The following is a 48,450-nucleotide window of genomic DNA, read 5'->3' on the forward strand; positions in this document are numbered from 1 at the left end:
GATCGCGTCCTTCTTCATCGGCCAGCCCGAGACCGAGGCCGCCTACCCGCCCGGCACTTCCAACGAGGTCTTCGCGGAGACGGTCTACAACAATGTGCTGGGCCGGGCCTCGGACGCGGGGGGGCTGAAATTCTGGGTCGATGCGCTGGACGCGGAGGCGGTCAGCCGCGACCAGTTCATCCTCCAGGTCCTGCGCGGCGCCAAGGTGGACCTGCCGCCGGACACCCCGCAGGAGTTCATCGACCAGCAACTGGAAGACCGGGCCTACCTGGAGGACAAGGTCGATATCGGGGCCTGTTTCGCGGTGCACAAGGGAATGACGGACGTGGACAACGCCGCGGCGGCAATGACGCTCTTCGGGGACCAGGACACGGCCGACATCCCCGGTGCCGTGGCCGCCATCGACGATTTCCATGCCGACGCGCTGGACCCTGACACCGGCGAATTCCTCATGCCCCTCGTCGGCGTGCTGGATGATCCCTTCGCAGTGGCGTGACGTTAGCAGGTTGCCGAAAAACCTCGCCTCGACAGGGACTTGAGAACATGATTCACCCTTTTCGGGCCACGAAGGGGGTGATGATGCGCGGGACGGACGAGGCGAGCGGGGCGCTGTTCACCTACGTGGATCTTGAGGATCGGATCCCTGCCGATCATCCGCTTCGGGCGATCCGTCGGATCGTGAACGACGCGTTGGCGAGCCTCGATGCCGAGTTCGACGCGCTCTACACCGACTTTGGCCGCCCGTCGATCGCGCCGGAGCGTCTGATCCGGGCCAGCCTTCTGCAGATGCTGTTCTCGATCCGCTCCGAACGGCAGCTGATGGAGCAGATGGACTACAACCTGCTGTTCCGGTGGTTCGTTGGCCTTGGCATCGACGGCCCGGTGTGGGTCCCGACGGTGTTCACCAAGAACCGCGACCGGCTGCTGAAGACCGACATGTCGCGCAAGGTGATGGCGGCGATCCTGGCGCACCCGGAGGTCAAGCCGCTGCTGTCGGACGAGCACTTCTCGGTGGACGGCACGCTGGTCAAGGCGTGGGCGTCGATGAAGAGCTTTCAGCCAAAGGAGAGCGCACCGCCGCATAACGACGGTCCGGGCGACCCGCCACCGCTGCCACCGCCCGACGAAACCTCCCCAGACACCGACCAGCAACCCCAGCAGACCGAGACCCAGCCGATGTCCGACACAGCCCGCCAGCCCCGCAACGCCGAAGTGAACTTCCGGGGCGAGAAGCGTTCGAACGCGACCCACGCTTCGGTCACGGACCCCGATGCCCGCCTTTACAAAAAGGCGCCGTGTGCCGCGGCGACGCTGTGTTTCATGGGTGAGGAGGGAAAAGCCGACAGTCCGGGGGACTGTCGGCCCTGACGCAAGGCTGATGGAGAACCGCAACGGCCTCGTGGTGCAGGCGGACCTGACCCACGCCGATGGGCACGGCGAGCGCAAGGCGGCGCTGGAGATGATCAACCGGCACTCACCGGGCTCGACCCGCCGTTTGACGCTGGCGGCAGACAAGGGGTATGACAGCGCCGACTTCGTCAAGAAACTGAGAGGCATGGTCGTGACGCCGCACATCGCGCAGAAGGCCCGGCATTCCGCCATCGACGGTCGAACGACGCACCATCCCGGCTACGCCCTGTCCCAGCGACACCGCAAGAAGATCGAGGAACCATTCGGCTGGGCCAAGACCGTGGGCGGCATGGCGCAGACCGTTCACCGCGGCCTCGACAGGGTCCGCGCGCAGTTCACGATGACCATGGCGGCCTGCAATCTCGCCAGATTGCCGAAGCTCCTGGCCTCCTGACCACGGCAGCGACCCTGAGCCCCGGGTCCGCACCCGCGGACGACCGGCCTTCAAGCAACGGCAGACGGGAAAACGTCCTTACAAACAGACTTCTTCAGAAACCTGTTAAGCAAAGCTAAGTGCGGCAATATTGCGGCTCTCCTCAAGCAGTCAACGCGTTTGCCTGAACGGCGGCTTTCGGGACGTCGACCCATCGTTGCGAATTCCCTTCCCTGCGCGAATCTGCCGCTTTTATCTTCGCCGAACGGCGGAGGCATACCAGGTGCAGGCCGGGAAACTTGCTTTGGGCAGAACAATAGCGTTCACCCGGTCAGGTGAAATCCGTCTCGACCTCTCCGACAGCCTCTTCGAGGATGTCGAACATGCGGTCAATCTCGTCGTCGCTGATGATCAGCGGTGGCGAGAAAACGCACATGTTGATCAGGGGCCGCACGATCAGACCGCGCGCCTCGCACGCTTCATCAAGCCGTTCGCCCAGGGTACGTTGAACACTGAGTGGTGTGTCGCGCCCGTCCGTCAACCCTTCCAGACACCCAAGCAGGCCCATTCCACGCGCATCGCCGATGATCGGCGATTTTCCCAACGCGATCAGACGGTCCTGAAAACGTGGCGTCACAACGCGCACATGGTCCAGAAGTCTTTCCCGTTCCATGATCTCGATATTCTTCAGCGCGGCCGCGCAGGATACCGGATGTGCCGAATAGGTATATCCGTTTGGAAAGAGGACATCGTGATCGTCACCGGTCATCCGTTCCATGACGCGGTCCGAGATGATGCACGCCCCGAGCGGCAGGTAACCCGATGTGAGTCCCTTGGCGCAGGTGATCATGTCGGGGACGATGCCGAACACGTCCTCGGACGCAAACCAGTGCCCGAGCCGGCCGAACGCCGTCACGACCTCGTCGGAGATATAGAGTACGTCGTGCTTGCGGCAGATCTCCAGCGTGCGTCGGTGATACCCTTCGGGCGGGATGATGACGCCCCCCGAGCACAGGATCGGTTCGGCGATGAAGGCGCCGATCCTGTCGGGTCCGATCTCGGCGATGGCGCGCTCCAGATCGGCCACCTTCTCATCGCACCATTGAGCCTCCGTCATGCCTTCGGGCCGCGTGTAGGGATTCACGTCCGGCAGGAAGTGCACCAGCCGGTCCTCGAAGTCGAACCAGCTCTTGTCGCGCTCCTTGCCGGTCACGCTGGCTGCCAGGTAGGTCGAGCCGTGATATCCTTTCTCGCGTGCGATGACCTTTTTCTTTTCCGGGCGGCCAAGCCGGTTGTTGAGGAAATGCATCGTCCGGATCGCGGTATCGACGGCGGTTGAGCCGCCGGTTGTGAACATCACGGTACTGAGCGGAGCGGGCGCGAGCGAGGCGACCTTTTCCGCCAGTTCGGCGGCGGGTGACGTGGTGACAGTCCAGGGGGATGCATAGGGCAGTGACATCACCTGTTCCGCAATGGCATCGGCCATTTCCTTGCGTCCATAGCCGATCTGAACGGCCCACATCCCGGCAGGTCCGTCGATCAGTTTGCGGCCATCGGCATCGTGAAGATATATGCCGTCTGCATGGGTGATCATGAACCTCTCGCCCTTTTTCCACGATCCAAGATGCTCCCAAGGGTGGAGGTGATGATCACGGTCGGCCTTTGCCGTATGTGTCAGGGCCGCGTTGTGCCCGGGTTTGACGATATCGTCCATTTCCGATCCTTCCTGTCTCGCCGTGGCGTGGCCGGCCTTTCAGATGGCAATTCGGAATGTTCGGGACGGTCGTTCGAGCCTGCCTGTTCCCGCCCGGTTTCCCGAATTCGTCCATCCCAAGCGCTTGCAGGTCCGCACCTGTGCCGCGTCATGCACGCACCCGTGGCCGGCCATGGATGCCTTCACCGGCCTGGTCATTCATTCCGATCATTCGTGTGCCACCATCCTTGAACCCACCCCCGCAAGGGAAGTGCCGGGCAGGTTATGGAGGCCCCGCTCCACGTTACACATTGAATGCATGATTATTCAATCAAAAGCTTGCGGAGGCCGGCCGCGGCGGGCGGCCGCTTGAAAGTGTCAGCGCCGCTGTCTTAGCGTTGCACCCGCGATCCGGTTCAATTTCGGGTGGCCAGCTGCCCCATGCAGTGAACCGGGCCTCCGGCGGCCTCGGCATCGGAGTGATCGTGGGTGACCTGAAGCACCGGGAGGGCGCGACGGCGGGCCACTTCGAAGACCAGAGCGCGCGTTTGTTGGCGCAGGCCGGTGTCGAGCCTCGAGAATGCCTCGTCCAACAGCAGCGCGCGAGGTTCGGAAAGAAGCGTGCGCTGCAGCGCCACGCGCGCACGTTGACCGCCCGAGAGCGTCGCCGGATCGCGATCCGCGAAGCCCGAAAGGCCGACCTCGTCCAGGGCCGCTTCGACCCGGTCGCGACGGGCCGCACGTCCTTTGAGGGCCGGCTTCAATCCGAAGGCAAGGTTCGCCCCGACCGACAGGTGCGGAAAAAGATACTCGTCCTGAAAGAGGATCCCCACCTGCCGCGCTTCGGTTGGCAATCCGGCCAGATCCTGACCGTCAAGCCGGATACGGCCGGTCAGCCTGAAGGCTGGTGGAAGGGTTCCGGTGATTGCCGCCAGAAGCGTCGATTTGCCCGACCCCGATGGCCCCATGACCGTCAGAACCTCGCCAGGATCGACATTGCAGTCCAGCGCAATCAGCCGGGTGTCATCGAGCGAGATCGTTACACCCTCGAAGCGCAGGCCGGGAGGGAAGGCGGTATTCTCAGGCATGTAGAAGACCTTTGCGATTGCGCCAAAGGAGACGCGGCAACACAAGTGCGAGGGCGAAGGGCGCGAGGGCGGCGGCGGTCTGTGCCAGCGCATAGACGCCTGTTACCCGTCTGTCGCCACCCGAGGCGAGGGCCACAGCCTCGGTCGTCAGGGTCGGCACACGGCCCGCCCCGACCAGAAGCGTTGGCAGGTATTGCCCGACCGAAACGGCAAAGCCCACGGCGGTGGCGATCAGCACCGGTCGCAGCAGCATCGGCAGGCGCACCATCCATAGAACCCGATCCGGACCGGCGCCAAGCGCGCGTGCGGTCGTGTCGTGCTTGGCGTCCCAGACGCGCCATGGATCGGCCAGCGAAAGGAAGACATAGGGCAGTACGAAGACCAGATGCGCTGCGATCACCGCCATGCGCCCACCATCCAGACCCGCGCCTATGGAAAGCGTCTGGAAACCCGTGAGAAAGGCGACCTGCGGCACGATCAGCGGCAGATACAGCAGCCAGAGCGCGCGGGTGGCCGGCCGCAGGCCGTGGCGATGTTCTGCTTCGAGGCAGGCAAGCGTCAAAAGAAGGGCGAGGCCTGTCGCGGCGCCGGCTATGATCAACGTTTCACCCGCCGGTCCGGCAAGCTGCGCCCCGTAGCGGTTCCAGTTCCGCCAGGTGAACCCGTCAGGCAGCAGATCAGGGAACTGCCAGAGCCCGGCAAAGGACCAGATGACCTGTCCTGCCAGTCCCGCGATCACCGCCAGTGCCGCGGTTGCCCCGAGTATCAGCGCCGCGCCGCGGATCACCTGATCGGGGCCGCGCCATCCCCGGCCGCCGGTACTCACCCAGATTTTTCCAAGCCGGCCTGCCACGATCTCGGCCAGGCGCCAGAGACCGATCCCGAAAAGCACCAGCCCGAGCTGCAGCACAGCACCGGCTGCGGCCTGAAACCTGAGGGCGAGGTCGGGGTCGTTCATCCAGCGCACCACTTGCACCGCCAGGGTGGGCGGCGTGTTTGGCCCGAGGATGATCGCGACGTCCACCACCGACATCGAGAACGCGAGCACCGCGAATACCGGCAACCGGATCTGCCGGTAGACAAGCGGGAAAACCGTCTTGAGCCAACCGGTGATCCGGGCATACCCGAGACATTGCGCGACCCGCAGGCTGGACGCGGGGCGTACCTGCGTCAGCGCCGCGAGCGTCATGAGAAGAAGGAATGGCACCTCCTTGGTGACCAGCCCGAAAATCAGGCTGAGCCCGGCGGGATCCTGAAGGATCAACAAATCCGGTGGTCTGGTCCAGCCAGTCACCCAGGGCGAGAGGCCCCTGGAAAGCCAGCCCGATGGCGCGATGAGGAATGCCAGTCCGAAAGCCGCGGCAGCATGGGGCACGGACAGAAGTGGCGACAGGAGACGCTCTATCATGGTGAAACTGCGCGTCCCTGCCCACCCGGCGCAGATGAGTGTCACGATCGCCAGGGAAATCGCGGTTGCGCCAAGACCGACCCCCAGGCTCAACATCACGGCGCGCGACAGCCCCGGCCATTCCAGGAGGGCGCGCAATGGGTCAAGGCTCAGACCGGTGCCTTGAAGCGCCGGCATGTAGCCGAAAGCCGGGGCCAGCGTACCCAGGATGCCCGCCAGCACGGGCCCCAGCATGACCACCAGCGTGACCAGCGGTGCCCAAGGCAGGAACCGCGCCCGCCGGGGCCGGCGCCCGGCCATGCGAACCGTTGTGACAGGCGCGGTGCCCATGCGGGGACTTTACTGTCCGACGCCGTAACGTGCGGTCCAGTCCTGCTCAAGCCGGACCATCCAGGAGGGGTGAGGTTCCGGCAGCGCTTCGCCCAGTTCTGCAGGGGTGAGCGTCGCGACACCCAACTCTATCGCATCGAAGCGGGCGCGGTCCTTCGGATCGAGCTTGTCCATCGCCAGAACCGTGCCGCTTCCCCAGACAGCCGGATCCTGCTTGCGTGCCTGTGCCTCGGGCGACATCAGGAAGTTTGCCAGGACCATGGCACCGGCCTTGGCATTGGCGTTGTATGGAATGGCGACGAAGCTGGCGTTGCCGATGGTGCCCCCGTCCAGCACATAGCTGCGCACAGTGTCCGGGAGTTCGTAATTGGCGATCGCGTTCGACGGCGCGTTGAGCTCGATGCTCAGCGCCAGGTCGATTTCGCCATCGGCCATCAGCTGTATCAGGCGGGTGCTTGACTGCGGGTAGGCCGCGCCGCTGCGCCACAGGTTCGGGGTCAGTTCGTCGAGATACTGCCAAAGCGGTTCGGTCGCCGTGACATAGGCGGTTTCATTGACCGGTTGCTGGAGAACATCCGGATTTGGAGCGAGTTCGATCACGGCCTGCTTTAGAAATGTCGATCCCACGAAATCGGGCGGTTGCGGATAAGCAAAACGCCCCGGATTGGCCTTTGCCCATTCCAGGATTTCCGGAATTGACCGTGGTGGATCAGTCAGGTGCGCCGTGTCGTGATAGAAAATGATCTGTGCCATTCCCCAGGGGGCTTCAAGCCCGTCCGTGGGCACCGTGAAATCGGACGTGACTGCCGGCTTGCCCTCGACATCGACATATTTCCAGTTCGGCACGTCCTCGGCCCAGGGACCGAACAGGAGTCCCTTTTCCTTCATCGCTGCGAAATTCTCGCCATTGATCCAGATGAGATCGACTGAACCGTCCTGGTCCTTTCCGGCGGACTTTTCTGCGATCACACGGCTTACGGCGTCGGCGGTATCCTTGAGCTTGACATGCTCGACAGTCACCCCGTGACGTTCGGCCAACCTGTCCCCGGCCCAGCGGATATAGTCATTGATCGCGTTGGAACCGCCCCATGCATGCCAGTAGACGGTTTGGCCTTCCGCGGCTTGCTTCACCGCCTTCCAATCGGCCGGATCGGGCGCCGCGTCCTGTGCGGACGACGGCGCACCGAGGCCAAGCGCCAGCCCGACCGCGGCCAGCGATTTGAGTATGTATCGGCTCATTGCGGATTCTCCATGTTTTCGGATGATTATATCAGATTGGCAAGATGGTTGAATTCATTGCCGATCCGGGTCGCGATTTCGGGGTCGAGGTAATGGTCGACACGATCCTTCACGTGGGCGACCAGGTTTTCCTCGCTGTTGTCGGCAGCCCAGTCCTCGCCCTTTAGGCTGGCTTCGGCCTCGCGGCCTGACAGAACCCTCCATTTCGCGCACCATGTCATCGACCAGAGCCACATCGCCCGGCGCATCGGCAAAATCCAGAGGCGAGCGGCCTCGCGCTCGGGCGCGGGCAGACAGGTCAGCCAGTGCCCGCAGGCGGCCGCCGTTTGCTCGGGTGTCAGGACCGCGTGTGTGGCCACATCCCACGTGGTAGAGGTGTAAAGGGTGGCATGGGCCAGATCGAGGGGCGGCGCGCTGTAGCGGGCCTTTTCAAGATCCACGAGCACGGCACGGCCGGATTTGTCGATCAGGAAGTTTCCCGGATGGGCATCAAATGAAATCAACCGCCTTGGCGGGCGGGCCGTTGCAACGGCAAGTTCCTGCAGTATCGCGATATTCTCCTCAAGCACGGCGCGAGTCCGGGGACTGATCCGCGCGGCTTCCAGATACTCGGCCTGGGCGCCGATCTCGTTGAGAAGCCCTTTCAGCGGATCCGCGGGCGACAACAGCGGTGCGCGCTCCGATGCCTCCGGAACGGGCAGTGCATGGATCGCGGCCAGGGCCTCCATGATGGCGGGCAGATCCCCGGGAAGGTTGGCCGTGCGTCCTTCGATTTCTTCTACGACAAGACCGCCACGCGGCAACGGCCCTGATGGAGACAGCACCGCGTGAAGACGGGGGGCATGGCCGCTGGCACTAGCCCGCGAGAAGCAGGCGGCCTGGTAGGCGAGGTTCTCATCCGGTTTCAGGTTCATCTGACTCTGCTTGGGCAGCCGCGCGATCCACCCGGTGCCGGGCAGGCGCAGGTGATCATGGGCAAGGCCGGTATCGGGCATCAATTCCGGTGGCCCGGTTGCGATACTCGCGGGTTCCAAGGCTTGGACTAGAGAGTGTTTCAGGCCGTCTCGTCGGGTCATTGCAGTTCGGTTCACAGCCATTTCACCACCTGTCGCATCACCACATCGACGGGAGAGTTCAGGCTCCGGCACCGGATAGGCAAGGGGCCGATGTAATTGGCCGGGGCGGCTGCACCCACACCCAGGGCGGGCCGGTCGTTTCTACGCCGCGGTCTTTCGTGGCGCGAAAACGGGCCGCAAACGCCGGAAAGCGGGGCTGAGGTGGCATGCATGTCGGTCAGGTCCAGTTCGGTTCGGGACGATTTCGCGCACAGTAAGCGGAACCGTGCAGGACGGAAACTCACAACCATGTCAGGCTTTCGTTGCATTCCCGGAGCTCTGATTGACCGTGCCGGCCTGCATGTCTTGAAAGATCCGGATGCCATGGGACATGGCACTGCATGGCGGTTGCTTCAGGATGTCGCAGGTGCACCGGTTCGGGCTGCGGCACTTCAGGCGGGACAGGTTTGCAGGCGGTGCACATCCTGCGGGCGCCGGGGCGCTGTGCCGCTTTTCATTCCTGTTGAAAGGAATAGGTTCGATCACGAAGGGTGCGCGATGCTTCTTGATGTCGACGATCTGAAGAAGTCGTATGACGGGCCGTCGGGACCGATCGAGGTCTTGCGCGGTGTCAGCTTCGCGCTTGATTCCGGGCAGACGCTCGCCCTCACCGGCGAGTCGGGGTCCGGCAAGAGCACGCTGCTGCATCTCGTCGGCGGTCTGGACGAGGCTGACGCGGGCACGATCCGCCTTGGCGGGGCGGAGGTAACCGGACTGAACGACCATGGCCGCGCAGCCCTGCGCCGGGGCAGCGTCGGGATCGTTTTTCAACAGTTCAATCTGATTCCGTCGCTGGACGTTGATGCCAACATCGCGTTTCAGGCACGGCTTGCAGGGGCGGCCGACCCGGACCGTATCGCCCGGCTGACCGATGCGTTGGGGCTGGCCGGGCAGGGTGCGAAATATCCCGAGCAGCTTTCGGGCGGTCAACAGCAGCGCGTGGCGATTGCCCGGACACTGGCCGCACGACCCAGGCTGGTGCTGGCCGACGAACCCACGGGCAACCTTGACGAAGCCACCGCGTCAGAGGTTCTGGACCAGATGCTGGAGCTGGTGGCCGAAACCGGGGCGGCGCTGATGATGGTGACGCATTCACCCGGGTTGGCGGCGCGCATGAATCGTCAACTCAGGTTGAGCGCGGGACTCCTGCAGTGACGCGGGCCTGCCTTCAGGCCCTGTTTTCGCATTGGTGGCGCAATCCGCTGCAGCTTTTCACACTTCTGGCCGGGCTCGGGCTGGCGACGGCGCTATGGTCCGGCGTGCAAGCGGTAAATTCCGAAGCGCGGTCAAGTTATGACGCCGCCGCGGCGACACTGGGCGAAGCGCGGTTCGACCAACTTGTGCCACGGGCCGGCGATACGATCCCGCAACAGACGTTCGTGGCATTGCGGCGGGCCGGTTGGAAGGTGGCGCCGGTGCTGAGCGGAACCATGACCGCCAACGGAATACGGGTCCGTATCGTGGGCATCGATCCGTTGACGGCGCCGGGCGGGATCGGACCGCAGGCCCTGGAAACCGGGACCGATCCGGCGGCCTTCCTGTCACAACCGGTGCTGTTTGCCAACCCGGAGGTAGCCGATCCGCTGGCAGGTGCGGTGCCGGATCGGGTGGTGCCCGACAAGGGCGTCGCACCTGGCACCGCGTTGACGGATATCGGGGTTGCACAACGTCTGCTGGAACGGCCCGGTGAACTGAGCCGCCTGATCATCGTTCCGCGGCAGCCGATGGGCCGGCCACCGCTTGACCGGATCGCCCCCGACCTGTTGCGTCGTCCGGCACAGGGCGGATCCGACGTACGCCGGCTTACCGACAGTTTCCACCTCAATCTCAGTGCTTTCGGCCTGCTGAGCTTCGCGGTGGGGATCTTCATCGTCCATGGCGCGATCGGGCTGGCGTTCGAGCAGCGCCGTGCGATGGTGCGGACCCTCAGGGCATTGGGCATGCCGTTGCGCAGGTTGGTGATCCTGATGGCGGCGGAGTTGCTGATGCTGGCGCTTGTGGCCGGCGCGATCGGCGTGTTGCTGGGGTATGCGGTGGCGGCGGCGTTGCTGCCGGATGTAGCGGCGACCCTCGAAGGGCTTTATGGCGCGCAAGTGTCGGGCGCGTTGCAGTTGCGGCCGGCCTGGTGGCTTTCTGGTCTGGGCATCGCAATGGCCGGCACGGTCCTGGCCGGTGCCGGGGCCCTGTGGCGTATCGCGAGGATGCCGATTCTCCACAGTGCCGGGGCGCGGGCCTGGTCCATGACATCAAGACGCTGGCGGCGGGTTCAGGCCGTGGCCGCGGTCGCCCTTTTTCTGGCCGCGGGCATTTTGGCCCGGCATGGCGACGGGCTGGTTCCGGGGTTCGGACTGCTGGCCTGCCTGCTACTCGGTGCTGCTCTGGCCCTGCCACTGCTTCTTGATCCCCTGCTGGACGTCGGAATGCGGCGGACGCGGGGTGTGGTGTCGGAATGGTTCTGGGCCGACACACGCCAGCAATTGCCCGGATTGAGCCTGAGCCTGATGGCGTTGCTGCTGGCGATGGCGGCGAATGTCGGGGTTTCGACCATGGTGTCGAGCTTCCGCCTGACATTCGAAGGGTTTCTGGATCAGCGCCTCGCCTCGGAGCTTTACGTGACAGCCGAGGACAAGGCGCAGGCGGAAGAATTGCAGGCTTTCGTCGCGTCACGCGTCCGCGCGGTGCTGCCGCTTCTTTCGGTGGAAACGCGGCTTGCGGGAGTCGCGGCAGATCTTTACGGGGCGCGTGTCGGGCCGACCTACTCGGAAAACTGGAAATTCCTCGACTCGCGCAAACCGGTCTGGCCGCACGTGGCCGCCGGCGAGGCGGTGATCGTCAATGAACAGCTTGCGCGCCGTGCGGGCCTGACCATCGGCGAACACCTTGATGTGGGGCAGGGCGTGCGCCTCCCGATCGCGGGGATCGTGGGCGATTACGGCAACCCCGTCGGGCAGGCGGTTATCGGCGAGGCGCTGTTCCGCAAGCTGTTTCCGGAAATTCGCGCCACGCGCTTCGGGTTGCGCAGCAACGATCCCGAGGCGCTGCGCGCGGCGCTGATCCGGGAGTTGGGGTTGCCGCCGGGGGCAATCGTGGATCAGGCCCGGATCAAGGCGTTTTCCATGCGGGTCTTCGAGCGCACATTCACGGTGACCGCGGCGCTCAATGTCCTGACTTTGGCGGTGGCAGGCTTTGCCATGCTGATGAGTCTGCTGACGCTGGCGGGGATGCGGGTGCCGCAACTGGCGCCGGCCTGGGCACTGGGACTGACCCGGCGGACATTGGGGAGACTTGAGCTGCTTCGCGCAATGCTTCTGGCGGCTCTGACGATGGCCATGGCGTTGCCCCTGGGGCTGGCGCTGGCCTGGGTGCTGCTTGCGATCGTCAACGTTGAGGCGTTCGGCTGGCGTCTGCCGATGTATCTTTTCCCGTCCGATTATGCGGTGCTGGGCGTTTGCGCCCTGGCTGCGGCGACGCTGGCGGCGGCGTGGCCGGCCTGGCGGTTGTCCCGCACACCGCCCTCGGACCTGTTGAAGGTGTTCTCCAATGAACGCTAGGGGTTTGATGGCTCTGTTGTTGATACTGCTGTTGCCGATACCGGCCGCGGCGCAGGGTTTTGCGGGAATGGGCAGCGACGCGGAAGGGTTTGCCGTGCCGCGGCCGGATCCGGATTTCACCTTCCCGGGCGATCACGGATCCCATCCCGATTACCGGATCGAATGGTGGTACCTGACCGCAAATCTGGAGGCGCCCGATGGCACACCCTACGGGCTGCAATGGACACTTTTCCGGTCCGCCCTGGCACCGGGCGAGAGGCCCGGTTGGCAGAGTCCGCAAATCTGGTTCGGCCATGCCGCGGTAACCGGGCCCGACCTCCACCATGTGGCCGAACGTTTCGCGCGGGGCGGGATCGGCCAGGCCGGGGTGCGGGCGGCGCCCTTCTCGGCATGGATCGACGATTGGCGCATGGAGGGCGAGACCTTTGACAGGATGCGGCTTTCGGCCTCGGGGCCGGATTTTACATATGACATGACGCTCACGGCCAACGGGCCTCTGGTGCTGCACGGACAGGGAGGACACTCGGTAAAGTCGGCACAGGGGCAAGCGAGCTATTACTATTCCCAGCCGCATTTCGCGATCGAGGGACGTCTGGCCCTGCCGGACGGAGAGGTGCCGGTGAAAGGCACAGCCTGGCTTGACCGGGAATGGTCTTCTCAACCGCTGGCGGCGGACCAGGACGGCTGGGACTGGTTCTCGCTTTCCTTCGCGACCGGGGCGAAGCTGATGGGCTTTCGTCTGCGCGGTGCGGCCGGTGACCAATTTACCTATGCCACCTGGATCGCCCCCGATGGCAGTGCGGTGGCACTGGATCGGGGCGCCTTTCAGGCCACACCCCTGGAGACCACGCCGGTTGCCGGACGGGAGGTTCCGACGCGCTGGCGCGTGGTGGTGCCCGACAAGGACGTCGATGTGATGGTTGCGGCGCTGAATCCGCAGGCATGGATGGCTGTTTCCCTGCCTTACTGGGAGGGGCCGGTTCGGGTAAGCGGCAGCCATCAGGGGCGCGGCTACCTTGAGATGACCGGATATGAATGATGGCAGGCGGGTCGCCTGGTGCCAAGAAATCCCTCGCGCCCGGTTCATGGCCATGAAAGGATACCCGGGGACAGCCCGGAGGGCCCTTGACCTTGGAAACCGATCTGAAGACCCGAATTCTGGCTGCCGTGGATGATCGTTTCGATGCGCAGACGGAATTTCTTTCGGATTTGACAGCGTTCGCGTCCACCCGCGGCAATGAACAGGAGGCGCAGTCGTTCATGGCGGAGGCGCTGCGCCGCCGTGGCTATGATCTCGACGTCTGGGAGATCGACATTGAGGAGATTCGTGATCTGCCCGGTTTTTCCCCGGTGGCGGAGCCATTCGAGAAGGCTGTGAACGTGGTCGGCACCCATTCGAGCCGGACACGCAAGGGCCGCAGCCTTGTCCTCAACGGGCATGTGGACGTGGTGCCGGCGGGGCCGCCGGAAATGTGGGACACGCCCCCGTTCGTCCCGCGGATCGACGGCGGATGGATGTATGGGCGGGGAGCCGGGGACATGAAGGCCGGACTTTCCTCCAACATCTTCGCCGTGGACGCTCTGCACGCCTGCGGGGTCCGACCGGCGGCGGATGTCTTCGTGCAATCCGTGGTCGAGGAGGAATGCACAGGCAACGGGGCGCTGGCCTGTTTGCAGCGTGGATACCGGGCCGAGGCCGCGCTGATACCCGAACCCTTCGGCGAGGCGCTGGTCGAGGCGCAAGTGGGGGTGCTCTGGTTCCGGGTCCGGCTGGCGGGCCGGCCTGTTCATGCGGCCGAGGCCGGCAGCGGTGCGAACGCGATAGAAGCGGCGATGCCGCTGATCGCGGCGCTGCACGGGATGGAGGCGCGGTGGAACGAGGATCGGCACAGACACCCATGCTACGCCCATTTGTCTCACCCGCTCAATCTCAACATCGGCAGGATCGAGGGCGGCGACTGGACCAGTTCGGTTCCGGCCTGGTGCGTGTTCGAGGCGCGCATGGGGCTTTATCCCGGCCAGGATCTGCAGGCGGCCAAAGCCGAGATCGCCGCCACCCTGCACGACGCGGCACGGCAGGATCCGTTCCTTTGTGACATCCCGCCCGAGGTGACCTGGCACGGCTTCGAGGCCGAGGGATACGCCCTGGCGGAAAGTGCGGCGCCGGAAGCGGCGCGCGCCGTATCGGTGCTGGAGACCGCGCATCGGGCGATCACGGGGAGGGCTCTGGACAGGGTGGCCTCGACCGCCACCACCGATGCGCGGTTCTTCGGCCTTTACGCGGATATGCCGGCGCTGGTCTACGGCCCGCGCGCCGAGGGCATACACGGCTTCAACGAACGCGTGGACCTGGACAGCGTGCGCCGTGTGACACAGGCCACGGCGCTTTTCATTGCCGATTGGTGCGGGCTGGAAAACGCCTGAAACCGGCTGCGGGGCGTGGCCACGGTGCCCCGTGGGGCGGCGGGTCCTCAGCCCGGCCTGACAGAAGCGCGGGCAAGGATGGCTTCGGCCTGGCGCAGATGTGGCCGGTCCAGCATGCGGCCGTCCACCGATGCGACGCCGCCTTCGGATCCGGCCATGGCGGCAACCACCCGTTCGGCCCAGGCGATATGTTCCGGTGACGGGGTAAAGGCATCATTTATCGCGCCGACCTGCCTGGGATGAATGGCCATTTTCGCGGTGAACCCGATGGCTTCGGCCGCCCGAGCCTCGGCGGCAAGCGCGTTGGTGTCGCGGAAATCGGTATGGACGGCATCCACCGCCGCCACCCCGGCGGCGCGCGCGGCGAAGAGCATCGCATCACGGGCCATGCGGAACGGTGAAAGGTAAGTCCCCGCGTCGTCACGATTGACCGAAGCGCCCAGATCCGCGGCCAGGTCCTCGGCGCCCCAGGCAAGCCCCGCTAGCGCGGGATGCGTCCAGTCTTCGGTCATCAGGGCGCGCACCGCGCGCACCGTTTCAGTGGCGATGGCGAGCATCGGCGCGCCCCCGGTGAGAGAAGCCAGCGCTTTCAGGTCATCCGGCCCTTCGCATTTCGGCAGCACGAAACCGTCCGCTGCACCGCGCACCGCCGCCACGTCATCCGCCGTGAGCCCGGTGTCGAGGGCATTGACACGAACATGGCAGGTCACCTCCGGGCGGGTGGCCAGGAAATCCGCGACCGCCGACCGGGCGGCGGGCTTTTCGGAGCCGGCAACAGCATCCTCCAGGTCCAGGATCAGCGCGTCAGCGCCGGCATTGCGCGCCTTTTCCATCATGTGCGGTGAATTTCCTGGGACGAACAGCCAAGAGCGTGGGGTCATGATCGGTTTCTCCTGCGGATGGGCTTGAACATGATACTTGCCTACAGGGCCGATATTCCGCCGGTCACGGAAACAGTCTGTCCGGTGAGGCGAGCGGCCCCCGGACCGGCGAGGAAGGTGGCAAGCGCGGCGATGTCCCCCGGTTCCGCGACGCCGAGATGCGCCATCGCCTCGGCTTTTGCGAACAGCTTGCCAGCGAAGGGATCGGCCATCAGCCTGTCATAGAGCGGGGTGCCACGCACGATCGATGGCGTGATGCAGTTGACGCGGATGCCCTGCCGCTTGCCTTCCGTTGCCATGCCGCGGGCGAACATGGCGATCCCGGCCATGGCCGCGCCGATGGCGGATTCCCCCGGGGTTGCGATCTTTCCCGCGTCGGAGGCGATCACAAGGATGCAGCCATGGCCCTGTGCCCCCATCACGTCATAGGCGGCGCGGGCAGGCAGGATCACTGGGCCGAGGCATCCGTTTATGTCCGTCAGCACCTCTTCGGGCGGGATATCGGATAGCAGGCGCGGCATCGGATCCCCGCCCGCCCCGGAGAGCAGGACATCGAGACCGCCCAGCATATGCGTGGCGTCGGATACCATGCGCACCGCCTGCACCGGATCGGCGGCATCACCGGTGACGGCCTGCGCGTCCAGACTCCGGGCCGCGGCATGCGCGCGTTCGGGATTGCGGCCGGCGACCGCGATTTCGGCACCCGCGGCCCGCATCGCCTCGGCGCAGGCGAGGCCGATGCCGGCAGTGCCCCCGACGACGAGGATGCGCTGACCGGCCAGCTCAGTCATCGGATGGCCTTTTCATCATCAGGGCGGCACGTTCGCAACTTCCGCAGAGCTTTCCATCCTGATTGAAACACTCGTGGCGGAAGGTCACGATACCTTCACCGGGACGGGTTTTGCTTTCACGCTTTGAAACGACGGTGGTGCGCATGCGGATCGTGTCTCCCTCGAACAGCGGGTGCGGAAATTTCACCGCCTCCATGCCGAGATTGGCGATGGTCGTCCCGAACGTGGTGTCGTTCACCGTCATTCCCACCATGCAGCCCAGCGTGAAGAGCGAATTCACCAGCGGCCGGCCCCATGTGGATTGCGCCGCCGCGTGGGCGTCAATGTGAACCGGTTGCGGATTCATGGTCAGCAGCGAGAACCAGCGATTGTCGGTCTCGGTGATCGTGCGCGTCCAGTCGTGATCAAAAACCATTCCGGCTTCGAACTCCTCAAACCAAAGGCCTGGCATCAGCTTTGCTCCTCTTCCAGTTCGATCAGCACAGTCTTGTGGGCAACGGTTTCGCCCGCCGCGACGGCAACGCGGGCCACATGTCCCGTGAAGGGGGCGGGCAGGGCATGGACCAGCTTCATCGCCTCCATGACAGCAAGCGTCTGGCCCTCTTCAACGCGGTCACCAGGGACCGCCCATACTTCGGTCACGAGCCCGGTCAAGGGGGCGGTGACCAGGCCTTCGGCGGTGTTGTTCACGCGGGCCTCCATTCGTGCCTCGGCCAGTGGGCGTATGAGCGCCCTGATCGAAAGGCCCCGCAGGCTGGCAGCGACACGGCCATCGGCGCAGATCGTGGTGTTTCCGGTGTCGACGGCCAGCGTGCGGCTGCCATCGGAGACAAGTGGTGTCCGGTCGAAGATCAGGGTGATTTCGACGGTGCCGTAATCATCCGAAATCTCCAACGGTGCACGGCCCGGCGCCGCGTGTCCGCCGACACGGAATCCGTCGCCCCGGCTAAGCGGGCTGTCCCCGTCGTCGATCCATTCCAGCGCCGCCTGTCCCCTGAGTTTCAGCAGCCGTTCGGGATCGGGTTGCCAGCCATCTGGGAAGGCTTCGCCCAGAAAGCCGGTCGTGGCAAGACCGCTGGCGAACGCGGGGGTGGTCAGGCAGTCGCGCAAAAAGCCCAGGTTGGTTCCCGGCCCGACGATCCGCGTGGCGTCCAAACCTCCGATCAGCCGTGCGAGCGCCGCATCGCGATCGGCACCGTGCGCGATGAGCTTGGCCAGCATCGAGTCGTAGTGGCCGGAAATGGTGTCGCCAGCCTCGACCCCGGTGTCGAAACGCAGCGACGGTCCGGTGCTCAGCGCGTCGATCCGGCCGGTATCGGGCAGGAACCCCGCTTCGGGACGCTCGGCATTGAGCCGCAATTCGATCGCGTGACCGCGCGGGCGTATCTGGGCCTGTGTCAACGGAAGGGGCAAGCCGGCCGCCTGCCTGAGCTGCCATTCCACCAGATCAACCCCGCATACGGATTCGGTGACCGGGTGTTCGACCTGAAGCCGTGTGTTCATTTCAAGAAAACAGGGCTGCTTGTCCGCCGCATCCATGACGAATTCGACAGTTCCCGCACCGGAATAGGAAATCGCCGTGGTCAGTCGCACCGCGTGATCGAACAGCGCCTGCCGGACGGTCTCGGGCAGATTCGGCGCCGGGGCCTCCTCGATGATTTTCTGGTGGTTGCGCTGCACCGAGCAATCGCGTTCATAGAGATGCAGCGCATTGCCGCGGCCGTCACCAAAGACCTGAACCTCCAGGTGCCGCGGGTCGGAAATCAGCTTTTCGAGAAAGATCGTCGCATCGCCGAAGGCGTTTTCCGCCTCGGCCCGGGCCGATTGAAGGGCCGCCGCCAGATCACCGGCTTTCTCGACCCGGCGCATCCCGCGCCCGCCACCGCCGGCACTGGCCTTGACAAGTACCGGATACCCGATCCGGCCGGCGGCGTCGGCAAGGTCCGCATCGCTTGCATCGGCACCGTCAAATCCGGGCACGACCGGAACGCCGGCCTGTTCCGCGACCCGCCGCGCGGCGATTTTTGAGCCCATGATCTCGACTGCCTCGGCGCCGGGTCCGACAAGGATCAGGCCCGCGTCCTCGACCGCGCGAACGAAGCCCGCATTTTCGGAAAGGAAGCCGTAGCCGGGGTGAATGGCATCGGCTCCGGCGGTTCGGGCCGCTGCGACGATCCGGTCGATATTCAGATAGCTTTCGCCGGGCGGGGCGGGGCCGATCGGCACGGCCTCGTCGGCAACACGGACATGACGCGCCTCGGCGTCAGCCTCGGAGTATATGGCGATCGCCCTTAGTCCCAGCCGCCTGCAGGTGGCCGCGATCCGGCAGGCGATCTCGCCGCGGTTGGCGATCAGGACACGGGCGATCGGTTTGGGGGCGGTGAGGAATTCGCTCACTTGGGTTACATCCTGTAAACGGGGCGCTGGTCGCGTATTTCGGGCCGAAGGTTGACGACGGACAGGCACATGCCGAGTACCCGCCGCGTGTCCCGCGGATCAATGATCCCCTCGTCGAAAACGCGGGCGGTGCAAAAGTATGGATCGGATTTCTCCTCGAACATGCGGCGCAGTTTCGCTTCGTGCTCGGCGAGTTCGGCGTCACTTGCCTCGCCCTGAGAGATCGAGGCACGCCGCAGGTCCATCAGGACCGAGGATCCGACATCGGGGTTCATTCCGCCAAGCCGGGCATTGGGCCACATGAACATGAAGTGAGGGCGGAAACCGCGCCCGGACATGCCGTAATTGCCCGCGCCATAGGAACTTCCGGTAACAACGGTCAGGCGCGGCACGCGGGTGTTGGACATGGCATAGACCAACTTGGCGGAATGCTTGGAGATTCCACCAAGCTCCGCATCGCGACCGACCATGAAGCCGGTGGTGTTCTGCAAGAACAGGATCGGGGTGCCGCGTTGATCGCAGAGTTCGATGAAATGCGTGGCTTTCAGGCAGGCTTCGGCAAAAAGAACACCATTGTTGGCAATGATGCCGACGGCGAAACCCTCGATCCGCGCGGTACCGCAGACAACGGTTTCGCCCCATTCGGGCTTGAACTCGTGAAAGTCGCTTGCGTCCACGATCCGCGCAATGATCTCTCGCTGGTCGAAAGGGCGGGACAGATCGGTTCCGACGATACCGGGGATCTCGGCCGCGTCGAACAACGGATCGGCGGGATCAGTGCGCCCGGTGGCAATCGGTTGACTGTAAGCGAGGCTTGCGATCATGTCGCGCAGGCGACCGAGCGCCGCGAACTCGTCCGGCACGATGTGGTCCGAGACACCGGACCGGCGGGTATGGATGGCAGCGCCCCCGAGATCGTGCCGGTCGACAATCTCGGATATTGCCGCACGGACAATGTGAGGCCCGCCAAGGTGGATAGAGGCCTGCCCCTCCACCATCACGAATTCATCGCACAGCGCGGGAATATACGCGCCGCCGGCGGTGCATTCTCCGAACACTGCGGCGAGTTGCGGAATGCCCTGCGCCGACATCCGGCACTGACGGTGGAAGGTGCCGCCGAAATGGTTCTCGTCATAGAACACCTCCTCCATCTGATTGAGGTTGGCGCCTCCGCAATCGACGAGGTAGACGCAGGGCAAACGGTTCTCGGCCGCGATGTCCTGCGCGCGGATGTGTTTCTTGACCGTTTCGCGGTGGAACGAGCCGCCCTTGACGGTGGCATCGTTGGCGATGATCACGCAGGTGGTGCCGCGCACGGTGCCAACCCCGGTGACAATGCCCGCGGCGGCAAGGTTGCCATCATAAAGCCCCCATGCGCCAAGCGGCGTGAATTCGAGAAACCCGGTTCCCGGGTCGATCAGGAGGTCAATACGCTCGCGTACGGGTATCTTTTCGCGCGCGCGATGGCGATCCACCATCTTTGCGCCGCCGCCGGCGCGTGACCACTCCAGCCGGGCATGCAATTCCTCGATGAGAACCTCATAGTCCCTTGCCCGGGCAGCCTGCTCCGGTCCGTTCTGGACTGGCGTGCCAATCAACGCCATCGCGTGCTCCTTTCGGGTTCAGAACTCACGGTTGTCCTCCAGAGGTTCGGAAATCGTGTGCCGGTCGCAGCGGATCACGGTGTCTGCGCGCAGTCGGGTGATGCGCTGGAACGCATCGAGGATTTCTTCCTCGGGGCGGGCAGGGCCGCTCAGTTCCAGAGTGATATGATCGCTGCCGCCCTCGCGCGAGATCCGGATGCGGGCCTCGCTACCGCCGCCAAGGGAGCGGGAAAGCGCCCGGGCATGGGTGGCGTAGACGAAAATCTCGCGGACCTTGACGCCATCGCCGACGCGTCCCTCGATTCCGCTCATCCGGGTGACGAAGCCGTCCGCCCCGATTTCGAGGGCGCGGGCCATGTCGCCGGTGCCGAACCGGATCATTGGCCATCCACGCGCAAGAGTGGTGACAACGACTTGTCCGGGCATGCCCTCGGACAACGGCACGCCGGTATCCGGGTCGCATATCTGCACGAGCCGCTCTTCGTGGCAAAGATATCCGGGCTGACCGTCCGCCTCGAAACCGACAAGCCCGAGGTCCGCTGTGCCATAGGCGCTGTGCGTCGTGACGCCATGTTCCCGCTCAAGTCTCCGGCGCTTTGCCATCCAGTCGCCCGGTTCCCCGCCGAGGAAGGCCCGCCTGACCGGCCAGCGGTCCTTGGTGGCTCCGTGAGTGGAGGCGAAGGCGTTGGCGACCTTCTCGAAATATGCGGTGGAGCCGAGGAACGCGGTAACGCCAAGCGTCTCGATCAGGTTCACCTGCAGCTCTGTCCTGCCCGGTCCGGAGGGCACCACAGTGGCGCCGGTCGCACGTGCGCCCGCGTCAAAGAGCAGACCGGCGGGTACAAGGTGATAGGACCAGGTGTTGAGCGCCACGTCCCCCGGGCCAAGGCCACCGGCCCGGAACATCCGGTCGAAGCCATGCGCCTCGTGGCCGCGAAGCACCGGTTCGAATATCGGCCCCGGTGAGGCATAGAGATGCGCCACCTCTTGCAGAGGAACGGAAAGATGCCCGCCGAAAGGCGAATTCCCCGACTGGAGTTCCATTAGTTCTGTCTTCGCCAGAACCGGCAATCGTTCAAGTGTGCCCGGCTCAGCCAGGTCGGCGGGTGCAATGCCCGAATCCGACAGGCGTGCCGCGAGGGCGGGCGCATTCTGCGTGGCCTCCGTGACGATCCGAGCGAGTGTCGACAAGCGGTCAGTCATCCCAGCCACCTCTTGCGCCGGCGGTAATGCTTTATGTCCCGATAACTGACACGTTCGTCGCCTGCGCCCATACCGAGGTAAAATTCCTGAACGTCCTGATTGCCCTCGAGGCTCTGGCGGCTGCCGTGAAGGACGATGCGCCCGCGCTCCATGATGTAGCCATAATCGCACCTTTCGATGGCGGCGCGGGCGTTCTGTTCGACCATGAGAACGGTCAGGCCTTCCTCTTTCTTGATGCGAGCGATCGTATCGAAAAGCTGTTGGGTGAGGATCGGGGCAAGGCCCATTGACGGTTCGTCGAGGATCAACAGGCGTGGGCGTGCCATGATAGCGCGACCGATCAGCACCATCTGCATTTCGCCGCCGGAAAGATACCCCGCCGTACGGTTGAGAAGCTCCGGCAGGGCCGGAAAGTAATCGCAGACCCGTTCGAGATCGGATTTGACCGCGGCGCGGTCACGGCGCAGATGCGCGCCGACCATGAGGTTCTGATGCACGGTAAGATGCTCCAGCACCTTGCGGCCCTCCAGCACCTGTACCACCCCGGCCTTCACGATGTCGGACGGATCGGCATGGGTGATGTCCTGTCCATCAAGGACGATCCGCCCCACCGTTACGCTACCATGATCAGCATGAAGCAAACCGGATATCGCCTTGAGAGTGGTCGTCTTCCCGGCACCATTGGCGCCGAGAAGAGCGACCATCTGACCGTCGCGCACCTCCAGGTTGGCAGACCGGAGAACCTGGATCACGCCACCATAGACAGCATCGACATTGGCGAGGGTCAGCATGCCGGGCTCACCATTTGTCGATCTGGGGCACGTCGAACCAGTCCGATTGAACGGCCGTGATTTCGCCGTCTTCGACGACCTGCGCTGTTGCCTTGATATCTCCGACCGGGAATGGCGCCGTGTTGTCGAAATCAAGAGACGGCAGCGCACCAAGAAGGTCATCTTCGGCATATTCATGGGCCAGAAGCGCATCATACATCGCCTGTCCGGTCACATCGCCGGGTCCGACATCTGCAATCGCGTTTTCCAGCACACGCAGCGCAAGTATCGCCTGCGCGCTTGCTTGTGCGGTGATGGTGCCCCAGTCACCGTCGGATTTGTATTCCTCGAAAACGTCCCGGATCGGCAGGCCCTCCTTTTCAGGTGCCGCGAAACTGAAGGCCGAATAGAATCCTTCCAGCTGTTCCAGCGACAAACCCTTCGAAACCTCCGAAAGTCCGTTATGCGTGGACATCACGATCGGCACGCGCTGCCCCAGTTCGTCCATCGCCTTGGCGGATGCGATCACCTGTGCGGTGGTGCCGCCGACCAGTAGCAGGTCCGGGTCATCCGCCATCGCCGAACGGATCTGCGATGTCAGCGACACGGGTGCCGTATCGGCCCATTGGGTCGAGGTCACGGTGAAACGCTCCGGGTGCTGATCGGCCAGCGCCTTGACCCCGTTCACCTGATCCACGAACCCCGCCTGATTCTGGGTCGAGAGAGCCGCGATTCGAAGGGGCCCGTCCCCCTGTTTCTGGAGGTGATTGAAGAGCCCGGCAAATTCATGGCTGTACGTTGGCCGGATCGAAAAATGCCACCCGTCCGGCTTCCAAACCAGGCCAACCATCGCGGTGCCCAGAAGCATGGGAACCTTGTCATTGGGCAGCCGGCCCATCAGGGTGACGAGATCGGGCGAACCAAATCCGAGGTGGATGATCGGTTCGTCCGATGTCAGGATCGAGGGCCATGTCCGCGCGACCACGGCGCTGTCATAGCGCATGTCGTACGTCTTGAGGTCGACAGAAACGCCAAGGCCCTCCCCGACCTCGGCATTCCAGTAATCGACCATTGCGTTCAATCCGGCCATCGCGTCGGGCATGACGTCCGCGAACGGACCGGAGTAATCGGCGCTCGCGGTTATCACGTACTCCTCCGCCAAAGCGGATCCTGTCAGGGCCAACGCGGTTGCGCCGGCCAGTAGCGTCTTGGTAAGTTTCATTTTCTTCCTCCCTGTTCGACGGCTCTACTGCCGCCGGTTGATCCGGCTCAGTTCCGCGGGAACGGCCAGAGCCGGAAAGCTGTCATCGTCTGTGTCCAAAGATGGGCAAGGCCGCGCGGCTCGAATATCAGTGCCGCCAGTATGCAAAGGCCGAGCACGACCGAACTGGCCGCGAAAACCTCGCCTCCGCCCAGGCCCGAGCCCGATTGCAGGATTGCATTGCCGGCGCTGTGCAGCCCTTCCTGCACCAGGGTCACGAAGATCACCCCGAGGACCGGGCCAAGGGGCGAATGCAAGCCACCGACGATCAGCATGCCCAGATACCATACCGATGCGAAGAGCGTGAAACTGGAGACGGTCACGAACTGCAGCAGGTAGGCAAGGATGGCCCCGGCCACCCCGGCATACAGCGCGCCGGCGAAAAAGGCGGCGATCTTGATCCGCGTGACCGGTATGCCCATGACACCTGCAACGCTGTCATTGTCGTGCACCGCGCGGAACGCCCGCCCGACCCGCGAGCGCGGGAGATTGTAGGTGGTCCATACGGCCAGCACGGCGAAAGCAAGGCCGAGGAAATAGAGGCCCGAAGGCGTGCCGAGTCCGATCCCGAACAGTGACGGCGGCGAGACCGGCAGGCCCACCAGCCCGCCCAGCCATGACATCGGCAGCGCGAGGATCACGATCGGGAACATCACCTGCGCGGCGAGGGTGGTCAGCGCCAGGTAAAAGCCCTTCACCCGTGCCGCGGGCAGGGCGAAGAGAACCGAAACCGCCCCGGTGATCAATGCCGCTGCGGGGATCACGGCCCAGATCGGCGCACCCAGTCCCGAAAGCTTGGCTGCCGTGAAGGCGCCGACGCCCACGAAGGCGGATTGCGCGATATTGATCTGCCCGGCCATCCCGACCGTGACGTAAAGCCCGCAAACCGCAATCATCGTGATGAAAAGGTTTGTCATTTCACCCAGCAGCCAAGGCCCTGTCAGCAACGGCAGACAGACGAGTCCAGCGCTCAGCAGCCCCAGCCAGGCCCGCGCGCGCCGGGTTTCGAGGATCCGCGCCTCTGCCGCGTAGCTTGAGAACCAGATGCCTGTCGGTCGCATCACTCAGAGCCTTTCGATCTTGCGCCAGCCGAAAAGGCCGTAGGGGCGAATGAGAAGAACCGCGACCATGACCACGTATGGCAACAGTCCGGAGGCCGCACCATTGGTCAGCGGGTCGAGGTAGGCCGAGGCGAGTGCCTCGAAGATGCCGATAATGAGACCGGCAAGCGGCGCGCCGCGAATGCTTTCAAGCCCGCCGAGAAGAGCGACGGGAAGCGCCTTGAAGCCGATAACGGCCACTTCGAGCGAAAGTATTGAACCGGACAGCAGCACGACCGCGGCCGCCGTGGCGACCACCGTGCCCATTATCCAGGCCACCGCGATGGCCTGCCGCACCGAAACGCCGAGCGAGTGGGCGGTGGTATGGTCTTCGGCCACTGCAGCCAGCCGCAGCCCCAGCCGTGAACGGGTGAAGAAGACGTGCAGCGCCTGCGTCAGGACGATGGTGAAGACAGCCCCGATCAGCAGCCGCGTATTGACCAGAAACGGCCCCAGTTCCAGCGCACCCTCCGGCAGGATCGCGGGCGCCGAGCGTGATTGCGCCCCCCAGATCAGCTGCGCCAGCCCCCGCAACAGGATCAGCAGCGCCACGCCGGCCATGAAGATCGTGAAACCCGACTGTCCGATGAGCGGCCGGAAGACCGAGCGTTCGATCGTCCAGCCGAAAGCGACGCAGGCCGCAAGTGTCAACGCGATGGCAACGGGCAGGGGAAGCGGATACCCCATGCCGGCGGCGCCTTCGGTGAAGGTCCAGAGCAGGAACGCACCGAAAACCAGCACCTCTCCCTGGGCGAGATTGATGATCTTGGAGGCCCGGTAGATCACCACGAAGGAGATCGCCACAAGGCCGTAAACCAGCCCCACCAGGGCGCCCTCGATCAGGATCTGGACAAGCTCGATCATTGTGGCGCTCCCCCGACGCTGTTCATGGCGACATCGGCCTTCAAGCGGCTGCTGCGGCCATCCTGATAAGTCACGTTGATGTCCAGTGGCACGGTATCCGCGCCGTTATACAAACCCTCGATAAGGGGCGCGTATCTGGCCTCGATCGCACCGCGGCGCAGTTTGCGGGACCGGGTGAGTTCTTCCTCGTCGGCGTCAAGTTCCTTGGGCAGATTGGCAAAGGACGCGATCCGGGCGCCGGGGTCGACCAGTTCGTTGACATGGGCGACGGCGCGCGCGATTTCCTTGCGCACCGGATCGAGCTGGCTGAGTTCGGAAAATGTGCCGAAGGCCAGCCCCTGCCGTTCGGCGAAGCGGCCGGCGATCTCCATGTCGATATTCACCAGCGCGACGACCCGGTCGCGACTGTCGTCGCCGATCACGATGGCATCGCGCACCATGGCGTGTGCCCTGAGGTGGTTTTCCAGGAAGGTCGGCGGATAGGCGGCCCCTGTCGAAAGCCGCCGAAGATCTTTCGCGCGATCCAGAAAGATGAGCTCGCCGTTGTCGTCAAGCCGCACGGCATCGCCGGTTTGGTAACCTTCGGTGCCGTCGCCCATTTCCGCCGAGGCCGCCGGGTTGTCCAGATATCCGGAAAATGCCAGGCCCTTGAGGCGAAGTTGACCGGTTTCATCAATCCAGGCTTCGATCGGGTCTGCCAGTGTAGGGTCAGACGGCATCAACTGTCCCAGTGTTTCAGGGTTGTTGTCGCCGGGGCGGTGGGTTGCAACGAGGCCCAGTTCCGAGCTGCCGTACAAGTTGCCAAGCGGCACTCCGAATGCGCGAAACCGGGCAAAAAGCTGCGCAGACAGTCCCGATCCGCCCGACAGTACCGCTCGTGCCCGCGTCAAGCCCAGAAGGTCGCGGACTCCTTTCAGGACGAGTTGGTCAGCCAATGGCCAGACGACGCCGCGACGCCACAGACCGCCTTTGTTCGCGACCCGCTCGTGACCCTTGGCGAGGCCCCAGCGATAGAGCCGCTGCCGCCAGTCCGGGGCGCCCATCATCCGGGCCTCGACATCCGAGGCCTGCATCTCCCACTGCCGGGGCGTGAACATCAGGAAATCGGGTCCGATCTCGCGAAGGTCGGTCTGCACCGTTTCGGGCTTCTCGGCAAAATGCAGGATCAGCGGCGCCAGCAGGGGAAGCCCGACGCCGAAGAACTGTTCCGCCGCCCAAGCGGGAGAGATATACGAAAGATACCGTCCCCCGGCGCGGATTCCCAGGGCGCCCATCAGACGATATGCGTTGTCAAGAATGAACGCGTGATCCAGCATCGCCGCCTTGGGCTTGCCGGTGGTGCCCGAGGTGTAACAGTAGACCGCGATATCGGATTGCCGGGCCGCGTCGATCCGTGCCGCGATGCCCGCGTCCTCGGACCCGACGTCGGACAGGGGTTTCAGACGGGGATCCGCATAGGTCCATAGGCCGTTCGGTTCCACATAAAGGATACGCGCCACACCGGGTGCGGCGCCGGGCGCGGCCAGCACCTTGTCAACCTGTTCCTGATCCTCGGCCAGAACAAAGACGGCCCCGGAATGATCCAGCACATATGCCAGTTCGTCGGTCGATGCGTCCGGGTAGACGCTGACTGCGACGGCACCAAGGCTGATCGCCGCCATTTGTGCGATCCATGCTTCCTCGCGGTTCTCCGAGATGATGCACAAAACCTGCCCCGACCGAAGGCCGAGCGCCTCCAGTCCCGCCGCCCTGCGGCAGACGGCATCGTGAAGCGCAGCCCAGGTCATCGTCTGCCAGAGCCCGGCGCGCTTTGACCTGATGGCGGTGGTGGTGGGCATCTCTTGTGCGTTGTCGCGCAGAAGCTGCGGCAGGGTGCGGCCCCGTGCGGTACGATCCAGAGTGACGGGCCGGGCGGAGAGGCGGGGAGCGTTCATGCCGCTTCGCCCCCCGTTGCGCCGTCGCCCAGATATGCCGCGATCACCCGATCGTTGCCGCGTATCTGGTCCGGGGTTCCCTCGGCGATCACGCGGCCGAACTCCAGGACCGTGACACGGTCCGAGATATCCATGACCACGTCCATGTCGTGTTCAACAAGTATCACGGGAATCCCGTACCGATCCCGGATGTCGAGGGTGAAGCGTGCAAGGTCGCCCTTTTCCTCCGGGCTCATGCCCGCCATGGGCTCGTCCATCACCAGCACCTTGGGCTGCAGTGCAAGCGCACGGCCCAGGTCAACCCGCTTTCGCAATCCGTAGGACATGTCGCCCACCACGCGGTGGCGATCTTCCTCGAGTTCCAGAAAGTCGATGATCTCTTCGGCTCGGGCGGTGAACGCCTCTTCCTGCCGGACCGTGGCGGGCGTTCGGAATAGCCCCGAAAAGACACCGCCTTTCATCATGGCGTGAAAACCGGTCAGGATGTTCTCGCGGGCCGTCATCGACGGATAGGTCTGAATGCCCTGGAAGGTCCGGCCGATGCCGATGCGGGCGCGGTCGGGGGGCCGCAGAGCCGATATGTCGCGCCCCTCGAACATGATTGCGCCGGTCCAGGGGTGATAAAAGCCCGAAAGGCAGTTCAGAAGGCTGGACTTGCCCGCACCGTTTGGCCCGATCATCGCATGAACGTGGCCTGCCGCGAAGCGCACCGAGACATCCTTCAGAGCCTCGACCGCGCCGAAACGCAGGCCCAGGTCACGTGCCTCGAGTATGGCTGCGCCAGTCGCGGCCATTGCGCTTTCCTCCCTCATGGTTTCCGGGCGCTCACGGTTGCGCCTCAGGTGAAATCCACGTCCAGCCCGCAAGCCCGCGCGATCAGCATTGTCTGTATTTCGCTGGACCCGTCACCGATCGTGCAGATGCGGTTGTCGCGCAGATAACGAGACGGCGGGCAGTCATCCATGTAGCCCCACCCGCCATGTACCTGCACGGCCATGTTGGCGACTTCGGTGCCGATCTCGGTGGCGCCCAGCTTGGCCATGGACAGGGCGCCAAGATCCTCCACGCCGTTGTCGATCTGCCACGCCGCCCGGTAGGTCAGCAAGCGCGCCGTATCGACCTTGAGCGCCATCTGCGCGATCATTTGCTGGATAAGCTGGCGCTTTCCAAGCGAGCCGCCGAACACCTGACGTTCCTGTGCGTAGGCGATCGCATGATCGAGGCTGGCCTGCGCGAGACCAAGTGAACAGGCCGCAAGCCAGAGCCGCGCCGCCTGATAGCCCTTGTGCAGAAGGTGGCGACCGCCGTGCAGCTCGCCCACAATGGCGTCTTCTCCGAGCTGACAGTCGTCAAGGTAGAGCTGCCGGGTGTCCGAACTGCGCCAGCCCATCTTGTTGTAGCCCTTGCCGCGTGTGTAGCCCGGCGCGTTGTTCGGGGTCAGGAACAGGGAAAACTTTTTGCGTTCGGCCTCCTTGGGCGAACTGATCGCGAGGACCAGTGTGAAAAGCGAAATGGGCGTTCCGGCGTTGGTGATGAATGCCTTTTCACCGCTCAATGACCATTGACCGTTCCCGAGCTGGGTGGCGCGGGTGGTGAACCCGCCGGTGTCCGAGCCTGCCCCCGGTTCGGTTCCGGCGATGGAGCAGATCTTCTGGCCCGACACGATCTCGGGCAGCCACTGCTGTTTCTGCGTGTCGGTGCCAAAGCGTTCCACTGTGAGACCGGTGGCCATGGACACCATGGTTGAGACCGCGATGGACTGATCCGCCCGGGCCAGCGCTTCGATGGCGAGTGTCGCCTCGAACACGCCAAGCCCCATGCCGCCCCTTTCCTCGGGGAAGGGGATCGACATGACCCCCATCTCGCCAACGCGGCGAAACAGCTCGACGGGGAATTCACCCTTGCGGTCCAATTCCTCGGCGACGGGCGCGATTTCCGCCTGCGCGAAGTCGTTTATCGTCTCCTGCAGTTCCGCCTGTTCCGGGCTTAGTTCGAAATGCATTTTGCTTGACCTTCAGTGTTGTTGCGTGCGTTCGGGCATCTCGGCCAGGGCCGGAACCGGTGACGTGTCGAGCGCCCGCGTCGCGAGATCGACAATTGCGTCGGCAACCGTCTCGGGGGTCCAGGCGCCGTCGGGGCGGTACCATTTGGCGACCCAATGGATCGCGCCGAGAAGCATGAAGACGGCAACCTTCGGTTCGGCGGGAACTATCGAGCCGTCTGCCTGTCCTTCGGCGACAAGCCGCCGCATGCGCGTCTCGTAGCTGTCGCGCTTGGCCTGGGTGCGCGCGGCCTCTTCGCCGTGCAGGGCGTTGTCTTCCAGGATCAGGGCGGGCACGCCCAGCTCGGCCATCATCGCGACGAGGTAGAGCCGGAGGCCGATGCGGATCTTCTCGAGCGCGGTTTCGCCTTGTGCCTCGCCCTCCGTAAGGGCGCGATCCGCGATTTCCAGAGCCTCTTCCTGGCACGCGAGAATCAGGTCGTTCTTGTTCAGCACATAGCGGTAGAGCGCCGCCTTCGAGACACCGAGACTGTCGGCCACGTTCTCAAGCGTGGCGCCGTGACTGCCCTGCCGTGAGAAAATCGCGGCGGCCGCTCGCAGGATCGCCTTGCGCTTCAGGGCCTGTTGCGCGGACCGGTCGGGAATGGCGTCGTTCCACATGGCGGTTCCCCTGTCTGCCGTTAACCCCATCCTAGATTTCGGCGTCGCAAACCGTCAATCACTAATGTGACTCAAGGGTCACGTAGAAGAAATACAAGTCAAACTACAGAAATTGATCAATAAAACTGGATTGGTGAGTTTACTCCGAGACGAGTTCCAAGTGCCATGAAGTCATGCGGCGGGAATCGGAGGGGCGCATGATTCGAGACCTTGGCGGCGGGTGATGCCGCGTGGTTCCGGCTTTCTGCGGCTGTTGTTCGGTACGGGGCCTGTCGGTTTTGACGCCGGGATCAGGCCACCGTCAGGGTCGTGCCAATGCCGCCAAGGCGTGTATCTTCGACGTCCGCGAAGCCATGGGACCCCGTGAAACTTTCCGCACCCCGTTGATTGTGCCCGGAAAGGCGATCCGCGGTCACGTGACCGGCCGGGCCGCATCGCGCCGAAGAGGCGAGGAAGATGGAGGCGAGTACCGGAATCGAACCGGTGTACACGGATTTGCAATCCGCTGCGTCACCACTCCGCCAACTCGCCCAAAGGGTGCGGGAAGACAGATAGATGAACACGCAGGCCTCCGCAAGGGGCGTGCGCCATGCGGAGCCGGCTTAAAACCGCGATACGCCGTTGCCCGGACCGGCCTTCTGTGTCAGAAGATTGGGCAGGATACCGAAAGCAAGAGTTTGCGCATGACCGATTACGCTGCCCGGCGACGGACAATGGTGGATACACAGGTCCGCCCAGCGGACGTTACGAAGTTTCCGATCATCGACGCCATGTTGGCGGTCCCGCGCGAGGATTTCGTGCCGCGCAACCTGCGGCAGGCCGCCTATACCGGCGAAAACCTGGATGTTGGCGGAAACCGCGTCGTACTTGAGCCGCGGACACTTGCCAAGATGCTGGATTTTCTGGATATCGACGGATCCGATCTGGTGCTGGATGTCGGGTGCGGGCTTGGATACTCGGCGGCCGTCGTGTCGCAGATGGCCGAGGCGGTCGTTGCTGTGGAGGAGGACGCCGATATGGCCGGTGAGGCCCAAGGGCTGCTGCTCGAACACGGGGCCGACAACGTGATCGTGCATGAAGGTCCCCTTGTAGAGGGGGCTCCGGAACACGGTCCATATGACGTGATCATAATCCAGGGTGGAATCGAGGAATTGCCAGAGGCTTTGAGCGCCCAGCTCAAGGAGGGCGGTCGCATCGCATGCCTTTTCATGGAGGGTGTTCTCGGTGTGGTGCGCATAGGCCACCGGACCGACGGGCATATCAGCTGGCGTTACGCGTTCAATGCGAGTGCGGTCGTGCTCCCCGGCTTCGAAACGAAGCCTGTCTTTGCGTTGTAACGGGGGTTTCAGTCCCGCTACGGGGCTGGTGAGATACGGTGTCGGGCCGCGGCGCGCGGCTGATCCGTGGCCAACGGGTGCCGTTTCGCGGACTGAAATTCGGGTTGGGCAAATGGGAAGCCCGGTTTTTACGATCCCGCATTGCGGGCTCGGCAAGGGCCACGGTCGGCGTCGCTTCCGATCCCGCGCACATGCCCGGAAAAAGCAAAAAACCGCGCTATCTGTTGTGCGCGACGCCGGGCAAGGGTAAGCTTTGAACCCGGGGGCGAGAGTGGTGAATGAAAATGTCCGATCCAGTCACGAATGTGGAAATCGAGGATGTGCTGACCTCCATCAGGAGGCTGGTTTCTGTCGAGGACCGTGAAAAAGGCGATGACCGACACCAGGCGGATGATGGCGAGGGTCCCGCGGCGCAGCGTCGCGAGAATGGTGAAAAGCTGGTCCTTACCCCGTCGCTGAGGGTTGATGATCCCGCGGAAGAACTTGACGGTGTCAGCACACACGAGCCACCTGATTTTCGTTCCTCGCGGGAGGCCCCGGCAGAACCGGAGGCCGTTGAACCGGCTGAGCCCGAACAGTGGATGACGCTGGATGAGGTCACCGAATCTCCGGTTCAGGCGGGCGACAGTGAGGAAGAACGCGGCGTAACTGACTCGCTGCACCCGGACCCAGCGGGAAAGTCCGGTCCGGAACGCCGTGCCGAGGAGTTGAAGGCCAGGGTGGCGGAGTTCGAAGCCCTTGTCGCAGCCCGGGAAGAACAGTGGGAACCCGACGGCGAAACGCCGGACCCGAATGCCGGGGAAAAGGGGCATCCCTTGCCCTGGGAGGATAGCACGCCCGATGATTTCGGCGGGGGGACGACGGAAGATGATGAAGATGCCGCCCACGCTGCTGGCCCGGATGATGCATGGGACGAGGGTGACGCTGCGGACTGGGAGTTGGCGTCGAATGATCGCGAGGACGGTGCCACCGCCATCGAGACCGACAACATGCCGGAGCCGGAAGAACGCGAAACCCCCGAGGCTCGCGGATTTGCGGCGGACCCGGATCGCGATGGTGCAGGCCGCGATGATGACGGCGCCGACGACGATTATCTTTCCATGTCCGAGGATGCGCTGGACGAGGAGGCGTTGCGCGATCTCGTGACCGAGATTGTCCGCCAGGAATTGCAGGGTGCTCTGGGCGAACGGATCACCCGGAATGTTCGCAAGCTCGTGCGCCGTGAGATCCACAGGGCACTGGCGGCGCAGGATCTGGATTGACCGGGCGGCCTGACGGAAGAGGCCGACGTTAAGTGCGGGCTTTCGGTTGCTCTGACATCTCCAGCAACGTGGTCAGCGCCATGTGTTCGCCGAGGTGATCCGCCAGAGCGTCGAGCGCAGTCTCGACGCTCCCCGCATAGTCCAGGTCCGAATGCCCGCCCATCTCTGAAAGCACCGCGGCACGGAACGCGTCGGCGCCGAACAACCCGTGCAAATAGCAGCCGCGGACCCGCCCGGAGGGTGACGCCGCGCCTTCCGGGCGCCCGTCCACGCTCAGCCAGGCCCGCGCGCAATCCTGGCCGGTGGTATCTCCCAGATGGATTTCGTAACCCGACACGGCATCGCCTGTCGGCACGTAAGTGGCCTGTGTGAGCGCCAGCCTTTTCTCAGGGCGCATCACCGTAGTGACGTCCAGATGGCCGAGCCCCTGTACGGTGCCCGGTGGTCCTTCTATTCCACCGGGATCCGAAATCTCGCGGCCAAGCATCTGATACCCGCCGCATATCCCCATGACGTGCCCGCCCCTCCGGACATGGGCCGTCAGGTCAATGTCCCACCCCTGAGCACGGAAATGCATGAGGTCGCCCATGGTGCTCTTGCTGCCGGGAATCAGGACAAGATCGGCGTCCCCGGGAAGGGGGTGCCCCGGGTCCACAATCTCGACGCTGATCCCGGGTTCCGCAGAAAGCGGATCAAGGTCGTCGAAATTCGCGATTCGTGACAGGCGTGGAACGGCGATCTTGAAACGGCCGCCCGCACTGCTGCGGATATCGATGACATCCTCCGCGGGAAGGCGCCATGCCTGATCAAACCACGGGACAACGCCAAGCGACGGCCACCCGGTGCGTTTTTCGATCTCGTTCACACCTTCGTCGAACAGCCTTACATCGCCACGGAACTTGTTTACGGCAAACCCACGGATGCGACCGGCATCGCAGGGCGGCAGAACCGCTTGCGTTCCCACGATCTGCGCGATCACCCCGCCACGGTCTATGTCACCCACCAGAATGACGGGCAGACCGGCGGCCGCGGCGAACCCCATGTTGGCGATATCGCCGGTGCGCAGATTTATTTCCGCCGGGCTGCCGGCCCCTTCGATGAGCACCAGGTCGGCGGTGGCGCACAGACGAAAGAAACTCTCCAGCGCGGGAGCCAGCAATTGGGGCTTGGCCTGTGCGTAATCGCGGGCCCGGAGAGTGGCGTACCGCTGACCCTGCACGATCACCTGCGCGCCGGTATCGGTTTCCGGCTTGAGAAGAATCGGGTTCATGTCGGTATGGGGTTCTCGGCCCGCGGCACGGGCCTGCAGTGCCTGAGCACGACCGATTTCACCTCCATCACAGGTGACGGCGGCGTTGTTGGACATGTTTTGCGGCTTGAACGGTGCCACCGACAGGCCACGCCGGTGGAAAGCCCGGGCGAGACCGGCGACAAGCATTGATTTCCCCACGTTGGAGCCCGCACCCTGAATCATGATCGCCCGTGTCATTTCGCGGCTCCTTCGGTTCTGCAGGGTGTGATACAAAGCAAGTCCACTCGGGGAAAGCCATGAACACGCCCGCCCACCTGATATTTTCCGCCGCGGTTTTCGCGCGCCCCCATGACAGGCGCCGCACGCTGGCCGGCCTTGCGGGTGCTCTTGCGCCGGACCTTTCGCTATACGTGATGGCGGGTACAGCTATCTTTGTGCTGGGATTGAATCCGGGATACGTGTTCGGGACACTATACTTCTCCGACGCGTGGCAACAGGTTTTCCGGGTCGACAACTCGTTTGTCATCTGGGCGGCGGGTTTCGGGGTTGCGTGGTGGTACGGTGCGCGTGCAGCGATGGTTTTCGCCGCATCAGCGCTTTTGCACCTCGCTTTCGATCTGCCGTTGCATCACGATGACGGGCGGCCACATTTCTGGCCGGTCACGGACTGGGTGTTCGAAAGCCCGGTGAGTTACTGGGACAGGGCGCATCATGCGGGCGTCGTCGGCCCTGTTGAAATGGGGCTGTCGTTGTTCTTCTGCCTGATCCTGATCCGGCGGTTCCCGAGTTTGCGGTCGCGGCTGCTGATCGCGGCGCTTGCGGCGGTGCAACTGTCGCCGGCGTTTTTCTGGGCGTGGATGTTCGCCGGGAATTTCCTCTAGTGTTCCGCACCGGCCACAAGATGCCCGTATGAACGCATGCGTGACGCCAGGAGACAAGTAATCCCGCGCGAAAATGTCGGATGGCGGCAGTCAGCCCCGGGATGGACATGGCCCCTTGCGGACCGGCTGGTCAGGACGGTGCTTCGCGCTTGGTAGGTCGAGTGACCAAAGCTCATGGAGCCGTGATTTTCCTTGCGCGGACTCAAGGCGAAGCCGCCGCGCATCGCCGGGTCGCCCTGTGTTTTCGAATCGTGGCATTATGGGTCCGACGGCGATCGCGTGGGCCGCCCTGGCCGTGTGAGCCCGTGCCCGGGCCTGATCTGGGATTCGCACAGCCGGCGCAGAGGCCCCGTCGCGGGGACAGGGGCGTATCAATCCGAACCGGTCCGGCGCGCTCCGGCAAAGCAAAAGGCCCTGCCGTTGCGGGCAGGGCCATGGTCCGGGTTGCGGTGATGGCGCAGTATCAGGCGGCTTCGGCCTGCTCGGCGAGGGCCGCGGCATTGCGGCGTTCGCTTTCCTCGCGCGACAGCGCCACGGAGGTGCGCACGCCCTTGGAAACGAATTCCATGAGGCCGGAAACCACACGTTCGTTCGGATCTATTCCGGCACAACTCAGAACCTCGCGTCCATCGCGCGAACGTGCCCAGCGGGCGATCTGATCCGGGCCGTTGCCGAATTTCTTGTCATCCGATATGGCGTCGTCCAGCGCGGCCAGTACGACGGCCGCGAAAAGTTTGCGTGCACGGTTGCCCTGCTCGTTCGAGAAGGCGGCACCGTCAACGAAATCATTCATGTTTCGTCCTTAGTCTTATGCGCTTGTGTTTCGGGCGTAGCGGTGGTTATGACGGAGTTTGAGCGATTCGGATAGAGCATAAATGCATAACTCCTATGCAGTTTACGCATGCCTCGAATGGATCGAGACGATATCTGGTTCACTTGCCCCCCGCATTGTCACGAGATATAGGGGCCTTCAGAAAATCATCAAGTTTCAGCCGAGGTTTCGCCACCATGCCCAAGATCAACGGCAACGAGATCAAGCCAGGCAATATTCTGGAACACAATGACGGTCTTTGGACCGCGGTCAAGGTCGATCACGTCAAACCCGGCAAGGGTGGTGCCTTCGCGCAGGTGGAAATGCGAAACCTGCGCAACGGATCCAAGCTCAATGAACGGTTTCGCAGCGCCGACAAGGTGGAACGTGTACGTCTGGAACAGAAGGATCAGCAATTCCTTTACGAAGACGATGGCATGCTGCATTTCATGGATGCCGAAACGTTCGACCAGATCCAGCTTCCGGCCGACATCCTGGGAGAGCGCCGTGCCTTTCTGCAGGATGGCATGACGATCACGGTGGAATTCCATGAAAGCGAGGCGCTCAACGCGACGCTGCCGCAGAAGGTGACCTGCCGGGTCGCGGAAACCGAACCGGTGGTCAAGGGTCAGACGGCGGCAAACAGCTTCAAGCCCGCGGTCCTGGATAACGGGGTAAAGGTCATGGTGCCGCCCTTCGTGGGCCAGGACGAGGAAATCGTCGTCAACACCGAGACCATGGAGTATTCCGAACGCGCCTGATCCGGGTCGAACCCGGGTCGTATGTGTCGCGGCGGGAACCGCGATGTCATTCCGGCCGGATGTAATGCACGGTCGCATCGCCGGCATGCATGTTCGGTCCTGCCCTGTCGAAGCGCAGATAGGCTATGGCCCGGTCACCCGACCGCGTGCAGAGGGTGCCGGCCTGTTTTTCGTCGCTTGACGTGATCGGTGTTCCCGGCGCGGCGTCCCCGTCGATCGAAACCGTGCCCAGACCCTTTCGCAGTTTCGTCTTGTGGCGCATTCGGGCCGTGACCTCCTGGCCGACATAGCACCCCTTGCGGAAATCCACGCCCCCGAGACGGTCCAGTCCCGCTTCGAGCACGAAACTATCCGGCGTCAGTTCAATGCCTGTTTCGGGGATGCAATGCGCCACGCGGATGGCCTCCCAGTCGGTGCCGTCATCTCCTGATCGGGTCCCGTAGAGGCGCCAGCCCATTGCCGGGTGTCGGGGATCTGCCAACGCGCCATCGGGCGCCGGTCCGGTGCCGCGGAAGACCTGCACATCGCTTTCGGAAATCCGCACATCCGAGCGGAGCTTGTACATGTTCAACCGCTGGACCAATGTCGGCGCGATCTCCGCGTCCACATCCACCAACACCGACCCGCCATGCCGAAGCAGAAAGAAATCGGCGATATACTTGCCCTGTGGCGTTAGGAGTGCGGCATAGAGAAGGCCCTTGTCCAGCCCGGCGATATCCGTGGTGATGAGGCCTTGCAGAAAGTGTTCGGCATCGCTGCCGATGATGGCATGGATCGCGCGGGGCATGGTGCCTCCTCTGACTGGTATTGGCTCTGGCTGTCATGTAGGTGATGACACGGGATTTTGACAGGCCGCAACAGGAGACGGAACGATGCGCGCGGAACTCTCTGTGGTGATCCCCACCTTGAACGCTGCAGAGGCGCTGCCCGGATGCCTGGCGGCGCTCACCGAGGGATTGCAGGCCGGGCTGATCCGCGAATTGGTGATATCCGACGGCGGATCGGCAGACGCGACCCGGGAGATCGCCGATGCCGCCGGTGCGGTGCTGCTTGCCGGGCCGCCGTCGCGGGGCGGGCAGCTTCGCCGCGGTGCCGCGACGGCGGAGGGTGAGTGGTTGTTGTTCCTGCACGCCGATACACGGCTTGCGGACGGGTGGGCGGCGGTTGTGCGGGCGCAGATGAAGTCCGGGCGCCCGGGATATTTCAAGCTGGGGTTCGATGCCGCCGGGCTTGCGCCGGCCCTGGTGTCTGGATGGGCGAACCTGCGCTCGCGGCTTTTCCATCTGCCCTATGGTGACCAGGGGCTGCTGGTTTCGCGCACGGACTATGACGCTGCCGGCGGGTATCCCGACATTCCGATCATGGAGGATGTGGCGCTGGCGCGCCGACTGGGCGGACGGTTGCAGGCGATGCCCCTGCGCGTTTCGACCAGCGCCGCGCGATACCGGCGGGATGGATGGCTCAGGCGGGGGAGCGGCAACCTGATCCTCTTGCTGCGCTATCTGTCCGGCACCTCCCCAGAGAGGTTGCTTGCCCACTACCGCGGACCCGCCGGGCAGGCTTGAGAGGAGAGCAGGAATGGACCGTGCCGATATCGTTCACGAGAATTTTCTGGCCCGCGTCGCGTCCGGTGACCTGCCGGATGGACGTGCGCCGGACCCGGCGCTGCCGAATGCGGAGGCGGCGGAGCTTTTCCGCGCCCAGTGCCTGAGCCGCGCGCTGGACCGACAGAGCCGTGTGATGCAAAGGGCCGGGCAGGGGTATTACACCATTGGCTCCAGCGGGCACGAAGGCATGGCGGCCGTGGCTCAGGCACTGCGGCCCACTGACATGGCATTCCTGCATTACCGCGACGCCGCGTTCCAGATTGCCCGCGCCGGACAGGTTCCGGGACAGACGGTGGTGCGCGACATGCTGCTGAGTTTCGCGTGCTCCGCCGAGGATCCCGTCTCGGGCGGGCGCCACAAGGTCCTGGGATCGAAAGCGCTCATGATTCCGCCGCAAACCTCGACAATCGCCAGCCACCTTCCCAAGGCTGTCGGCGCGGCCTATTCTCTGGGGCTGGCCCGTCGCCGCCCGCCCGAGCACCGCACCCTTCCCGATGACGCGCTGATCATGTGTTCCTTCGGGGATGCATCGGCCAATCATTCCACGGCGCAGGGCGCGTTCAACGCCGCGGCCTGGGCTGCATATCAGGCCGTGCCAATGCCGCTTCTGTTCGTTTGCGAAGACAACGGCATCGGCATTTCGGTCAGGACCCCCGAGGGCTGGATCGAAGCGGGATTCTCGGCGCGGCCGGACCTGGAATACTTCGCCTGCGACGGACGAGACCTTTATGACACCTATCGTGCGGCGTCCGCGGCGGCTGCGCATGTTCGTCACCGTCGCAAACCCGCATTCCTTCACATGCGAACGGTGCGCCTGTATGGCCACGCGGGAGCGGATGTGCCGACATCCTATCTGCCGAAAACCGAGGTCGAGGCGCAGGAGGCCGATGACCCGTTGTTGCATTCGGTGCGGCTTCTTGATGCTGCGGGTGCGCTATCGCGCAAGGCAGCATTGCGGACCTATGGTGAAACCGGTGATGAGGTGGAGACCATTGCCGCCGAAGTGGTCAGCCGCCCGCGGCTTGAAACCGCGCAACAGGTCATGGCCAGTCTGATCCCGCCGCTGCGCGCGTGCCGTCCGGTCAACGGACCCGACCCTGCTGACCGCGCCGCGGCTTTCGGTGCCGATCTCAAGGCGCAGGACACGCCACAGATCATGTCACGCCTGATCAACTGGGCTTTGACCGATCTGATGCTGGAGCATGACGAGATCGTGCTGATGGGCGAGGACATAGGCGCCAAGGGCGGCGTCTACGGCGTGACCCAACGGCTGATGTCGCGTTTTGGCCGGGACCGTGTGATCGACACGTTGCTGGATGAGCAATCCATCCTGGGGCTGGGCATTGGGATGGCGCATAACGGGTTCGTACCGATCCCCGAGATTCAGTTTCTCGCATACCTGCACAACGCAGAGGATCAATTGCGCGGCGAGGCGGCGACCCTGCCATTCTTCTCGCAGGGGCAGTTCACCAACCCGATGGTCGTGCGCATCGCCGGGCTGGGCTACCAGAAAGGCTTTGGCGGGCATTTCCACAATGACAACTCGCTGGCCGTCCTGCGTGACATTCCGGGGTTGATACTTGCCTGCCCCTCGAACGGGGCGGATGCGGTGATGATACTTCGCGAATGCGTGCGGCTGGCCCGCGAGGAGCAGCGCGTGGTTGTGTTCCTCGAACCGATCGCGCTCTATCCGGCGCGGGATCTTCATGAGGATAAGGATGGCGGATGGCTGTGCCGGTATCCGGCACCGGGTGAACGGATCGCGTCCGGGGAGGTCGGTGTTCACGGCGACGGCACTGATCTGGCCATCGTCACCTTCGGCAACGGGCATTACCTGTCGCGGCAGGCGAAAGCACGGCTGAGGGCAGAGGGAGTTGCGGCAAGGGTCGTCGATCTTCGCTGGTTGTCGCCGTTGCCGGAAGCGGCGCTGCACGAGGCTGTGCGAGTGTGTGGCGCGATCCTGATCGTGGACGAGACCCGCCGCTCCGGTGGTGTGGCCGAGGCATTGATGGCGCATTTCGCGGAGACCACGGACGTCCCCTTTGTACGTCTGACCGCCGAGGACAGTTTCATTGCCACCGGTCCGGCCTACGCCGCGACCTTGCCCTCGGTGGAAGGGATACTGGACGCGTCGCGGGATCTTGTTGCGCGGAGCGCGTGAGCGGGCGGCGCCGCGGCGCCACCCGGAAGTCCTGTGATCAGGCCGCGGCCCGGTTGCGGTTGCGGCGGCGGGGTCGGGATTTCGCCCCGCCTCCACCGCCCCGGCGGCGCTGTGCCGGCGTGTCGAGGCTTTCCCATGGTTGGCCGGACGCGACGGGGATGGACATGCCCGCCGCCTTTTGTATGGCCCTGAGTTCACCGATTTCCTCGGGCGCGCAGAACGCAACCGCGGCCCCTTCGGCGCCGGCGCGGGCGGTGCGTCCGATCCGGTGGACATAGTTTTCGGCCACGTTCGGCAGATCGAAATTGTAGACATGGCGCACATCGGGGATGTCGATCCCGCGCGCGGCCACGTCGGTGGCCACCAGCACATGCACTTCGCCGGCGCGGAAGGCGCGAATGGCGCGGTCCCTCTGGCCCTGGCTCTTGTTGCCATGGATGGCCGCGACCTTGAAACCCGCCTTGTCCAGGGTCTTGGACAATCGCTCGGACCCGTGCTTGGTGCGCCCGAAGACGATCGCGCGCTCGGACCCGTGATTGCCCAACAGTTCGATCAGCCGCGCCGTCTTGTCGGCCTTCTGAACGAAATGCACCGACTGGGAGATCTTTTCGACCGCGGTGCCGGGGGGCGAGACTTCGATCCGGACCGGGTTGGTCAGGAAACTTTGCGCAAGCTCGTTCATCTGCTTGGGCATCGTTGCCGAAAACAGCATCGTCTGCCGCTCCGCCGGCAGGCGCGCGGAGATCTTGCGCAGCGCGTGGATGAAGCCCAGGTCAAGCATCTGGTCGGCCTCGTCCAGAACCAGAAAGCGGGTTTCCGACAGCCGGACCGCGCCACGGTCCATCAGGTCCAGAAGGCGGCCGGGTGTCGCGACCAGAAGGTCGATGCCCCGCGACAGCGTCTGGGACTGTGCCTTGATCGAGGCGCCGCCGACAACCAGCCCGATCCTGATCGGCGAACCGGCCACCAGCGGGCGTATGGAGTCGCATATCTGGCGGGCCAATTCACGCGTCGGTGCCAGCACCAGCGCCTTGGCGGTGCCGGGCCGGGGCTTGCCGCGCTGCCCGGCAAGGGACATGGCCAGGGGAAGGCCGAATGCGGCTGTCTTTCCGGTGCCGGTCTGAGCAAGGCCCATCACGTCTCGACCCTCGAGTGCAGGCGGGATCGCCCGGGATTGGATTCGAGTGGGTTCGGTCATGCCGTTTTCGGCCAGCTTGGCCACCAGGGCCGACGTTAGCCCCATATGTTCAAAAGCGTTCAAAATCGTCCTTTCGGGCGCACTCTTCAAAGCACGCCGGGTTTTCTTGTCCGCGCGTTCGACGGACGGGTGAGCATGGTCAACCCGCTCACCGGATCAGCAAGATACGGGCCGGTCGGCCAATGGGCCCATGCGTGATTTTGGGAGTTGTTCATCCCGTGATCTTTTATCGGACGCTCCGAACGGGGCCGGTCACTGCTCACGCGGCAGGAAGCACGGGATGAGTGGCAGGTACACGGCAAATGCGCGCAGGTCAAGGGGTGCCTGGCGTCGGGGTCGTCCTTTCGGGTGCAACCCGCCCGTTCTGCGAACTTGCCACGGCAATCCCCCCCAAACGGGACGATGACCGCAACGCCGGTATTTGTTATTCGCAAGTCCGTTTTGTTTCATGTAGGCACTGTTTCGTATTCCGCCTGAAAGCCAGAAGGTCCGTCATGCCGTTTCGACCGCACGGAATTGTCCTCTTCATTGCCTGCCTCCTGCTTGCGGCGGGGCATGCAGATGCACAACAGCCACAGGAAGCTGCCGCCGTGACCGTCGTCAGGCTGGAGCCGGAATCGGTAACCCTGACATCCACGCTTCCGGGGCGGGTGGCACCATCGGCCGAAGCCGAGGTGCGGCCCCAGGTGAATGGTATCGTCACCGAACGCCTGTTCACCGAAGGGGCTCATGTCGAGTCCGGGGATGCGCTTTATCGCATCGACTCGGAAACATACCAGGCGAGTGTCAGGCAATCCCGCGCGCGCGTCGCCCAGGCCGACGCCGAGCTGAGCGCTGCGGAACGTGATGCTGAACGAATTGAGGAACTGCAATCCCGCAGTGTCGCCAGCCAACAGACCCTGGATGACGCGCTCGCCGCCCGGGATGCCGCCTCTGCCGCGCTTCAACTTGCCAAGGCACAGCTCAATTCGGCACAGATCGACCTTGCGCGCACCACGATCAGGGCACGGCTTTCGGGCCGGATTGGCCTTGCCCAGATCAGCCAGGGCGCGTTGGTTACAGCAAGCCAGGCGGCGCCCTTGGCGGTGATCCGCAAGATTGATCCGGTTTATGTCGACGTGACACAGTCGGCGGCCGATCTGCTGCGCTGGCGCCGCGGCGAGACCGAAGCCGCCCTCGCTGATGCTGACGGGACCGTGCGGCTCAAACTGGCCGACGGATCAACATACGGTCATACCGGTCGCCTGCAGGCCGCCGAGCCGAAGGTGGACCCGCAGACAGGCGTCGTGACGCTGCGCATGCAGTTCGCGAATCCGGACTCTCTTCTTCTTCCCGGGATGTACGTGCAGGTCGAAATGCCCGTCGAGGTGGCCAGGGACATATTCCTCGTGCCGCAGGAAGGCGTGGTGCGGGATCGGCGCGGCCGACCGACCGCCTGGGTTGTGAATTCACAGGAGAAAGTCGAGGAGCGCACGCTTTCGGTCCTGCAGGATCGCGGCAGCGACTGGGTTGTCGAGAGTGGCCTGGAACCAGGGGATCGCGTGATCGTCGCGGGTTTCCAGAAAACCTCTCCGGGCGCCACTGTGGAGGCTGAGCTGCGCGGCATGTCCGATACCGACGAGACGGCTGACTGAGGGGCGGGAGAAGCACGGAATGGCACGGTTCTTCATTGACCGCCCGGTATTTGCCTGGGTCATATCGATCCTCATCATGGGGGTGGGCATCCTTGCGATCCGGCTGTTGCCTGTCGCGCAATACCCCCAGATCGCGCCGCCCTCGGTGACCGTCAACGCGACGTATCCCGGGGCTTCGGCCGGGACCGTCGCCAACACCGTCACACAGGTGATCGAACAGCAGATGACCGGGCTTGATGGTCTGCGCTACTTCTCGTCTCAGTCGACCGCTGCGGGGCGTAGCGAGATTACCCTGACATTCGAAACCGGCACCGACCCCGATATCGCGCAGGTGCAGGTGCAGAACAAGCTTAGCCGTGCCTCCCCTCTGCTGCCCGAGATCGTGCAACGGCAGGGGATCACGGTCGAGAAGTCGTCGGCCGGGTTCCTGATGGTGGTTGGCCTGATCTCGACCGATGGGAACCTCGAACAGGTCGATCTGGCCGATTACATGGAAACCAACCTTGTGGACGAGCTCAGCCGGATCGAGGGTGTGGGATCGGTCAACGTGTTCGGCGCCCAGTACGCCATGCGTATCTGGCTTGATCCCTCCAAGCTGGCTGCATTCGAACTGACACCGACGGATGTGGTCAACGCTGTTTCGGCTCAGAATGCGCAGATCTCGGCCGGTGCCTTCGGCGCGCGGCCGACGGTGGAGGGGCAGCAGCTGAATGCCACGATCACCGCACAATCGCTTCTCAGTACGCCGGAGGATTTCCGACAGATCGTACTGCGGGCCGAAACCGATGGTGGTCTGGTACTTCTGGACGATGTCGCACGGGTGGAAATCGGGGCAGAGAACTACGCGACTACCGCGCGATTCAATCGAAACCCGGCTTCGGGCATGGCGATCCGGCTTGCGCCGGGCGCGAATGCGCTGGAAACGGCGGAAGCGGTAAAGGATCGGATGGCCGAATTCGCCGGCTTCTTCCCCGATGGCATGGAATACATCATTCCCTACGACACCACGCCGTTCATCGAGATCTCGATCAAGGAGGTCGTGAAAACCCTGTTCGAGGCGATCGGGCTGGTCTTTCTCGTCATGTTCCTTTTCCTGCAGAACCTGCGTGCCACGCTGATCCCGACACTGGCCGTGCCGGTGGTCCTTCTGGGTACTTTCGGGGTGCTTGCGGCGGCCGGATTCACGATCAATACGCTGACCATGCTCGCGATGGTTCTGGCGATCGGCCTGCTGGTCGATGATGCCATCGTCGTGGTCGAGAACGTCGAACGTATCATGGAGGAAGAGGGCCTTCCCCCGCGCGAGGCCACCCACAAGTCCATGGGGCAGATCACCGGCGCCCTGATCGGCATCGCCATGGTGCTGTCGGCGGTTTTCGTGCCGATGGCCTTCTTTCCCGGATCGACCGGAGTGATTTACCAGCAATTTGCAATCACGATCGTTTCGGCGATGGCTCTGTCGGTGGTCGTGGCGCTGACCTTGACCCCGGCGCTTTGCGCGTCGCTGCTGAGGCAGAGCGACCACCCGGCGCGGCGCGGCCCCTTCGCGTGGTTCAACAGTGGTTTCTCTGGCCTGACCCGGGGCTATGCGGGCACCGTACGCTGGACCGTGCGGCGCCCCTTCCGTGTGGGGCTGATCTACCTGGTTCTGGCCGCAGCAATGGCACTGCTGTTTGCGCGCACGCCCACAGGGTTCCTTCCCGAAGAGGATCAGGGCATCCTGTTCACATTGATCCAGACGCCGACCGGGGCGAGCGCGGAACGCACGCTGGACGTGGTCAGGCAGGTGGAGGATTACTACCTTGAGGAGGAACAGGGAGTCGTCAAATCCCTTTTTGGCGTCGTGGGCTTCAGTTTTTCCGGTCGCGGGCAGAACATGGGCCTGGCCTTTGTCCAGCTGGAGGATTGGAAAAAGCGGCCCCAACCGCAACAGAGTGTCCAGGCGCTTGCGGGCCGGGCATTCGGAGCTTTCAGCCAGATTCAGGACGCCCGCGTCTTTCCCGTAGTGCCGCCGTCGGTGATCGAGCTTGGGAACGTGTCGGGTTTCGATTTCTACCTGCAAGCACGTGGCGGCCAATCGCACGAAGAATTGGTCGAGGCTCGCAACAGGTTGCTGGGCCTGGCCGCCGAAAGCGACCGTATCGCGTCGGCCCGGCCGAGCGGTCTGGAGGACGCGGCGCAGTTCAATCTCAATATTGATTGGCGCAAGGCGGGCGCGATGGGGCTCACGCCGACGGATGTCGGCGAGCTTCTTCAGATCGCATGGGCCGGCAGTTACGTGAACGATTTCCTTGACCAGGGCAGGATCAAGCGGGTCTACGTACAGGGCGAGGCCGAAGCGCGCGCGGGTCCGACCGATATCGACGAGTGGCGGGTCCGCAATACCAGCGGCGGCCTCGTCCCGTTTTCCAACTTTTCCGAGGGGGGCTGGAAATTCGGGCCACAAGGACTCTACCGCTACAACGGCGTTCCGTCGATCCAGATTCAGGGCAGCCCGGCACCCGGCACCACCACGGGCGAAGCGATGGCGGAAATGGAACGTCTCGTGGCGCAGCTTGGCACCGGCTACGAGGCAGCCTGGACCGGGCTTTCACTCGAAGAAAGGGAATCCGGCAGCCAGGCCCCGCTGCTGTACGCGCTGTCGCTGGCGGTGGTGTTTCTTTCGCTGGCGGCGCTCTATGAAAGCTGGTCGATACCGTTCGCCGTGATGTTCGCCATGCCCATCGGCGTTCTCGGGGCATTGACGGGTGCGTGGCTGGGCGGATTCGAAAACGGTGTCTTCTTTCAGGTCGGCCTGCTCACCGTGATCGGCCTTACAGGCAAGAATGCCATCCTGATCGTCGAGTTTGCGCGTGACAGACACGAACGCGGGGAGCGCATCATCGACGCGGTGGCCGAGGCTGCGCGCCAGCGTTTCCGCCCGATAATCATGACATCGATGGCCTTTTCCCTGGGTGTTCTGCCCCTGGTTCTGAGTTCCGGTGCGGGCTCCGGAGGGCGCAATGCCATCGGATCGGGTGTCCTGGGGGGCACCATCTCGGCAACGGTTCTGGGAGTGATCTTCGTGCCGCTTTTCTTCATGGTGATCACGCGTTTGTTTCGCCGCGCAGCGGCTTGAGCCCCCCGAGCGGCCGCTAGGCACACCCACGAAGGGCGTTGTTGCGCAACTCGCGCTTGAGGCGTGACGGCCCCATACCCCGCTGACGTCATGCCGCGCGGACGATCTCGGCGGTGCCGAGGGCCGAGAAGCGGGTCATGAGGGCGATGCGGATGTGGATTTCGGCGGTCTGGCGGTCGGGGCCTCTCGCGGCGATGCGCTCGTCGAAGGCTTTCAGGCAGCGCATTCTCGCCTCGATCCTGCTGCGGGCATGGTATCCGGTCCATCGCTTCCAGAATGCCCGCCCGTAATATCGCGTTGCGCGCAGGGTTTCGTTTCTGGCGCGTGCCGCAGGGCAGTTCTCTTCCCACAAGCGTCCGTTCTTGCGGATCGGGATGATCGGAACGGCGTCACGCTCGATGATGGCGGTGTGGCAGCGGCGCGTATCGTAGGCGCCATCGGCGGTCACGGTACCGATCTGTTCGTCCTCGGGGATCTGGTCGAGCAGGTCGGGCAGCACGGGGCTGTCGCCGTCGCGACTGGGGGTGAATTCGACGGCGCGGATGTCGGACGTGGCCGGATCCATGGCCAGATGCCCCTTGCGCCGTTCGCCATTGTCGCTCGGATCAATGGCGCGACATGGCTCACCGACGGCCCTGCGTGCCATGCTTGCGCGCCTGCCATTCGCCATCGCCGAGGACCTTGATCCCGGTGCTGTCGACCAACAGGTTCAGCGGCCCATCGGCGCGCCGATACGGGACCTGCACCGCCAGGGTCTTCTGCCTCCGACACAGGGTGGAAAAGTCAGGCACCGGCCAGTCCAGTCCCGCAAGACGCAGCAGGCTGGCCACCATCCCGGCGGTCTGGCGCAAGGGAAGCTTGAACAGCACTTTGATTGACAGGCAGAACTGGATGGCCGCATCGGAAAAGACCGGCGGACGTCCGGCCGGCCGTCACGCGGCGCGCGCCAGGTCATGTCCTTGTCGACCCGGATCAGCAGCGATCCCCGCTTGCGCAGCGACGCGTTGTAGCTGGACCAGTTCGTCGTGCGATAGCGGGCGGGAGGTGGCTTGCTCATGCAGCCCGTGTAACCGCATGGACTCGCAAAGTGAATCCTCTGTCGTCAGAGATGTGCAACAATGCCACTTCGATGTCGGTGTTCATGGAAATATGTGGACCGATACCGGCACCGGCAATTTCACGGACGACAAGCTCTACGTCGGTCAGACAAATGCTAAAACTATCGAACGCTGCCTCCTCATGACCACCGATCCCGGCGATCTTGTGCTCGATCCCACCTGCGGCTCCGGCACCACCGCTTACGTCGCCGAGCAATGGGGCCGCCGCTGGATCACCATCGACACCTCGCGCGTGGCCCTCGCGCTCGCCCGTGCGCGCATCATGGGGGCGAAATACCCCTGGTATCTGCTCAAGGACTCAGAGGAGGGGCAGAGGAAAGAGGCCGAGGTCACGCGATCCGCCCCGGCCACCCACGCCACCTATGACGACATCCGCCACGGTTTCGTCTATCACCGCGTGCCCCACATCACGCTCAAGTCCATCGCCAACAACACCGAGATCGACACGATCTGGGAGGCGAAGCAACCCGCCGTCGAGGAGGCCCTCGCCGCCCTCAACGCCGCCCTCGCCGGGCACCCCGTGCCCTTCGAGGTCACGAGCGGCAGACCAAGCTGCCGGGCAAAGATACGTGTGTCTTTTGCCGTGTAGGGCGCGCCGTTGTCGCTGAGCACCTCGACAGGGTGCGGCGCCTGGCAATCACCGAAGCGCCGCTCCACCGCCTCGAGCATCATGTCGCGGATGCCCGATCCGCTGATGCCGGCATTCACCACCACGCGCCAGGCGATGGGCGCACCTTTTTTCTTCGGGATCCTGCATCCTACGCATGACAGTCGGGGCCGACAATTTTTTTCGAGAAATGCGTAATCGCCGGGCGACTGATTGCTATACAGAAGGTATGAGCCGCACTGACCTGAAATCCCTGCAATCTGCGCACCGGAAACTGGCGGTGCTGGTGCTGCACGATCCAGTTTATCTGCCGATCTTCGAGCGGATCGAGAAGGAGATAGCTTTGTTAAGCGATCAGGACGACGCCATCAGCCGCGCCCGTGCTGCCGCTGCCCTTCAGAAGCAGGTTGGTTGAAGGATCGCCTGCAGGTTTTCCAGCGAGGCACCTTTGCCGTAGCGCTCGCGGTTCAGGGCATGCCCTGTCAATCTGCATTCAAAACTGACCCATCGTGATCATTTAAAAATGACCCACCTGGGGGGTAGCAAAGCCCACAGGCGAGCGCCCCCCATATAGCAGGCTCGTCTGTGGGCTTTGCTTTTTCTGG

The 48,450-nt window shown here is 64.0% G+C and carries 38 protein-coding genes, 1 tRNA gene and 3 pseudogenes; 16 read left to right on the forward strand and 26 right to left on the reverse strand.

Annotated elements, in window-relative coordinates:
• Positions 1–496, forward strand: a 496-nt coding sequence (locus tag DQW77_RS18250; protein ID WP_181711283.1) for a DUF4214 domain-containing protein, incomplete at its 5' end; no start/stop codon positions are given.
• Between the two features lie 83 nt (positions 497–579).
• Positions 580–1,804, forward strand: a pseudogene (locus DQW77_RS14435) (transposase).
• A 310-nt stretch (positions 1,805–2,114) separates the two neighbouring features.
• On the opposite strand, the gene DQW77_RS14440 reads toward DQW77_RS14435, so the two are convergent.
• The 5 genes from DQW77_RS14440 to DQW77_RS14460 all read right to left on the reverse strand — a co-directional run bounded on the left by DQW77_RS14440 (position 2,115) and on the right by DQW77_RS14460 (position 8,536).
• Positions 2,115–3,497 carry an aminotransferase gene (locus DQW77_RS14440; protein ID WP_113258940.1) on the reverse strand — a complete coding sequence of 461 codons (1,383 nt, stop codon included), beginning with the start codon at positions 3,495–3,497 and terminating at the stop codon, positions 2,115–2,117.
• A gap of 395 nt (positions 3,498–3,892) precedes the next feature.
• Positions 3,893–4,564, reverse strand: a complete 672-nt coding sequence (locus DQW77_RS14445; protein WP_113258941.1) for an ATP-binding cassette domain-containing protein — start codon at positions 4,562–4,564, stop codon at positions 3,893–3,895.
• Entirely contained in the window at positions 4,557–6,272 is a 1,716-nt protein-coding gene (locus DQW77_RS14450) for an ABC transporter permease (protein WP_113258972.1), read from the reverse strand. Before DQW77_RS14450 ends, DQW77_RS14445 begins: the two co-directional genes overlap by 8 nt.
• Positions 6,273–6,311: 39 nt before the next feature.
• Positions 6,312–7,541 carry an ABC transporter substrate-binding protein gene (locus DQW77_RS14455; RefSeq protein WP_113258942.1) on the reverse strand — a complete coding sequence of 410 codons (1,230 nt, stop codon included), beginning with the start codon at positions 7,539–7,541 and terminating at the stop codon, positions 6,312–6,314.
• A gap of 26 nt (positions 7,542–7,567) precedes the next feature.
• Positions 7,568–8,536 carry a phosphotransferase gene (locus DQW77_RS14460; RefSeq protein WP_113258943.1) on the reverse strand — a complete coding sequence of 323 codons (969 nt, stop codon included), beginning with the start codon at positions 8,534–8,536 and terminating at the stop codon, positions 7,568–7,570.
• A gap of 618 nt (positions 8,537–9,154) precedes the next feature.
• Between DQW77_RS14460 and DQW77_RS14465 the strand changes: the two genes are divergently transcribed.
• The 4 genes from DQW77_RS14465 (at position 9,155) to DQW77_RS14480 (ending at position 14,631) form a co-directional block, all read left to right on the forward strand.
• Positions 9,155–9,811, forward strand: coding sequence for an ABC transporter ATP-binding protein (locus DQW77_RS14465; RefSeq protein ID WP_113258944.1), 657 nt, complete (start codon positions 9,155–9,157; stop codon positions 9,809–9,811).
• Complete coding sequence (locus DQW77_RS14470) at positions 9,808–12,207, forward strand: ABC transporter permease (protein ID WP_113258945.1); 2,400 nt, start codon at positions 9,808–9,810, stop codon at positions 12,205–12,207. Before DQW77_RS14465 ends, DQW77_RS14470 begins: the two co-directional genes overlap by 4 nt.
• Positions 12,208–12,214: 7 nt before the next feature.
• Complete coding sequence (locus DQW77_RS14475) at positions 12,215–13,246, forward strand: lipocalin-like domain-containing protein (RefSeq protein WP_404947939.1); 1,032 nt, start codon at positions 12,215–12,217, stop codon at positions 13,244–13,246.
• Between the two features lie 86 nt (positions 13,247–13,332).
• On the forward strand, positions 13,333–14,631 hold the full coding sequence (locus tag DQW77_RS14480) for an ArgE/DapE family deacylase (protein ID WP_220124968.1): 1,299 nt from the start codon (positions 13,333–13,335) through the stop codon (positions 14,629–14,631).
• Positions 14,632–14,678: 47 nt separating this feature from the next.
• Here DQW77_RS14480 and DQW77_RS14485 read toward each other — a convergent pair whose 3' ends face one another.
• The 15 genes from DQW77_RS14485 to DQW77_RS14560 form a co-directional block, all read right to left on the reverse strand.
• Positions 14,679–15,512: a CoA ester lyase gene (locus tag DQW77_RS14485; RefSeq protein WP_113258947.1), complete on the reverse strand. Its 834-nt coding sequence runs from the start codon at positions 15,510–15,512 to the stop codon at positions 14,679–14,681.
• A gap of 41 nt (positions 15,513–15,553) precedes the next feature.
• On the reverse strand, positions 15,554–16,303 hold the full coding sequence (locus DQW77_RS14490) for an SDR family NAD(P)-dependent oxidoreductase (protein ID WP_113258948.1): 750 nt from the start codon (positions 16,301–16,303) through the stop codon (positions 15,554–15,556).
• Positions 16,296–16,754, reverse strand: a complete 459-nt coding sequence (locus DQW77_RS14495; protein ID WP_113258949.1) for a MaoC family dehydratase — start codon at positions 16,752–16,754, stop codon at positions 16,296–16,298. The genes DQW77_RS14490 and DQW77_RS14495 overlap by 8 nt, the downstream gene beginning before the upstream one ends.
• Positions 16,754–18,700, reverse strand: a complete 1,947-nt coding sequence (locus DQW77_RS14500) for a biotin carboxylase N-terminal domain-containing protein (protein WP_113258950.1) — start codon at positions 18,698–18,700, stop codon at positions 16,754–16,756. Before DQW77_RS14500 ends, DQW77_RS14495 begins: the two co-directional genes overlap by 1 nt.
• A 5-nt stretch (positions 18,701–18,705) precedes the next feature.
• Positions 18,706–20,304: an acyl-CoA carboxylase subunit beta gene (locus DQW77_RS14505; RefSeq protein ID WP_113258951.1), complete on the reverse strand. Its 1,599-nt coding sequence runs from the start codon at positions 20,302–20,304 to the stop codon at positions 18,706–18,708.
• Positions 20,305–20,322: 18 nt separating this feature from the next.
• Positions 20,323–21,507 carry a phenylacetate--CoA ligase family protein gene (locus tag DQW77_RS14510; RefSeq protein ID WP_258523868.1) on the reverse strand — a complete coding sequence of 395 codons (1,185 nt, stop codon included), beginning with the start codon at positions 21,505–21,507 and terminating at the stop codon, positions 20,323–20,325.
• Positions 21,504–22,298, reverse strand: coding sequence for an ABC transporter ATP-binding protein (locus DQW77_RS14515; protein ID WP_113258952.1), 795 nt, complete (start codon positions 22,296–22,298; stop codon positions 21,504–21,506). The genes DQW77_RS14510 and DQW77_RS14515 overlap by 4 nt, the downstream gene beginning before the upstream one ends.
• A 7-nt stretch (positions 22,299–22,305) precedes the next feature.
• A complete protein-coding gene (locus DQW77_RS14520) occupies positions 22,306–23,499 on the reverse strand; it encodes an ABC transporter substrate-binding protein (protein ID WP_113258953.1) in 1,194 nt (397 codons plus the stop codon).
• Between the two features lie 47 nt (positions 23,500–23,546).
• Complete coding sequence (locus DQW77_RS14525) at positions 23,547–24,599, reverse strand: branched-chain amino acid ABC transporter permease (RefSeq protein ID WP_113258954.1); 1,053 nt, start codon at positions 24,597–24,599, stop codon at positions 23,547–23,549.
• A gap of 3 nt (positions 24,600–24,602) precedes the next feature.
• Positions 24,603–25,502: a branched-chain amino acid ABC transporter permease gene (locus tag DQW77_RS14530; RefSeq protein WP_113258955.1), complete on the reverse strand. Its 900-nt coding sequence runs from the start codon at positions 25,500–25,502 to the stop codon at positions 24,603–24,605.
• Positions 25,499–27,436: a long-chain fatty acid--CoA ligase gene (locus tag DQW77_RS14535; protein WP_113258956.1), complete on the reverse strand. Its 1,938-nt coding sequence runs from the start codon at positions 27,434–27,436 to the stop codon at positions 25,499–25,501. The genes DQW77_RS14530 and DQW77_RS14535 overlap by 4 nt, the downstream gene beginning before the upstream one ends.
• On the reverse strand, positions 27,433–28,230 hold the full coding sequence (locus tag DQW77_RS14540; RefSeq protein ID WP_113258975.1) for an ABC transporter ATP-binding protein: 798 nt from the start codon (positions 28,228–28,230) through the stop codon (positions 27,433–27,435). Before DQW77_RS14540 ends, DQW77_RS14535 begins: the two co-directional genes overlap by 4 nt.
• Positions 28,231–28,274: 44 nt before the next feature.
• On the reverse strand, positions 28,275–29,438 hold the full coding sequence (locus DQW77_RS14545) for an acyl-CoA dehydrogenase family protein (RefSeq protein ID WP_113258957.1): 1,164 nt from the start codon (positions 29,436–29,438) through the stop codon (positions 28,275–28,277).
• 12 nt (positions 29,439–29,450) lie between these two features.
• A complete protein-coding gene (locus DQW77_RS14550; RefSeq protein WP_181711284.1) occupies positions 29,451–30,098 on the reverse strand; it encodes a TetR/AcrR family transcriptional regulator in 648 nt (215 codons plus the stop codon).
• 457 nt (positions 30,099–30,555) lie between these two features.
• Positions 30,556–30,629: transfer RNA gene (locus DQW77_RS14560), tRNA-Cys, on the reverse strand.
• Between the two features lie 152 nt (positions 30,630–30,781).
• Here DQW77_RS14560 and DQW77_RS14565 point away from each other — a divergent pair.
• On the forward strand, positions 30,782–31,435 hold the full coding sequence (locus tag DQW77_RS14565; protein WP_113258960.1) for a protein-L-isoaspartate O-methyltransferase: 654 nt from the start codon (positions 30,782–30,784) through the stop codon (positions 31,433–31,435).
• A gap of 284 nt (positions 31,436–31,719) precedes the next feature.
• On the forward strand, positions 31,720–32,697 hold the full coding sequence (locus DQW77_RS14570) for a hypothetical protein (RefSeq protein WP_113258976.1): 978 nt from the start codon (positions 31,720–31,722) through the stop codon (positions 32,695–32,697).
• A gap of 28 nt (positions 32,698–32,725) precedes the next feature.
• Here the strand turns inward: DQW77_RS14570 and DQW77_RS14575 are convergent, their stop codons facing one another.
• Entirely contained in the window at positions 32,726–34,186 is a 1,461-nt protein-coding gene (locus tag DQW77_RS14575) for a cobyric acid synthase (RefSeq protein WP_113258961.1), read from the reverse strand.
• A gap of 59 nt (positions 34,187–34,245) precedes the next feature.
• Here DQW77_RS14575 and DQW77_RS14580 point away from each other — a divergent pair, with 59 nt between their 5' ends.
• Positions 34,246–34,830 (forward strand): cobalamin biosynthesis protein CobQ, encoded by a 585-nt coding sequence (locus DQW77_RS14580; protein WP_113258962.1) that lies wholly within the window; start codon positions 34,246–34,248, stop codon positions 34,828–34,830.
• Positions 34,831–35,293: 463 nt separating this feature from the next.
• On the opposite strand, the gene DQW77_RS14585 is transcribed toward DQW77_RS14580, so the two are convergent.
• Entirely contained in the window at positions 35,294–35,623 is a 330-nt protein-coding gene (locus DQW77_RS14585) for a DUF6280 family protein (protein WP_113258963.1), read from the reverse strand.
• A gap of 215 nt (positions 35,624–35,838) precedes the next feature.
• Here DQW77_RS14585 and efp point away from each other — a divergent pair, with 215 nt between their 5' ends.
• Positions 35,839–36,402: an elongation factor P gene (gene efp, locus DQW77_RS14590; protein WP_113258964.1), complete on the forward strand. Its 564-nt coding sequence runs from the start codon at positions 35,839–35,841 to the stop codon at positions 36,400–36,402.
• Between the two features lie 46 nt (positions 36,403–36,448).
• On the opposite strand, the gene DQW77_RS14595 is transcribed toward efp, so the two are convergent.
• Positions 36,449–37,189: a folate-binding protein YgfZ gene (locus tag DQW77_RS14595; protein WP_113258965.1), complete on the reverse strand. Its 741-nt coding sequence runs from the start codon at positions 37,187–37,189 to the stop codon at positions 36,449–36,451.
• Between the two features lie 85 nt (positions 37,190–37,274).
• On the opposite strand from DQW77_RS14595, the gene DQW77_RS14600 reads away from it, so the two are divergent.
• Both DQW77_RS14600 and DQW77_RS14605 read left to right on the forward strand, forming a co-directional pair.
• Positions 37,275–37,967 carry a TIGR04283 family arsenosugar biosynthesis glycosyltransferase gene (locus DQW77_RS14600; protein WP_113258966.1) on the forward strand — a complete coding sequence of 231 codons (693 nt, stop codon included), beginning with the start codon at positions 37,275–37,277 and terminating at the stop codon, positions 37,965–37,967.
• A 13-nt stretch (positions 37,968–37,980) separates the two neighbouring features.
• A complete protein-coding gene (locus DQW77_RS14605) occupies positions 37,981–40,170 on the forward strand; it encodes a thiamine pyrophosphate-dependent enzyme (RefSeq protein WP_113258967.1) in 2,190 nt (729 codons plus the stop codon).
• A gap of 37 nt (positions 40,171–40,207) precedes the next feature.
• Here the strand turns inward: DQW77_RS14605 and DQW77_RS14610 are convergent, their stop codons facing one another.
• Positions 40,208–41,431, reverse strand: coding sequence for a DEAD/DEAH box helicase (locus DQW77_RS14610; protein ID WP_258523869.1), 1,224 nt, complete (start codon positions 41,429–41,431; stop codon positions 40,208–40,210).
• 431 nt (positions 41,432–41,862) lie between these two features.
• On the opposite strand from DQW77_RS14610, the gene DQW77_RS14615 reads away from it, so the two are divergent.
• The gene (locus DQW77_RS14615; RefSeq protein ID WP_113258969.1) at positions 41,863–43,002 is read left to right on the forward strand and encodes an efflux RND transporter periplasmic adaptor subunit; all 1,140 of its coding nucleotides are present in this window, start codon (positions 41,863–41,865) and stop codon (positions 43,000–43,002) included.
• A gap of 19 nt (positions 43,003–43,021) precedes the next feature.
• Positions 43,022–46,120, forward strand: coding sequence for an efflux RND transporter permease subunit (locus tag DQW77_RS14620; protein ID WP_113258970.1), 3,099 nt, complete (start codon positions 43,022–43,024; stop codon positions 46,118–46,120).
• An 88-nt stretch (positions 46,121–46,208) separates the two neighbouring features.
• Here the strand turns inward: DQW77_RS14620 and DQW77_RS14625 are convergent.
• A pseudogene (locus DQW77_RS14625) lies at positions 46,209–47,177 on the reverse strand (IS5 family transposase).
• Positions 47,178–47,269: 92 nt separating this feature from the next.
• Here DQW77_RS14625 and DQW77_RS14630 point away from each other — a divergent pair.
• Entirely contained in the window at positions 47,270–47,827 is a 558-nt protein-coding gene (locus DQW77_RS14630) for a site-specific DNA-methyltransferase (protein ID WP_258523870.1), read from the forward strand.
• On the opposite strand, the pseudogene DQW77_RS14635 reads toward DQW77_RS14630, so the two are convergent.
• Positions 47,782–47,964: pseudogene (locus DQW77_RS14635) on the reverse strand (IS3 family transposase); the annotation flags it as partial. The gene DQW77_RS14630 and the pseudogene DQW77_RS14635 overlap by 46 nt on opposite strands.
• A gap of 110 nt (positions 47,965–48,074) precedes the next feature.
• On the opposite strand from DQW77_RS14635, the gene DQW77_RS14640 reads away from it, so the two are divergent.
• Positions 48,075–48,260 carry a hypothetical protein gene (locus DQW77_RS14640; RefSeq protein ID WP_113258971.1) on the forward strand — a complete coding sequence of 62 codons (186 nt, stop codon included), beginning with the start codon at positions 48,075–48,077 and terminating at the stop codon, positions 48,258–48,260.
• The last annotated feature ends 190 nt before the right edge of the window (positions 48,261–48,450 follow it).

Origin of the sequence: Roseovarius sp. TE539 (assembly GCF_003298505.1) — a bacterium.
GTDB lineage: Bacteria > Pseudomonadota > Alphaproteobacteria > Rhodobacterales > Rhodobacteraceae > Roseovarius.

Coding starts and splice junctions, on each gene's coding strand:
- DQW77_RS14465 (WP_113258944.1), top strand. CDS start 9,155: ATGCTTCTTGATGTCGACGATCTGAAGAAGTCGTATGACGGGCCGTCG.
- DQW77_RS14445 (WP_113258941.1), bottom strand. CDS start 4,564: ATGCCTGAGAATACCGCCTTCCCTCCCGGCCTGCGCTTCGAGGGTGTA.
- DQW77_RS14510 (WP_258523868.1), bottom strand. CDS start 21,507: ATGACTGACCGCTTGTCGACACTCGCTCGGATCGTCACGGAGGCCACG.
- DQW77_RS14450 (WP_113258972.1), bottom strand. CDS start 6,272: ATGGCCGGGCGCCGGCCCCGGCGGGCGCGGTTCCTGCCTTGGGCACCG.
- DQW77_RS14460 (WP_113258943.1), bottom strand. CDS start 8,536: ATGCCCGATACCGGCCTTGCCCATGATCACCTGCGCCTGCCCGGCACC.
- DQW77_RS14585 (WP_113258963.1), bottom strand. CDS start 35,623: ATGAATGATTTCGTTGACGGTGCCGCCTTCTCGAACGAGCAGGGCAAC.
- DQW77_RS14595 (WP_113258965.1), bottom strand. CDS start 37,189: ATGCCCCGCGCGATCCATGCCATCATCGGCAGCGATGCCGAACACTTT.
- DQW77_RS14540 (WP_113258975.1), bottom strand. CDS start 28,230: ATGGCCGCGACTGGCGCAGCCATACTCGAGGCACGTGACCTGGGCCTG.
- DQW77_RS14530 (WP_113258955.1), bottom strand. CDS start 25,502: ATGATCGAGCTTGTCCAGATCCTGATCGAGGGCGCCCTGGTGGGGCTG.
- DQW77_RS14630 (WP_258523870.1), top strand. CDS start 47,270: ATGTGGACCGATACCGGCACCGGCAATTTCACGGACGACAAGCTCTAC.
- DQW77_RS14455 (WP_113258942.1), bottom strand. CDS start 7,541: ATGAGCCGATACATACTCAAATCGCTGGCCGCGGTCGGGCTGGCGCTT.
- DQW77_RS14580 (WP_113258962.1), top strand. CDS start 34,246: ATGAACACGCCCGCCCACCTGATATTTTCCGCCGCGGTTTTCGCGCGC.
- DQW77_RS14440 (WP_113258940.1), bottom strand. CDS start 3,497: ATGGACGATATCGTCAAACCCGGGCACAACGCGGCCCTGACACATACG.
- DQW77_RS14570 (WP_113258976.1), top strand. CDS start 31,720: ATGTCCGATCCAGTCACGAATGTGGAAATCGAGGATGTGCTGACCTCC.
- DQW77_RS14600 (WP_113258966.1), top strand. CDS start 37,275: ATGCGCGCGGAACTCTCTGTGGTGATCCCCACCTTGAACGCTGCAGAG.
- DQW77_RS14605 (WP_113258967.1), top strand. CDS start 37,981: ATGGACCGTGCCGATATCGTTCACGAGAATTTTCTGGCCCGCGTCGCG.
- DQW77_RS14550 (WP_181711284.1), bottom strand. CDS start 30,098: ATGTGGAACGACGCCATTCCCGACCGGTCCGCGCAACAGGCCCTGAAG.
- DQW77_RS14545 (WP_113258957.1), bottom strand. CDS start 29,438: ATGCATTTCGAACTAAGCCCGGAACAGGCGGAACTGCAGGAGACGATA.
- efp (WP_113258964.1), top strand. CDS start 35,839: ATGCCCAAGATCAACGGCAACGAGATCAAGCCAGGCAATATTCTGGAA.
- DQW77_RS14475 (WP_404947939.1), top strand. CDS start 12,215: ATGGCTCTGTTGTTGATACTGCTGTTGCCGATACCGGCCGCGGCGCAG.
- DQW77_RS14565 (WP_113258960.1), top strand. CDS start 30,782: ATGACCGATTACGCTGCCCGGCGACGGACAATGGTGGATACACAGGTC.
- DQW77_RS14615 (WP_113258969.1), top strand. CDS start 41,863: ATGCCGTTTCGACCGCACGGAATTGTCCTCTTCATTGCCTGCCTCCTG.
- DQW77_RS14535 (WP_113258956.1), bottom strand. CDS start 27,436: ATGAACGCTCCCCGCCTCTCCGCCCGGCCCGTCACTCTGGATCGTACC.
- DQW77_RS14490 (WP_113258948.1), bottom strand. CDS start 16,303: ATGACTGAGCTGGCCGGTCAGCGCATCCTCGTCGTCGGGGGCACTGCC.
- DQW77_RS14575 (WP_113258961.1), bottom strand. CDS start 34,186: ATGACACGGGCGATCATGATTCAGGGTGCGGGCTCCAACGTGGGGAAA.
- DQW77_RS14505 (WP_113258951.1), bottom strand. CDS start 20,304: ATGGCGTTGATTGGCACGCCAGTCCAGAACGGACCGGAGCAGGCTGCC.
- DQW77_RS14620 (WP_113258970.1), top strand. CDS start 43,022: ATGGCACGGTTCTTCATTGACCGCCCGGTATTTGCCTGGGTCATATCG.
- DQW77_RS14495 (WP_113258949.1), bottom strand. CDS start 16,754: ATGCCAGGCCTTTGGTTTGAGGAGTTCGAAGCCGGAATGGTTTTTGAT.
- DQW77_RS14485 (WP_113258947.1), bottom strand. CDS start 15,512: ATGACCCCACGCTCTTGGCTGTTCGTCCCAGGAAATTCACCGCACATG.
- DQW77_RS14520 (WP_113258953.1), bottom strand. CDS start 23,499: ATGAAACTTACCAAGACGCTACTGGCCGGCGCAACCGCGTTGGCCCTG.
- DQW77_RS14640 (WP_113258971.1), top strand. CDS start 48,075: ATGAGCCGCACTGACCTGAAATCCCTGCAATCTGCGCACCGGAAACTG.
- DQW77_RS14515 (WP_113258952.1), bottom strand. CDS start 22,298: ATGCTGACCCTCGCCAATGTCGATGCTGTCTATGGTGGCGTGATCCAG.
- DQW77_RS14525 (WP_113258954.1), bottom strand. CDS start 24,599: ATGCGACCGACAGGCATCTGGTTCTCAAGCTACGCGGCAGAGGCGCGG.